This is a genomic window from Devosia sp. Root105 (assembly GCF_001424865.1).
GTDB lineage: Bacteria > Pseudomonadota > Alphaproteobacteria > Rhizobiales > Devosiaceae > Devosia_A.
Genome location: NZ_LMCR01000018.1, coordinates 226,436 through 279,819, shown reverse-complemented (window position 1 = coordinate 279,819; position 53,384 = coordinate 226,436). Strand labels below are relative to the sequence as shown.

The window sequence follows — 53,384 nt, the reverse complement described above, 5'->3', positions numbered from 1 at the left end:
TGCTGCGCTTGGGCGTGGGGCGAGGGGTGATATGTCTGCGAGCGAAAGTGTTCTGGTGCGCACCGATGGCGAGGATACGGCGGCCCTGCTTCGGCTGACCGACCGGCTGTATCGCGCCGAGGCGCTCGACGATGTCTACGAAGCCGCCCTCGATGCCATCGGCGATATGCTCGGCTGCCGGCGCGCCTCCATCCTGCTGTTCAACACCCACGGCGAAATGCGGTTTGTGGCCTGGCGCGGCTTGTCCGAGAGCTACCGCAAGGCCGTCGATGGGCACACGCCATGGAAGCCCGGCGATCGGAACGCGGTGCCGATCTTCGTCCCCGATATCGCCGAGACCGATGAGGCGGATTGGCTGAAGCGCACCATAAAATCGGAGGGCATCACCGCCCTCGGGTTCATCCCGCTGATGGCCAAGGGCGAGGTCGTCGGCAAGTTCATGACTTACCTGCCGGACCCGCACGGCTTCACTCAGCACGAGCGCGACCTGGCGGTCGCCATCGCGCGGCAAGTGGGCTTCAGCCTTGAGCGCTATCGTGCCGAACAGGCGCGCAGTGCGGCTGAACAGCAGATCCGCGAGAGCGAGGATCGCTTCAGGCGGATGTCCGAAGACGCGCCGATCATGATCTGGATCGCCGACAGCACTGGGCGTTGCCTCCACCTCAATCAGATGCTGCGCAGTTTCTGGGGCGTTGAAGATCTCGGTTCATTCGACTGGAGCCACACCATCCATCCGGAGGATCGTAGCGGCATCATCAAGGCGATGCAGGCGGCGGTGACGGAGAATTCGAGTGCGCACGTCAAGGGGCGCTATCGGCGCAGCGACGGCACCTACCGGGTGCTCGAAACCGTGGCGCGGCCGCATCTCAATGAGGGTGGCGGATTCGACGGCATGATCGGCGTCAATGTCGACGTCACCGAACGCGAGGAAGCCGACCTCCACAAGCAGCTGCTGATCAACGAGTTGAACCATCGGGTGAAGAACACCCTCGCGGTGGTCCAGTCGGTGGCGCGGCAGACTTTCAAAGGGCTCGCCACGGGAGAGCCGAAGGTCAAAGCCTTCGAAGGACGGCTGTCGGCCCTGGCCCAGGCGCATAATCTGCTGGCTGCCGAGAGCTGGCAAAGCGCGTCGCTGGAGGAGGTCGCCCGCAAATCCGTCAATGGTGACGCCGATATCCGAGTGCGGATCAGCGGCCCCCTGGTGCAACTTGCTCCCAAGCAGGCGGTAACGACCGCCATGGCACTGCATGAACTCTACACCAACGCGGTGAAATACGGCTCGCTGCGCTCCACCGGTGGTTCGGTGGATTTCTCCTGGGAAACCACCGACCAGCCGGATCGATGGCTGACGCTCAGGTGGTCCGAGAATGGCATCGAGCCGGTCCCCAAGCCGACGCGGCGGGGTTTTGGCTCCACCATGATCGAGAAGGCGCTTGGCGCCGAATTCAACGCCGATGTCCGGATGGATTACCGCCCTGAGGGGTTGCAGTGCACCGTGATCGCGCGTCAGCACGAAACCCCCGCCGCATGACGACGCTCGCCGGCAAACACATCCTCGTCCTTGAAGACGAATACCTCCTCGCCATGGAGGTGGTCGATGCTTTGGAGGAGCTTGGCGCCGTGGTCGTGGGGCCCGCCCATCGCATCGATGTGGCGTTGGGTCTGCTCGATGGCAGTCGCATGGATGCGGCCTTGCTCGACGTGAATATCGGCGGCCTGCCGAGCACGCCGGTCGCCAAGCGACTCCAGGATCTGGGTATCCCGATCGTCTATGCGACCGGCTATGGCGTGCAGGCCGATGTCGCGCCCGGCTCCGCCATCATCGATAAGCCCTATACGCTGGAGGAGATGAGCGCCGCACTGTTCACGGCGATCAATGGGCGCTGAAAGCGCTGGTTTGACCGTCGCCAGCTTTGCGGCCCCGCTCAACGCTACAGTATGTCGCGTTCGAATTCAGCCCAGCCTCGTAGCTTGAAGCGGTCCTCGTCGTCGTGAGCCGAGGGCTCGCCGTCAGGCGGGCGGGGCACGGCCTCGCCGGCGGTCTTTCGCGCCCTGGTGAGTTTCGCCTTCCAGGCGGCCTTGCGCCGGTTCTCGGCGGCGGTCACGGCGTCGTCCTCGCGCCAAGTGTCGATCAATCCCCGGTCGAGGATGTCCTCGACAACCCGGGGGTCGAACACGTGGAAGGTCACTTTCCTCGCGCGGCCGCGCAGTTTCACGCTGCGGGTGCCGGCGCTAGGCAACCGGCCATCCTTCAGCCAGCGGTGGCGCTCGGTGGTCGAAATGCCCAGGATATCCTCGATCTCACGCGGGATCACCGGCAGGCTCTCGATGCCCTCGAGGGCTCGGGAGACAAGCGCCGATGTCGCCGCAAACTGCTTCGATGCGGTTTGCGGCATGCGAAGCGCCAGTTCGCCCGCCTTCACCGAAAGCGACTTCCTGGCCGCTACCGGGAGACGGGCGCGAATTTCGAGATAGAGGCCCTTGGATCGGATCGACGAGCCCAGCCTCGCAGCAAAGGGCAGCGTCCATAGCTCGACCAACTCAGCGCCATCTGCGTCTTGCTTCATCTGCCTTAGGTAGGCTTTCCCGACTGGCGCCACAACGACGAGACCACGTCGTCGGCGAGATGCGAGCAAAGCGGGCGGGGCAAGGGCTCGGCTGCCGTTTCGTTGGCCAGGTGGGGAAACCGGAAAAACCCGACCTGTTCCCTGTGCCGCCACGTCCGGTTGACGCGCTTCGATCGCCCTTGATCAACTTGCCGGTCGTGCGTGGGTTCCAATCGAAGCTCCCGCCAGTTCTTACGGCCGCCTGAATTTTGGCGGCGAGCAACCTTTCGCGAGCGAACGTCATTGGTGTTGCTCAACAGCGAGGCTGACACAATGCGCCTGGATGCTCCCCCGCCCAAGAAACCCAAAGCCGCATTCCGTGACGGCAAGGCCGTCGGCACGCGCGAAAGCGATGTGCAGATTCGTGCGGCCGGCCCCGAGGAAATGCGCGATCGCCCCAAGCGACCCTGGACGCTGCTCGACGAAGCCTCCGACGAGTCGTTTCCGGCCAGCGACCCACCAGCCGCCAACCGCTTCGACTGAGCGGGCAGGGCGGCGCTGCGAAAGATCGCGCCTTTGCCACCATCTGCGCTCTCGCACGTTGAGACAGGCGCGGCATTGGGCTCGCGAGGAGACTTCCGATGTCGATTGAGAGTGATCTGGTTTTCTACAGCAGTGAAAATGGCGACCAGTGGCTGCTGGTCGGCGGGCATGACGGCTCCACCGTGCGCCATCAGCCCAATGCTTCGTCAGGCGGCAACCCGCGAGACATGCCGCTCGAGGAGTATCTGCCGCGCGAACAGAACACCCCGCAGGGCCAGGCCCTGCGGACGCTGCTGCAGGCCCATGGCCACATCTGACAAACCGGGAGCGGCGGTGCAACCGAAGCGGGCGCGCGAGGTTCAGGTCGTGTCCTGAGGGTCGCTCCCAGGATGGGAAGGCGGCGGTCGCTATCGGGACCGCCGCCTTCTGTCTTGCGATGTTGCCGGTTAGTGGCGCAGCAGCCTGGACAGCATGATGGCGTTCTTGATCGCGTAGCCGTCGAAGTCGTTGTTGAAGTAGACCCACACCCGCTTTGCCCCGACGGCGCGGATGCGCCGCGCCCAATCGAGCAGCTCGTCCTGGCTGTAGTCGTGGCGATACCACCTCTCGACGCCATGAAAGCGAACGTAGATATCATCGGCAGTCCTGATGACGGGGTCGGGCAGGCTAGGGGCGCTCGAGGAGCAGAAGATGGCGCCGGCTGCCTGGAAGGCCTCATAGACCTCGTCGTTCCACCAGCTCGAATGACGAAACTCGACGACGTTGCGGCGCGCTTTATCCAATTGCTGCAGCATGCTGTCGAGGCGCTCGCGCGAGTAGTGATAGCTGGGCGGCAGCTGGAACAGCAGGCAGCCCATCAAAGGGCCGAGCAGGACGGCGATATGGCCGAAGTCCTGCACCAGGGTCTCAGTTCCTTCGAACTTCATGATGTGGGTGATGAGTTCCGATGCCTTGACGGTATAGAGCATCCGTCTTCCCTCGGCCTGTCTGCGCCAGGTCTCGACCGTTGCCAGGGTTGGCCAGGAGTAGAACGGGGCATTCAGCTCCACAGTGTCGAACTGCTCGGCATAGTGGGCGAACCAGTCCTTGGTCGGCATCTGGCTGGGGTAGAAGCTGCCCCTGAGATGCCAGTAGAACCAGCCCGAGCATCCGATATTCAACGCCGGCGGATCCGCAACCGTCGATCCATGGCCGGTGGCTTCGGCACGCAGGCGCGCCTCGTGCATCTTTTGTGCCCGCACCAGGGTCATTTCCCGCTGCTTCAGGCGCTTTTGAGCTTTTCTGGCGCGACGCTCGTCGGCACTTGTCGCCACGGACATGCTTGACCCCGCTCAGGCGTCGCGCCGGTGGCGCAAGCGAACGGCGGTGGTCGGCAACGGCGTCATCATCGGTACCTCCTGCGGGAAGAACCAACCTGCTGCAACGCATTCAGTTGCAGCGAAATGTGCGGGCATGGGGTGGCCGGCTCCGGACTCTCCAATCGGCCGCGGCCGGGGGGGAACCTCGAGCACCTGACCAAGTTGGGTTCCTCCCGAGGATACCGCCGCGCCATGAGCTGGTTACGAAATAACGGACTGACCATTGTTCTGCTGGTGCTCACCGCCCTGTCGCTGGGGGGAATGGCGCTGGCGGGACTGCAAGTGGAGAACAGCAATCTGGCTGAACACGGCGCTCCCACAGCCGACCTCTGGTCGTACCTGTTCAGCGGCAGCTTTGCCTCGGCGGTGTTCGAAAACTGGGAGAGCGAGTTTCTCCAGATGTCGTTCTACGTCGTACTCACCGCATTTCTGTTCCAGCGCGGCTCGTCGGAATCGAAGGACCCTCACGGTGACGAGGAGGTCGATGAAGATCCGGCCAGCAAGCAGCGCGACAAGCGAACGCCTTGGCCGGTCCGGGCGGGCGGGCTGTGGATGTGGCTCTATTCCTACTCGCTCGGCATCGTGCTTGTGGCGCTGTTCCTCGCCTCTTTCGTCGCGCACTGGTTGGGCAGTGCGGTCGCGGCAAACGAGGAGGCAGCGCTGCACGGGCAAGCGCCCGCCACGCTGATCGAACACCTGTTCAGCGCACAGCTCTGGTTTGAATCCTTCCAGAACTGGCAATCCGAGTTCCTCTCGACTGCGGTGATCGTCGTTCTCTCGATCTTCCTCCGCTTTCGCTATTCGCCGGAATCCAAGCCGGTCGCCGCCCCGCACGACAGGACTGGAAGCTGAGCCCTCACGGGAAGCCGCGCCCACGAGCAACTGACGCTGCGCCTGCACGTTGCTCATCACAACGCCACGAGGTGGATCGATGAATACTGCAAACCTGCAGCTCGAAGGATTGGTCATGGCCATGGCGCTGATGCACCAGTTGCTGGTGAGTAAAGGCCTGGTCGGTACCGACGAGGTCGATCGGGTGCTGGCCATGGCGGAGGAAACCGCCCTGGGCGATTACCGTGTGGCGGAAGATCTGACCCCGGCCAACCGGGATGCGATCGTCTTTCCGGTTCGCCTGCTACGGCTCGCCAATAACATGGCCGGCGGGCGAGAGGTGCCACCCTTCAGTGAACTGGCGCGAATGGTTGGAGAGACCAAACAGCCGTACAACGACCAGAGGTGACCTGGTTCACCCGTCACAAGGGTTCACCGCGAGGAGGCTCAGATGCCCCAGATGCAGCGCTACATTGAAGCCGAACAACGGCTTGGCCACCCGCCGGTCAACGCCGACGATATCGTCGTGATGGTATCGGACGTGCTCTACGACTACCTGCCGTCCGAGAGCGGCATCAGCCGGGAGGAGGCGATCGACCGGCTGCTCGAGATCATCGAAAGCCCGCTGGCGCTCGAGATCTATGAGCAGGAAATGCAGCGGCGCAACCCGCGCGACGTCGATCGGTGGCACTGATCGCCACTGCCGTGCGAGCGGCACCATCTCAACAACGCCAGGTGACTGCAAATGACCATCTATCGGCTCATCCCCTCAGCGCCGCCGGAGGATGCCGGCTGGCAACTTGCCCTCAACCACGGAGAGGTCGTGGTCAGGGCGCATTCCACCGGTGAGGCTCGCGCCGTTGCGGCGCTCGAGGAAGCCAGCATCAGGGCGCATGGCGTTCCGCCTACCACGACGCAGGTGGTGGCCAGCGCGTTCCGCAACGAGAAGCTCTACACCGTCAAGCAGGATGACAGCGGTGCCTTCGACGATGCCGGCCCCGTGCGCGTGCTCAGGGGGGAGTTCCTGTTTCCGGTCGGCTACGAGGGGCTGAAGATCGACTGAGCCTTGCGCGCAATCACGCCTCGGAACCGGTGCGCAACGAGCAAGTTAGCTCCGGTAGGCACGGAGCGGGTTGTCAGATGGCAAGCAAAAGGGTGTTCCTCCTGGAACGCGATGGCGTCGAGGCCGGTGCGGTAGCGTCGCTCATCGAACAATGCGGCCATCAGGTCGTGGGAGTCGCGCATGGCCTGGAGGACGCGGTAAAGCTCAGACCCGAAGCATTGGATTTCGCACTGCTCGAGCGGGACCTGGGAGACGGTACCGATGCGACGCCGATCGCCGAGCTGCTATCGGCGGCAGGTGTAGGTTTCGCCTTCATCATCCGATCGGGCGATCGAGCCGACCCGGCGCTGTTTCCGGGCGCAGCGTTCCTGCGCAAGCCGTTGACCGCCGCTGCTGTCGGAGCGCTGCTCGATACCCCCGAGACTGCTCCCCCGGAGCGTTGGCCGGAGCAGGAGGGGGAGGCGAACCGCCAGGAGGAAATAGACCTGATCAAGTCCAAGCTGCAGCAGACCGCGATGCGAGCGGGGCCGCTGCCTCGGGCATCGGGGGAGGCTGATTGATGTCGGGCGGCCTCACCTTCGATCAACGGCTGCTGGTGCCGCATTTTGCCAGACGCCATCGCCTGTCGATGGCTGAGGCGCGGCGCGCATTGAGGGAACTCGGGCCGGCCGATGCAGAAGCACTCGCCGCCGGCAAGGTGCTGCGAAGCTATCTCGACGGGACCAAACCGCTCTCGGCCCTGCTGCCCCACAAGCTGGTGCAAGGCTAGCTTCGACCAGGCGGGCTAAAGTCGTTACCTCCAGCCGAGCAGCAGTGCGATGGGCGTCAGGATCGCTGCAACCACCAGAATCCAGAACAGCAGCTTCATCACGGTCTCAGGGCTCCTCCCCGGCCGTTGCTGCTGTCGCCAGTGCCTTGAGCTCGGCACGTGCCTTGCGCACGTCGCCCTGCAGGCGCACCAGCCGCTTCATAAAATCCTTCTGCAGTTCGCCGGAAAACTCGAGTTCCTCGAACACCTGGGTACACATTTCCAGCTGCTGGGTGGACAGGTCCACCAGGGCCTGAACGGTGGCGAGGGCGGCTTCGGCGCGCTCGGGGGGGAAGGTGATCGCCTTGAGCATGGATTAGTCTCCGAGGCTGGCCGGGGCAGTGAGCCCCGGCCCTATGAGGTTGAGTCCGGCGCTAGTTCAGGTTGTCGAGATAGGCGCAGGTCTCGCGCGTCTGCCGGTCGGTGCCGTAGTCGAAGATGGCCTGGCGATCGTTCGGGCGGTCTCGCCGCTCGGCCTCGCTGCGCGGCAGCACGCGAGCCCGTTCGACATCGGCATCGGCGCCGGCGGCCACATCGCCTTCGTCAAAGAAGGTGACGAGACACACCAGTTCCTCACGCGGTCCGCCGCCACCGCCGCCTCCACCACCACCGCCGAAGCCGCCACCGCCGATGATGATGCTGAAGCTGATGTTGGGACGCATCCGGCGGCTCGAGGGGTAATCGTCAGCGAATTCGTTCGAGACGAGATAGCGGGCTGACACCCAGCCGTCGGGGCCGGGATGCGTGATGTAGCACCAGCCGCTTGAGCGGCAGCGCTGCACGTTGACGTTCTCGCCGCGCGCCAGCCGATCGACGACGCGATAGGAGGTGCCGGGGCCGGAGCGGACGTTGACGGAGCCGACGGCCTCAGCGGCGCTGACGGCGGGGACCGCCGCGAAGGCGGTCATCAGTAGGAGTCCAGAGAGCAGAAGCGGTTTCATGTTTTTTCCTTTCGTTGTTCTGCTGCAGTCGACAGCGGCCGGACCACCACCCAGTGAGTTCCAACCGCCGCCATTGAGGTGCTCGCGCGAGCATTGGCAGGCCTTGCCCGCTATCCCTGCGTCGCGACGCGTGCCGCAGCCGGGTGAAGCAGCCTGGAATAGACCCAGCCGACGCGGCCGTTACCGGCATCGATCAGCACCCAGCCGCGCTCCTCGCGGGTGACGGTCACCGGCGCGCCGCCCTTGAGGGCGAACACTTGTGGCGTGGTCTTGTGCGGACCGCTGCGGACCCGGAGCGACTCCACCGCCACCTTATGGGTGAAAGTCGGGGTCGGGCGGCTGGCTTGCGCGGCAACAGCCGGATCGCCGCGCACCACCACTGCGACCGATCGAGCGACGTCCAGCGTCCCAGCATTGACGGCCGGCAGCGCGGCCACATAGCTCGGCTTCAGGTTGGACTTGATGGGGGCCGACACCGCAGCCTCAGCGATCTTGTTGAGGGTGAAGCTGGCGCCGGCATAGGTCACCGCGCCGGAGAGCAGTGCAACGCTGCCCAGCATGAGGGCAGGCAGGACAAAGTGGGCCATTTACAGCTCCATGTTCTTGGGCGCGACGTTGCGCACCTTTCTACCTCTCGACCCTAGCACCCATGGCCTGATAGCCCCCTGACCGCTCGAGTCAGCGTCTTTGCCGAAAGCCAACGCCTCGACCAGTTCCAACACAAGCAGTGGGATCCGGCACGAATGAGCGGGAAGAAAAAGCCCCGCCTCAGAGATGAGGACGGGGCTTTGGGCCGGGCTTCGCGTTCTTGGGGGCGCTTTTACCTGGGCCAGAACAGGTCGGATAGCTGTGTCTGGTTCGCTGAACCGAGCTAACCGAAGAAGCTGTAGGCCGCGAAGAAGATTGAGAGCGAGCAGGCGTAGAGGGTCAGTAAGCTGATCGCGCGCATTCGCGGGCTCCATGGCTTTGCGTGGATTGCTATGCGTCGGCGAGGCTCGCCGACACACAGAGCGATGGTCGGGTCAGGCGGCGCGGCGGCCGCGAATGGCCCGCCAGATCGCGATCAGCAGGCAGGCGCCGATAACCGCGACAATCAGCTGGCCGACGATGCCACCCATGGTGGCGCCGAACACCAGCATCAGGATGAAGTTGCCGACAACTGCGCCGACAATACCCATGACGATGTTCATGAGCAGGCCCTGGTTGGAGCCCATCATTTTTTCAGCGATCCAACCGGCGAGTGCGCCGATGATGATCGCCATTACCCATCCAATGCCTTCCATGATTGCTCTCCTTACTGTCCGTCCGGCACGACATCGACCTTCACGGCCGGCACGTCGACATCGACCGTGCGGGAGCCGCCATTGCCGTTGAAAAAGACGAAATAGGCGACGATCACCACGAGGGCGACGAGCAGGATGCCGGCAATGATGCCGCCGCTGCCACCGCCGCCGGTGACGATTGTTTCGCGATCAGCCATCTTGGAAACTCCTCACAAATGGACTGCTCAATGAACGTCGCCCCTTCGCCTTCAGTTCCAAAAAGATGAATAATTTAAATAGCTTACAGGACGCTGACACGCTGTGTCAGCAGTTTTGCAGGAAGCGAACCGCCAGCGTCGGCTGGTAGCCCGAAGCAGATGGTCGCGTGCCCGCCGTCGTCGACGACGGCGGGCATGTCGCGGACGCCATCCGTCTCGAGGAGGAATGCCTGGCGCGCCATCTCGCTCTCTATTCTCAGGGCCACACGCGCCAACTTGCGTCGAGCGATGGCGGGATCGGTGGCACGGCGTCGTGGCGACCGTTCTTGCTGCATGAAAGGTCCGCCTTGCTAAGTCAGGCGTCCACGATGCGGCGTGGTTCGGCTCGCTGCATGGCCTCATCGGTCGAAGCCGAGTCCAGGCTTTTGTGAGGCGTCCCGAATGTTGCAAGGATGGCGCTGGCGGTTTCCAGCCTGATACCGTGCCGCGCCGCGAAATCTTCTGCTTGAGGCAGTGGGTCGCTGCTGTGCTTTCTCGATTTCTTGCTCATCATTGGCGACCGTGTGGAGAGTTGACTGGGAGAGGCACCGGTTGCTCAGTCTGTGGCATTGCGCGGGCGCGGCCTTGGTTTGCCATCATGGATGGCATCGTTGGGGCCAAAATCCTTGGCCGGGCGAGGCGCCCCACCCGGGCGCTTCTGCCGATCGTAGCGTTCTTCGTTCGCAGGGTGAGGGTCGCTCACGTCGTGGGTGGCAGATGTGTCCTCGCCGGTGGGCAAACCATCGCGGGTTGAGTCATGCGGCATTTTGAACCTCCTTGCTGGAGGTTCAAACTTCCCGCCCGCCGCGTCGTTCCCTGGCGCGAGGACGGCTGCTGCGCATCCAAATCGCTCCAGCCACGTTCTGGCTGCCACCATGAAGCCGAAATCTGCCAAGGCCAGCCGCATCAGCGGCATCATCTACCGTTTCGCCGACTTCCTGTCGGACTCGCGCGGTTTCATTGCGACATTCCTGGCGTTGGCGGCTGGGATCGGCATCGGCGCGGCGACGCAGTTCAACGAAGGCTTCATGTTTGCCTTCAACATCTTCCTGTCGGTGGCGGCCATCGTGATCAGCGGCGTGATCCTCGTCGCCGGTGCGCGCAGCGAGGCAGCACTGCACGTCAAGCTCGACTACCTGATCGAACACTCGGAGGCGACCAACAAGGTGGTTGGGCTCGAGCATCTCGACGCGCGCGAGATCGAACAGGAGCGCAAGCGGGTCGAAGCGGAGGCGGCCGAAGCGGTCGATGATGCAATCGAAGAGGCCGGGCTCGCCAGGCGCTGAATGCGGATGGGCCCCACCGTTCAGGGCGGGGCCGTTACTGTCGCATCAGAACTGGCGGTTTCGCGTAGCTGCCAGGGTCGGCATCGCGGCGGCGTCGAGTTCCTCGTCGAGCGTGTTCATCGCCGTCTGGATGTCGTCGATCGTCACAGTGGTACCTCGCACACACCGCAACGCCGGCGCGCCCGCGACAGCGTGGATATCCGAGCCCCAGTAGGCCAGCAGCTGCTTCTTGCGGCTCGGCGCCAATGTCGGATCTCTCACGATATCCCGAGGGTGGTTGTAGCCGATAAGCTCCACATCGGTGACCTCTTCCTCGTCATCGCCGATCCTGGGTGCCGGCCGGGTGGCGACGAATACGGTGTTGGTCGCCACGCCCTCCACGTCCCAGCCATTGGCCAGGAGTCCAGCGCGCTGCGCGGCATCGATCACGGCGTTACGAGCGGCTTCCGCATCGATGAATCCGTCAACCGCCGACTGGCAGAGTGTTCGCGCCTGGCGGTAATGCGCCGTGCGAGCCTCGGGCCAGTGCAGGTCCAGGTACTCAAGCGCCTCCCACGCGCTTCGCGCCTGGAAATTGCCGGTGCGATGCAGCTTCAAGAATACAGGTTTGGAAAAGGGCCGGTGTCCCATCACTTCCTCCGATCGTCTGAAACAAGCAATGCGGTTTGACCGCAAGACGAGTTGCCAGATGGGAGCAGGCGTTTGCGCCGTCAATAGGTCGCAGCCAAGGGACGAGAGTGGGCCGGATGGCCGGCCCACGCCCATTCAGGCCCGGTCGTCCACGTAGACGGTAAACGAACCATCGGCCTCAGTGGTCACTGCCACGATGTCGTCCACGGGACACGTGGTGGCGTCGAGCTTGGCCTTCAACTCGGCATTGGCGTTAATCGCCGTCTTGAGGTCGGTGACGGCAGTGGCACTTTTGCTCAGTGCGTTGTCGAGCGCCTTAGCGTCTGCAGATGCGTCGGCCTTGAGTGTCGAAACCTTTACGCAGTTGACCGTGGACGTTGCGGTGAACGTCGTGAGGTCAGCCATCTTGCCGGCGTTGAGGCTGGAGATGAGCGACCCGTAATTGCCGATGCTGCCCGTCGTCATGGCATCGGTTGATGTCGTGGTGGTCGCGGCGGCATCCTGGGCCATAACGGCAACTGGACTTGCGGCCACCAAGACGGCAGCGATGGCGAAAGTGGCAATGTGCTTCATTGCTGTTCTCCTCTTTTTTTGTTGCCCTCGGCTGCGACAACTTCCGTCAAAACCCCTGGTTCCCGTTTTTGCGTAATGTTGAGAACTTAATCTGCCCACTTCCGGAGAATGGCTTTGGGCACCCTGTGAAAAAATCCTCAGGGCCTCTCTTGAAGGCCGTTCGGAGTGTCCTAAATCGATGCTGCCGGCCGCTGAAACGGGGCCGGTGAGAATGGGGTAGCCCGCTATGACGGGCGTGTCCCTCGTACCTATGTTGCTCTGAGGAGAATGTGGTTATGAGAACCTTCGACTTCACACCGCTCTATCGTTCCACCGTCGGCTTCGACCGCCTGTTCGACATGCTAGACAGCGGCATCCGTTCCGACTGGCCGCCCTACGACATCGAGAAGCTCGGCGACGACCAATACCGCATCAGCATGGCGGTAGCCGGCTTTGCAGCCGATGAGATCGAGCTGACGCAGCAAGGCAACAGCCTGCTGGTGTCCGGCGCGAAGACGCAGGCCGAGGACCGGGCAGACGCCTTCCTGCACCGCGGCATCGCCAACCGGAACTTCAAGCAGTCGTTCAGCCTCGCTGACCACGTGAAGGTGACCGACGCATCGCTGGAAAATGGGCTGCTATCGATCAGCCTGACCCGCGAGGTCCCTGAACAGCTGAAGCCCCGTCGCATCGCCATTGGCACTACTGAGGCCAAGCCTGCCGGCGAGCCCAGGCAGATCGGTCAGGACCTCAAGTCCGCGGCCTGACGCCAGCGTTCGGTTGAGCCTCCCGGTTGACGCCGGGAGGCGCTAATTGCGGAGCACCACGATGAGCCACGCATTTTACCCATCAGACGAATACGACAGTTCTGAACTCGAACTCCAACGCGAAACTGAACGCGAACGGACGCAGCGTCGCCGACCTTGGTTAGAGGCGCGTGGGCAGCAGGACAAAGCCGATTTTCGACCCGCGGGGCCACGGCCCAACGCGCCATGGCTCGATACCGCCGCAGTGGCTTGAGGAGGTAGCGATGCAGATCGACATACGACCTCCAGTCCGAAATGACGCGAGCCAACTGTTCGACTGGCAGCTTGACGTCGAGAGGCTGGAGCGCGAGGCGAGGGGCGCCCGCCTGGCCGGCACTCCCGACCCATGGACCAGGATCGAAGCGGAGTGCTCGCTGGACCTGATCGAAGCGGAGCTCACTGCGCTTCGCGGCCGCGAGCAGGCGGAAGCAGGGGATAGCGTGGTGCAGCTGCGCAGCTGGAAGGCTCGGATCGAGCGGGTTCTTCGCCTGCTGGAGGCGACCGACGGTCCTTGATCGGGAGTGCGCGGTCTTACTGCACGGTCACGCGGTCTATCGGAAACGCCACCACAGCCCGGTGCTCGTCATCACAGACTTCGATCCAGTAGTGATGACGGGCGCCGTCGATTGAGCCTTCCCTAAGCAAGGTCAGAGCGTCCTTCACGGCCCATTCCCAGGCCTCGACCATACCGGGTAGCACGATACCCGTGCGATCCTCGAATACTGTCTCGTCGCGCCGCACGTTGAAATAATATCTGCCCATGAACCGCAGTAGCAGGGACGGTCCTGGGCGCCAACATCTGCCTGAGTGAGGGCAATGAGTTGCCGACTGAGAGTGAAGCGGCGAGGTATATTAAGTGCAGGATTTGCAGCTGGTGATTGGCGGAGGCGCACTATTGCCAGGTGGGACCGGTCGTGCTCCGCTGCTCGGACGCGGAGGATTGCATGTCTGTCCAATTACACCACGTGGCGCTGGTCGTGGCCGAACCCGAGCGGTCGGCGGAGTTCTATGAATCGATCTTCGGCCTCACGCGCCTCGATAGACCACCCTTCAAGATCGAAGGTGTCTGGCTCGACTGCGGACCGGGGCTACAATTGCACCTGACCAGGCATCCTCAGGGGACGTTCCGCTCAGGTGGGGTGGACAACAACGATGGCCACTTTGCTTTCAGGACCGACGACTTCGAGGGCATCCTGGCGCGGCTTGTAGCGAGAGGTTTTCGCGAAGATGCGCCGGAAGACGACCCGATGCGGATCTTAGTGAACCGGTCCGGCATGGCCGGTTTCCTGCAGCTCTACGTCGTGGACGCCGACCGCAACATAATCGAAGTAAACACTGCGGCTGGCGGGCCTTTTTGAATAACAGGTGTGCGCTGAGCACCGCCCGTCCCCCACCAGTTATGCGGTCGGCTTCAGGAACGGGCGGTGCAGCCCGCCTATTGTACTGGCCTCGACGGCACCATCGAGCGTGTCGGGGTCGGGCTCAGTGATGGCCTCTTCGAAGCCGGCGTCAAGCTGCTGCTGGCCCAGCCAGGCAGCGCGCGCCCGGTGCCAGTATTCCTCGTCGCGTCCCTCCGGCCGCCCGTCGTTCTCCCACAGATAATAGGCGGTATCGCGGATCGACTGCTCCACCGACGGGACAGCTTCGAGCGTGTCGATCGCCGGGACGTCCGCCTCGGTGAGCTGCCGGATGCCGGCGGACTCGGAGTTGGGAAGCACGGCTTCCAGCCGCTCCAGCGCCTCGCCGACGCGTTCGGCGATCATCGGACTGAACTGGTGATCCGGCCAGGTGTTCTCGTAATCCCTGAGCTCTTCGACGGTGATCCCGGCGGCGGCTGCGAACTCTTCGGGATCGAGGCCAAGCGACAGCCGGCGGTTATGGTCGCCTTTGGGTTGGCGCTGGGTGGGATCGGCAGGGAAAGTCATTTCCGAACTCCTCGTTGGTGCTTGAGGACAATCTGCCGGTGGCCGAAAAGTTGCGGAGATGGGGTGAGCCTGGCGGGGGTTTGCGCGCCCCGGAGGGCGCGCAATCCGGAAAATCAGCTGCGCAGGATCGGCGGCGCAACGGAACCGGCGCGGTAGTCGCGGATCTGGTCGGCGGGGTAGGGCTCCGAGGCCTCGTCAAAGCCTTCCCAACCCTCGGCCTCGTAATCGCGACGGCGCGCCGCAATGTCGACGACACTGGAATCGCGCAGGATGGCCGCCGCCGCGTCGGCGCGACTATCCTCGACACGCGCCGTCACCAGGATGCCGCCGCGGCGGACGCCTTCGGCGTAGACATGCGCGTCGCGCTCATCGACACCTGCGTCAGTCAGTGCGCCGATGATGCCGCCGGCAGCGCCGCCCACGGCAGCGCCAGTCACCGCGCCGATTGCCGTCGCCAGCAGCCAGCCGCCCGCTACCACGGGGCCGACACCTGGAATGGCCAGCATGCCAAGCCCGGCGAGCAGGCCACCCGTGCCGCCGACCACGGCGCCAACACCCGCGCCGGCGCCGACGCCTTCGGCAACGTCGTCGCCCGTCTCGGTGTCATATTTGCCATCGGCGTTGTTGGCGACGATCGAGATGTCTTCGCCGTTGACGCCTGCATCCTTGAGCGAGCGCACGGCGCGATCGGCCTGGTCGTGTGAATCAAAAAGCCCTGTGATTGTTTTCATGGCGGCGTTTCTCCTTAGGGTTCGGATCTCAGGGATCCACAGCAGCAACTTGCCGGCGAGCCATCCGTTCCGCCGCTTGCCATTCCGCTCTGCTGACCACCCGCGCCAATTGGCCCATGGCGAAAACGCCGGGACCGGCGGGAACCGGGTGGGCCTCAGCACGTATCGAATATGGCTTCCCCACAAACCACGAGGTGCAACCATGCTCGATAATTTCCCCCGTCCGCCCTTTCCTGAACAGCAGCAGCCCTATCCCGGGCTCGCCAGCAGGATGGATCCGGTTCCCGATCACGGCGAGGAGAGTTATCGCGGCTCGCATCGGCTCGAAGGCAAGAAGGCGCTGATCACCGGCGGCGATTCAGGCATTGGGCGTGCGGTCGCCATCGCCTTCGCCCGCGAAGGCGCCGACGTCGCCATTTCCTATCTCAGTGAGGAAGAGGATGCGGCCGACGTGAAAAAAGTCATCGAGGCGGAAGGTCGAACCTGCGTGCTGCTGCCCGGCGATATTGCCAGCCCGGAGCATTGCCGCGGGCTGATCGCAAGGACGGTCGAGGCCTTCGGTCGGATCGACGTGCTGGTCAACAACGCCGCCCACCAGAGCTATTTCGAGAGTCTCGAAGAGATTCCCGACGAGGAATGGGAAACCACTATGGCGGTGAATATCTCGGCGATGTTCTACCTCACCAAAGCCGCTGTTCCACACATGCAGCCGGGCGCGTCGATCATCAACACGGCATCGAAACAGGCAGACGAGCCGAGCCCCGAACTGCTTGCCTATGCCGTCACCAAGGGGGCCATCCAGAACTTCAGCGCCGGTCTTGCGCAACTGCTGGCCAAAAAGGGCATTCGCGTCAACACGGTGGCGCCCGGCCCGGTCTGGACCCCACTTGGGCCAGCAAGCCTGCCGGTTTCCAACGTCGTCGAATTCGGCAAGCAGGTGCCATTCGGGCGCCCGGCCCAGCCGCGCGAACTGGCGCCACCCTATGTGATGCTCGCCAGCGACGAAGCGAGCTACATTTCCGGCGCCACCATCGCGGTGACCGGTGGCAAGCCGGTGATGTAAGACGGGTGGGGCGGCTTTGGCCGCCCCTTCGCTTACCAGGCCACTGCCGACCAGGGGCCAAGCCGCAGGACCTCGCCGTGCTGCTCGTACCGCCCGCTCGACAACGGCGGCGCCGTGACAACGCAGCCGATATCCGCCGGCCGGGCGGTCGGGTTCAGCGCCATCGACAGCGTGCCGGCTTCGAACACCCAACTGACAACCAGGCAATTGCCTTGCCGCGCCGTTTGGGCATCAAGGCACGGCGTCGCGGCGAGCGGCCAGAGCCTGTCGCGGCGCCAGCGCGCCAGTGTCCGGAAGCGCTCGAGGGCGGCGCTCGCTCAGGCATGGTTTCGTAGTCCTGCCAAGAGAGCTTGGCCATCTTGAACGTCCTGGGATCGTTGGGCTCAGGCAGTCCGCCGGCTCCGACATCATCCTTGAACATCTCGCGCATCTGCTTGTAGCGCTCGTCGCTCTTGGCCTTCGCGGCTGCTGCATCGAGGTCGACGAAGAACGGGAAGCCGCTGCTGAGATTGGCCTCGTCGCCCATGAAGCAGAGCGGAATCTGCGGCGCGAGGAATTTGACGAAATGCACGAAATCCAGCTGCTCGGGGCTGATCCGCTCCGATAGGCGATTGGCGTCGGAGCGATTGCCCAGCTGATCGTGGTTCTGCACATAGGTGATGAAACTGTCGGGCGGGAGCTTGGCAGCTTTGCCGCCCCTGGTGCGTCCGTCGCTGCCGTCGCCTTCGCTGGGGTCGTGTACGAACCCGTCGGCCAGCGCCTTTTCGAGGTCGGCATATGGGTCCTTGTTCGGATCGTCATAGCCGGTTCTCGGTCCCTCGCCGGTGACGAGGTATGCCAGCACGTGGTGCATGTCGTCGTTCCACTGCGCCGAATATTGCTGCGGCCGGTTGTGATCGTCGCGTTCGAGCAGCTCGAAGTTGTTGCGCACGTTCTCGACGATCAGCGCGGCATCGGGCTTGCTGGCCCGCGCCGCCGCGGCCAGCTCACCGAGAAAGCGCTCGCGGTTCTCGGTCTTGATCTCGTGCACGCTATCAAAGCGCAACCCGTCGAAATCATACTCCGTCAGCCACATCACCGCGTTCTCGTAATAGAACTGGCGAACCATCGGTTGATCGAAGTCGATCGCCGGGCCCCAGGGCGTCTCGATATCATCCCGGAACCACTGCGGCGCGTAATGCGGGATGAAATTGTCGGTCTCACCGAAATGGTTGTAGACCACGTCGAGGATCATCAGCAGCCCGAGCTGGTGGGCGCGATCGACCAGCTGCCTCAGCTCCTCGCGCGTGCCGTAGCAGTGCTCAGGCGCAAAGATCAGTGTGCCGTCATAGCCCCAGTTGCGGGCGCCGGGAAACTCGTTGACCGGCATGATTTCGAGGCAGGTATAGCCGGCATCGCGGAAGTGTTCGAGCCGATCCGCAAGGGCGGAGAACGTGCCTTCCGGCGTCGCTGCGCCGACATGCACTTCGCAGATCACTGCCTCATGCCACGGCCGGATCGGCTCCCGGCGCTCGGCCCGCGCCAGGGGCGCGCAAGCGATGCTCCAACCGGAGGCGTCGTCCTGCTGCTGCCGGGACGCTGGGTCGGGAAAAGTGACATCGCCGACGCGAAACCTGTAGCGAGCACCCGGCCCGCAATGGTCCAGCGAGGCCAGCAGAAACCCATCGAGGCCGCGCGTCATGGTCACTGGATCCCGACCTTCGACCAGCACCTCGGCAGCCGAAACGTCCGGCGCCCAGAGCCGAAACCAGGTGCTGTCCCCCTCGACCGCTGGTCCGAAGCGGCCGGACGCCGGCGCGCCGGAAGTGTCGTCGTTACTGCGGGTGCGCTCGAGTTCGATGGTCATCAGTTGTCCCCTGGGCCTGACCCGGCATGGTCGCTGGGCCGCGCCTTCGGTGAACTTGCGTGACGTGCAACCGTTCCGCGGCACGAGACCCGAGGCAGCGTTCAGTAGAGGTCGTTGAAGGTCTCGGGGTCGCTGCCGGTGCGGCCGTTTGCCGGATCGTCCAATCCGGCGATTCTCCCCATTTCTCCGTCCGACAGGGTGAAGCCGAACACGTCGAAATTCTCGCGGATCCGTTCGGGCGTTTCCGATTTCGGGATGACGATCGAGCCGCGCTGCAAGTGCCAGCGAATAATGACCTGCGCCGGCGATTTGCCCAGGCTCGCGGCAATTTCGCCAATGATCGGATCATCGAGCACTTCCCCACTGCCCAGCGGCGAGTACGCCTCATGCCGGATGCCGCGCGCGGCAAGATGAGGCAACAGACCCTTCTGCTGGAAGTGCGGGTGGGTTTCGACCTGGTCGACGGCCGGCACGATACCGGTCTCGCCGATGATCCGCTCAAGCTGCTCGATGGTGAAGTTCGAAACGCCGATGGCCTTCACCAGCCCCTGTTCCTTGGCCTCGATCAGACCTTTCCAGGTCTCGACATATTTGTCGTGCGCCGGAGTGGGCCAGTGGATGAGCATCAGGTCGAGATAGTCGAGCTGCAGCGCCGCAAGCGATTCCCGCACCCCGGCCAATGCCCCTTCGTGGCCCATCGCCTTGGTGCGCAGCTTGCTGGTGACGAAGATCTCGGACCGCTCCACCGTGCTTGATTTGATGGCTTCGCCGACCCCTTGCTCATTGTCGTAGCCCTGGGCGGTGTCGATCAGCCGATAGCCGGCCTCGAGCGCCGCGGTCACGGTGGGGACGACCTTGTCGTTCTCGATCTGCCATACGCCCAGCCCGAGCTGAGGAATGGAGATGAACTCGCTGAGCTCGATCGCCGGCGGTGAGGTGGGTGCGTACTTGTCCATCAGGCATCTCCATTGGTGCCTTTCGGGAACTAGCAGGGGCAGGGAGGGTTCCGGATCGGGTGCAGGCTTTCGACGCAACCCCCAATTGCCTTCTGCGTGATCGGCATCTAGGGGGCAGAAACAATGGTCCCCGGTCCGTTGCCGAACCGGGGCCCAGATTTGCTAGCTATTGGCAGACGGTCAGCCGGCAGTGGCGCTGGAGGCCACGTAGACCGTCACTGTGTCGCCCTCTGCCGTCGCGCCGAGCACATCGGCCATGGTGGCGCCGCGTGTCTGGATCGCTGCGACCGCTGCCGCATTGGCTTCAAGCGACTTGCGAATGTTGGTCGCGCCTTCGGTAGCCAACGCCGACGAGACTTCGTCCTCGGCGCAGTTCGAGACCAGCACGATCTTGACGTTGGTGGCCGCGCTCAGCGCGCTCGCATCGGCCATGGTCATGCTGCCCGTCAAGGCGGCAAGTCCACCGGCGTCGCAGGTGATGGTGTCGCCGGACAGGGCTGCCAGGGCGGTCTGCGCGGCGGTAGCCTCCTCGAGGGAAACCGTGCCGTCGCCATTGGCATCGAGCACGATGCTGGCATTGCCGCTCGCGGTGATGGCGGCGTTGGCAGCGGCGACCTCGTCAGCACTGATCGAACCGTCACCGTTCGCATCGATGGTAAGGCCAACCGAGGCGCTGGCCGAAGCAGTGGCCGCGGCCGTTGCGGAAGCTGCGGCGTCGGCCGCGGTCTGCTCTTCCGCCGAGACATTGCCGTCGCCATTGGCATCGACCGTAACGGCGGCGGCGGCGTCGACTGCTGCGCCGACCTGGGCGAAGGCAGCGGGGGTCATGGTCAGCGCGAGCGCAGTGGCGAGGGCGAGGATTGAAATGCGTGTCATTGTTCTTGTTTCCTTCCGGGGAGACCCGGTCGCACTCAACTTGCCTTGGCGGGGATGGTTGCACTGGGGGTGTCCGGGCGCGATCCAGCCGCAGGCTCGAGTCTGCACCTCCCCCTCAGAGGCGGAGGCCGGGAGGGGGCCGTCTCTGCACCGGTGCGTGGGGCACGATCGAGACTCCCAAAAGCAGAGGGCCCTCCGCTTTCGCGGAAGGCCCTCGCTCCCCAAAACACCGTGCCCTACGCCGAGCGTCGCCTTTGGCGCAGTTCCTGCCACAAGAGGCCGACATAGGCGGTGTTCGTCTCATAGTAGCGCCGCCACAGCCGGCGCGGTTCCTGCGCGACGCGGAACAGCCACTCGAGGCCGAGTTTCTGCACCAGCACCGGGGCGCGGGCGACCTTGCCGCCATAGACGTCGAAGCTGCCGCCGACGCCCATGACGAAGTTTGGGGTCAGCACGTCGCGATATTGCTTCAGGAACCGTTCCTTGCGCGGCGTCGGCATGGCGACGAACAGGCAATCGGCCTTGCTGGCATTGATCGCTTCGATCACCGCCGCCTCGTCCTCGGGCTTGAAATAGCCATCCTGCATGCCGGCGACCACCAGGTCGGGATGGTCCTTGGCGAGCTGGATATCCACCGCCTGCAGCACGTGCCTTTCGGCGCCGAGCAGGTAGGGACGATAGCCGTTCCTGGCGCAGAGCGCGAAGAGGTTCGTCATGATGTCGACGCCGGCCACCCGCTCGGGCACCTCGACGCCGCAGAGCCGGGCGCCCCAGACGACGCCCGCGCCATCGACATTGATCAGGTCGGCGCTGGCGACATCTTCGCGGAGCTCGGCGTTCTGCTTCATGTTCACGAGCTTGGACACATTGACCACGGTGTGGTGCAGCGGCCGGCGGCCGGCCATCGCCTCGTTGGCGAGGGCCAGCGTCTCGGGCATGGTCAGCGCGTGGATGGGCGAGCCGAGGAACTCCCGGCGCCGCTCGGCGAGCAGCGGGTGCTGGCGCCAGCTGAGAGGTTCGTTGCTCATGCGGCGCGGTCCGTGACGCGGCGGAGGAACTGCGGCTGGGCGGCGGCTTCGCGGCTCTTCTTGCCCTCGATGCGGGCATCGGGCTTCTTGGCCTTGCGCCAGGTCCACAGGCCCCGGGTATCGATCAGCTTCTTGTCCTTCAGCGCCTCGGGGTCGATCAGCCCGAACTGGCGGTGGTCGACCAGCAGCACCACGATATCGGCCTTGTCGATGGCGCTCAGCGCATCGGTGAAGACGATGCCCTTGCCCTCCAGCTCGCGCGGCAGCGCCCCGATATGCGGTTCGGCGGCGATCAGCCTGATATTGGGCACATCGGCGAGGAGCTTGACCACCTCGACCGCCGGGCTCTCGCGCACGTCGTCGATATTGGGTTTGAAGCTCAGGCCGAGGCAGGCAACGGTCTGCTGCCGGGTGGGGTCGAGCACCGCTTCGATATCGCGCACCACGGCGAAGGGCCGGTCGGAATTGATGCGGCGGGCCGAGCTCATCAGCCTTGTGCTGTTGGGCGCAGCGTCGATGATGAAATAGGGGTCGACCGCGATGCAGTGGCCGCCGACGCCGGGGCCGGGCTGCAGGATATTGACCCGCGGGTGGCGGTTGGCGAGCTCGATCACTTCCCAGACGTTGAGGCTCAGATCCTGGCACACCGCCGCCAGTTCGTTGGCGAAGGCGATGTTGACGTCGCGGAAGGCGTTCTCGGTCAGCTTCACCAGCTCGGCGCTTTCGGCCGAGGTGATGAACAGGTCGCCGGCAACGAAGCTCGAATAGAGCTCGACCGCACGCGCCGAAGAGCGCTTCGACAGCCCGCCGATGGAGCGGTCATTATTGGTGAGTTCGGTCAAGACCTTGCCGGGCAGCACGCGCTCGGGGCTATAGGCCACCAGCACGTCGGCAGCTTCGCCATGTTCCGGCGGGAAGCTCAGGTCGGGGCGGAGCTCGGCGAGCAGAGCCGTCATCTTGCGGGTGGTGCCGACCGGCGAGGTGGATTCCAGCACCACCAGGTCGCCGGCTTTCAGCACCGGGGCGATCGACTGCGCTGCCGACAGCACATAGCTGATGTCGGGCTTATGGTCCTCGGTGATCGGGGTGGGCACGGCGATGACGAACGCATCGGCTGGCTGCGGCGTGGTCGAAGCGCGCAGCTTGCCGTTGGCCACCACTTTCTGGATCAGCCCGTCGAGATCGGGCTCGACGATGTGGATCTCGCCGCGATTGACCTTTTCGACTACCGACGGGTTGACGTCGATGCCGATCACTTCCAGCCCGCGGCTGGCGAATACCGCGCAGGTGGGGAGGCCGATATAGCCCATGCCGATGACGGAAACGGTTTTGATCTCAGTAGTTTTCAGCTCAGACATGCCGCGATAGCTCCTCGACGATCCGGGCGCTGGCCCGGCCGTCGCCATAGGGGTTGTGCGTTTCGGCCATGCCGCGATAAGCGGCGGGGTCGTCCAGCAGACGAGTGGCGTTCAAAACGATCTGCTCGATATCGGTGCCGACGAGGCGCGCCGTCCCAGCGGCTACCCCTTCGGGACGTTCGGTGTTCTCGCGCATGACAAGCACCGGCTTGCCGAGCGAGGGGGCTTCCTCCTGCACGCCGCCGCTATCGGTCAGCACCAGGTAGCTCTGCTTCTGCAGGTAGAGGAACGGCAGGTAATCCTGCGGGTCGATCAGGTGGATATTGGGCACCCCGCCGAGCGCCGCGTTGACCACGCCACGCACGTTCGGGTTGGGATGCACCGGGTAGACGATCTGCACGTCGCCGCGCGTCGCCAGCACCTTCAGCGCAGTGCAGATGCGCTCGATGCCGCCATCGAAATTCTCGCGCCGGTGGCCGGTTACGAGGATCAGCTTCCGTGTTGAATCAAGGAACGGGAAACGAGCCGCGAGCTCGGCGCTGAGCTCCTGGTCGGCGTCCAGGGCGCCGGAAAAATGCAGCAGCGTATCGATCACCGTGTTGCCGGTGACGAAGATCTTCGCCGGGTCCTTGCCTTCGGCGATCAGGTTCTGGCGCGCTTCGGCCGTGGGGGCGAAGTGCCAGGTGGCGATATTGCCGGCGATCAGCCGGTTGAGCTCCTCGGGGAAGGGGCTATCGATATTGTGGCTGCGGAGCCCCGCCTCGATATGGGCCACCGGGATGCGCTTATAGAAGGCGGCCAGCGCCGCGGTCATGGCGGTGGTGGTGTCGCCCTGCACCATGACGATATCGGGCTTGGCTTTATCCAGCACCTCGGCCATGCCGAGCAGCACTTTCGAGGTCACGTCGAACAGCGTCTGGCCCGGCGACATGACGTTGAGATCGTAATCCACCGGCATGCCAGTGAGGGCGATCACCTGGTCGACCATTTCGCGGTGCTGGGCGGTGACGCAGATCTGGGTATCGAAATGCGGACTTTGGAGCGCCGCCTGCGCCACCGGGAAGCATTTCAGCGCTTCCGGCCGGGTGCCGAACACGATCAGCAGGCGCTGCCGCCGGGGACGTTCAGGAGGGGAGTGGAAATTCATGTCGCACCGCACTACGAAATGATCTGGTCGCATCTACGCGTTGATGCTCAGCACATACCCCCAACCTATCTGGTGGTCGCCTTAACTCTTAAGCTATGATTAATACCAAAAGGACGTTTACCCAGATGCGTTTCGGAGTTTGTACACGCCGTTGCGGCGCGCTACAGGCCGCAGCTGGGGCGGAAACGTGGTCATAACAATTTGATTACAATTTTAATCATCGTCGAGACTTCCAGTCCGCGTGCCTGGCAGGTAGCGTTACTTGCGCGCCTGACCGCGGCCGGGCACCGAATCGCGGTGCAGCAGGTGGCTGGGGCGGGAAGGCGGTCGAGGTCGCTCGAGCTGATCCTGCAGCTCGAAGAGCGCCGCGCGCCACGCTCGCTGCTGCGACCGGCCGCGCCGCTGGCCGCGACAGCGGGGCAGGGCAACCACGATCTCACCATCGACCTCACCGGTCGCAGCGCGCATGGCCATGCCCCGGTGCTGACGGTGGATTTCGAGGGCCAGCGCGAGCTTGCCGCCGGCCTGGCCGCCATGCTGGCGGGCGGCGTCCGGCCCACGCTCACGGCGCGGCTCAACGGCGTCGCGGTGGCCGAGGCGCGGCCGATGATCGGCGATCGCGTCTGGCTCAGCCGTGCAGCCTCGGAGCTCTGCGCCAGCGCCATCACGCTCATCGAAATGTGCGTCACCCGCTTTGCTGCCGGCAAGCTGCTGCCGCTGGCAACGCCGATTCCGCTGGCGCCGCAGCGCCACGGTCGCGACCTGATCTGGCGCTACCTGCCGCATCTGGTCGCCGGCCTGGGCAAGCGGGCGCTGGGCCGCCTCGGCGGCAACCGGCCATTCTACTGGCGGACAGCGCATCGGTTGATCGAAGGCCCCGGCATTGCCGAGGGGCCGGACAGCTCGAACGTGCCGTTCAGCGAACTCGCCGATGACGGCAAGCGCTTCTACGCCGATCCGTTCGTCTTCGAGTGGCGGGATCGGCTCTACCTGTTTGTCGAGGAATATCCCTATGCGCTCGGCCGCGGCATCATCTCGGTGGCCGAATGCCGCCCCGATGGCCGCATGGAGGCGCCGCGCGCCGTGCTCGAGGAGCCGCACCACCTGAGCTATCCGCAGGTCTTTGCCCATGACGGCGAGGTCTACATGATCCCCGAGTCGAGCAGCGGCAACGAGCTGGTGCTGTATCGCGCCGAGCATTTTCCGCATGCCTGGGTGCGCGAGGCGGTGCTGGTCGAAGGCAAGAAGCTCAACGACATGACGCTGCTGATCCGCGACGATCGCTTCTGGCTGTTCGGCTCCGAGCAGCGGGGAGAGGGGAGCGCGTCGGACACCATGGTGGTCTATGCCGCCAAGGCGCTGGCCGGCCCCTGGTCGCCGCACCCGATGAACCCGGTGCTGATCGATCGCCGCGCCGCCCGCCCGGGCGGGCCGTTCATCCTGACCGCCGATGGCCGTACCCTGTTGCCGCTGCAGGATGGCACCGAGGTCTATGGCGGCGGCCTCGGCATCGCCGAGCTCACGGTGCTGAGCGACAACGAGGTGCAGTTCGGCCCGGTGCGCCCGGTGGTCCCCGGCGAAGCATGGGCCCGCAAGGGAATCCACACGCTGTCGCGCTCGGGCCGGCTGGAAGTGGTGGACAGCTGCGGGTGAGGGTTTTCTTGCTCCCCTCCCCCCGCGGCGCAACGCCTCCCCGCAAGGAGGACGGAGGCGATCGCCTCAGGCATCGCCGCCTAAGCGGAGGATCGCCGAAGGCCCAGCCTTTCACGTGCTTTCCGGTAGGGATTTACCAAGAAAGCCCATTCCGGAAGCGTCCGACGGCCACTGGTATATAAAGCCCTAACGACAGGCCGCTTGCAGAACGAGATGTTAACGCCATGGCTTTGCTGACCGACGCGCCGCATCCCCACAGCCCGACCACTTCGGGGGCTCGCGCTTTCGCGCGCCTTGGGGCGCGGCCCGCCAATGACGAGATCATCGCCCCGCCGGCGCCGCAGCCAGAGCCGGTGGCGACTGTGACGCTGGGCAAGATCGGCGATTTCCTCGAGCTCGATTTCGGCCGGCTGTTCGTCTGGCTGAAAAGGGGCCTCCTCGCCTCGGTGGCGCTGGCCGGGCTCGGTGCGGTGGCCGGCGGCGCCTACGCGGTGCTGAGCCCAGCCAAATACACCGTCTCGACCGATATCCTGATCGATCCGGCGAACCTGCAGGTGGTGACCGACGATCTGTTCCAGCAGCCGGGGCAGGTGGATAACGCGCTGCTGACAGCCGGCAGCAAGCTGCGCGTGCTCACTTCGGGCAATGTGCTGTCGCGCGTCGTCGACAAGCTGAACCTCGTTGCCGACAAGGAATTTTTCGATCCGACCCCGGGCCTGCTGTCGGGCCTGTTCGGCTCCAGCAAGGACGAGAAGCCGGCCGACCCCAAGCTCGCGGCGCTGGCGGCGCTCAGCGGCCGGGTCAGCACCACGGCCGATGAGAAGTCGTTCGTCGCGACGCTGCGCGTCTCCTCGGAGACGCCAGACAAATCGATCATGCTCTCGTCGGCCATCTTCGAGGCCTTCAAGGCGGAGCTGGCGACGGCGGAAGCCGATGGCGCCGGCCGCACCGCCGCCGCGCTGACCGACCGGCTCGATGAATTGAAGGCTTCGGTGAAAATCGCCGAAGAAAAGGTCGAGGCCTATAAGCGCGACAACAACCTCGCCACCAGCTCGGGCGAACTGGTCAACACCCAGACCATGGCGCAGCTCAACCAGCAGGTGGTGGAGGCGCAGTCGCGCGTCATCGCCGCACAGTCGAGCTATGACGAACTGGTCGCCGCCGGCCGCAACGCCACCACCGCCGATACCCAGGCCTCGGGTGCGCTGACGACGCTGCGCGCCAGCGCCGGGGCGCTGCGCCAGCAGCTCGACGCGCAGTCGATGGTCTACGGCCCGCGCCACCCCACGATCGTCCGGCTCAACACCGAGCTCAGCGCCGTCAACGCGCAGCTCGAAGCGGAAATCGGTCGCATCGTCGCCGCCGCCAAGGTGTCGCTCGACGAGGCCAAGACTGCCGCCGCGGCGCTCAGCGCCAAGGCCGATGAGCTGAAGACCAGCGTGTTCAGTGACAACGAGGCGCTGGTGACGCTGCGCGAACTCGAGCGCGACGCCACCTCGAAATCGACGATCTACGAAGCCTTCCTCAGCCGGGCTCGCCAGGTGACCGAGCGCGAGCAGCTCGACACCACCAATGTGCGAGTCATCTCCACTGCCGTGCCGCCGCCCGGCCGGTCGTGGCCGCCGCGCACCGTGGTGATGCTCGGGGCAGGGGCCGCGGGCGGCTTCGCCATCGGCATGCTGCTGGCGGCGCTGTTCGGCATGATGCGCGACCTGAAGCAGCCGCCGCGCCGGCGTGTCGCCTCCGTTACCGCCTGATCCAGCCATGCAGCGACGCATCGTCTTCCACGTCCCGAGCCTTCGGGGCGGCGGCGCCGAGCGCGTCTTCGTGCTGATGGCCAACGAAATGGCGCGCCGCGGCCACGAGGTGACGCTGTTCACCTGGAACGGCGAAGGCCCCAACGCGGCGCTCCGCTCCGATGCGGTACATTTCGTCGACCTGGGAATACCGATCCACGGCGAAGGTTTTGGCAAGCCCGCCACCATCGCCGGGCTGTGGCGCAGCGCCGGCTTCTACCGGCGGCTCAAACCCGACGCGGTGTTCAGCGGCCCGGAGTTTGCCAACCTGATCACCGCACTGGCGCTGAACCTCGGCTTCAGCAAGGCAAAGTTCTTCCCGAGTTTTCATGCCGCCGCCGCGATCCCGTCGAACGATTTCGGCTCCAAGCTCGCCGTGCTGCTGTCGGGCCTTGTCGCCGCCCGCGCCACCAAGGCGATCGCGGTTTCCGCCGGGGTCGGGCGCGACATCGCGGCGCGCGGCGTGGCTGCCGGCAGGATTGCGGTGATCAACAATCCACTGCCGCCCGCGGCGGCTCGGACCGGGCAGGTTTACCCCTGGCAGGCGGAGCTCACGGCGCTGGGAGAGGGGCCGGTGATCGCCACTGCCGGCCGCCTGGTCGGGGTGAAGGACCACAAGACGTTGCTGCGCGCCTTCGCGGCGCTGCTCAAAACCCGTCCGGCCCGGCTGGTGCTGTTCGGCGAAGGCCCGCTGCTCGGCGAACTCGAAGCGGAAAGCCGAGTCCTCGGAATCGCTTCGCGGGTTTTGTTCCCGGGCTACGTGAACGACCCGGCAGCCTGCTACGCCGCCGCCGACCTGTTCGTGCTCAGCTCGACCAGCGAGGGGTTTGGCAATGTGCTGATCGAAGCCATGGCCGCCGGGGTGCCCGTGGTTTCCACCGACGCCCCGCACGGCCCGCGCGAGATTCTCGCCGATGGCAAGTACGGTACGCTGACCCCGGTGGGCGATGTAGACGCGCTGGCCGATGCGATGGGCGCGACGCTGGAGCGGCCGACCGATGCGGCGCTGCTCAGGGGCAGGGCAGCCGACTATACCGTGGAGCGGATCGGCGACCAGTACGAGGCGCTGCTGCGCTAGCACCCACGCGACGGCCGCACCGGCGCCTCTTGATCGGCCTCGGCCGATACCTAGATTCGATGCAAATACAGCAGCAGTTGGAGACGCGAATGGCAGTTTTTGCCGTGAACATCCTCGGCCGCAGCGATGAGCCCACCGGCCGGGCCGAAGTGATGGTGGCAGAAGACGAACAGGGACTCCGCCGGGAGTTCAGCGCCTTTCTCACTGCCGCCTCGGAGGTGATCATCACCGCCGATCCGCGCCGCGTCGAAGCGGAACTGGTGGCCAATGGCTGGGCGCCGCCCGAGATCACCGAAGGCAGCCGACTACGCCTCTATCGCTGCACAGCGCTGCCCGGCTGGAACGCATCGGAGAACCTCGCGCTGCCGGTCTGAGCGCGAGGAGGAAAGTTGCAGACCTTTCCTCCTCGGACGCGCGCTCAGGGAATGCGTGAGACCTGCTCGAGCTGGTCGACCAGCCGCTCGAATGTGGCGGCGATATCGGTCAGCCGATCATGTGGCGGCTCGCCCTTGATGGCGTTGAGGTAGTCGCTCTGGCGGTGCCGGATCTCCGCCAGCAGTGCGCCGCCCTCGAGCCGCGCCAGGGTGCGTTCCTCCTCGGTGGCGTAGACCGAGCTGGCGCGCGCCTTCAAATGAGCCGCCTTGACGTTCCACGACCCCAGGCTCGCGACAAACGGCCTGATCGCCCGGTTGGCGCGCTGCCGGCTGGCAAAGCCTGGATTGCTGCGCCGGGGAGTTGATTGAGTGCTCTGCATGGACCTTCTCCCGTGTTGTCCGCCGTTCAAGCGGCGGTTTGCGCTGAAACACGCACCGGGCGCGACGGGTTGCATGGGGAGGCAAGGCAAGAGCTGGAAGGGCCACCACCAAGCGATGCTGGGTCAGCTGACCGATGCGGCGCTGCTCGGGGCAGGCCGACTACACCGTGAAGCGGATCGGGGATTTGTACGAGGGGCTGTTGCGCCAGGGGCTGGCAGAGGGGCCGGTGCGGGCTGACCCCCACCCCTGTCCCCTCCCCGCAAGGGGGAGGGAGACCCTCACACCAGCATCCCAGCTTGCGTCTCTCTCCCCTTGCGGGGAGGGATCAAGGATGGGGGCAGCGCCAGGCGTCAGCTGAAACTCCTTTGCCGCCAATGCGTAGCTATTGGAGCAACCCGACTGCCGCGTCCGGTTGCCGGCGGGGTCGTGCCGCGCGTCCACAGCCCGCATCGACCCCGCCGTACTTTGCCTCAGCGCTCGAGATCGCCGTGGTCGGCCCGTCGTTGCTGCAAGGGGGAGAAGGTCATGAGAGCGGCGCTCGAATAGCGAGGGAGGGGGCCGTCTCTCTCAGTTGACTTGGGCTAGCGCCGAACCCGGCCTTCGCCGAACAGCGGGATGACGTTGCCGACGCGCTCGGCCGGCACGGGCCTCGGCTCGAAGGCGCGCACCATGGGCAGGGCCTGGTGCTGCACGGCGGCGACGCGCTCGACTTCGACCAGCCCGTCGATGCAGTTGAGCAGCTGCTGCGGGGTCACCGGCTTTTCCAGCACCGCGTCGATCCCTGCCGCGAGCAGCGGCCGGTGGAACGCCACGGCGGCGCGGGTCAGCGCCACGATCTCGAAGGCGCTGCTGGCCAGCTTCAGGTGGCTGCGCAGCCCGCGGGCGATATCGATGGCCGGAGCGCCGGGCAGGTCGGTATCGAGCACCACCACGTCGACCGGCGAGATACGCAGGAACGTCGTCAGCATCTCGACGCTGGAAAAACTCGCCACGCGATAGCCGCCATCCTGTTCCAGCGCACGGCTGAGGATGGCCGCGAACGCCGGGTTCGCTGCCAAAATCGCTACCGCTTTGCTATGGGACGTCGTCACCTGTCCGGCTCCGGGCTTGGGTTAATGTTTCCCTAACACAGGGGCGGGTGGCGTCGAGGCCCGAACTGGCGGTATCCTTAACCGGGCTCGCCGAACCACTCCGTTAACCCCAGCTTAACCAACTGCTTGGGGCGAATCCGGCGACCTGCTAGACGAGAGGGCATGGCGGCGGGCCGAACAAAGCCCTGCAATGCCAACAATTTGAGGCAATTTGCTGTGGCGCAGAGCGAGCTTGGATACCAGGGCGTGGAGCGGCGCAAAGCGCGCCGCGTGGTGGCGAACCAGGCGGCGCTGTGCACAGCTTTTGCCCTGGGCGAAGGCGCCCTCGCCGCGATGGTGATGCTGCTGCCGGCGCTGCTCTATCACGGGTTCGTTCTCCGCGTTGCAGCGATCGACATTCCGTTCGGGCTCTACGGCATCTACTCGGCGGTGGTGGGCGTCCTCTATGGCGCGTTCTCGGCCATCTCCGCCAACCAGTTCCTCGATCGGGCCCAGCCGCCGCACACCACGCTGGTGCAGAGCGTGCTCAGCTGGACCGGCGCGTTCGCCATCGCGCTGTTCGGCGCTTTCTTCATTGGGGTCGCCGACGATCTGTCGCGTGTCTCGCTGATCGCGGCGTTCGTCCTCGGCGTACCGGCGCTGCTGCTCGCCCGCACCATTGCCTATGCCGCGGTCACGACGCGCATCAAAGCCGGGCGGCTGCAGTTCCAGAAGGTGGCGGTGGTGGGCAGCCGTGGCGATACGGTGCGCTTCCTCGTCAACGGGAACCTGTGGAAGACCGGCTACCGGCTCCCCGGCACGCTCTATCTCGAAGATACGGTCAATGCCGAGGGCGCCTACCAGCTGAGCTCCGTCGTCGATTTCGCCCAGCATTGGGTGTCGCATGGCGCTGAGTTCATCGTCTTTGTCGGCGAGATCGGCGATATCGATGGGCTGGAAAAGCTGACCAATGAGCTGAAGCGCTTCGCCATCAACGTGGTCTGCGTGCCGGCCACCGACAATGTCAGCTTCAAGTTCCTCGACGTGGTGCCGCTCGGCCCCAACAATGCGCTGCGCTCGTTGCGCAAGCCCATGAGCGATGGCGCGGTGCTGATGAAGCGCCTGTTCGATATTGCCGGCGCTGGCCTCGGCCTGTTGTTCCTCAGCCCGCTGCTTGCGGTGATCGCGCTATTGATCAAGCTCGACAGCCCCGGCCCGGTGTTCTTCCGGCAGGAGCGGCGGGGCTTTAACGGCCGCACCTTCCACATCTGGAAGTTCCGCTCGATGACCGTCACCGAATCCGGCCGCAAGATGACGCAGGCCAAGGTCGGCGACAAACGCATCACCAAGGTCGGCGCCTTCATCCGCCGCACCTCGATCGATGAGCTGCCGCAGCTGATCAACGTGCTGAGCGGCGAGATGAGCCTTGTCGGACCGCGCCCGCATGCGCTCGTCCACGATGACGAGCTGGGCGAGCAGGTCGCCAGCTACGCGCATCGCCAGCGCATCAAGCCGGGGATTTCCGGCTGGGCCCAGGTCAACGGCTATCGCGGCGAGACCACGACGTTCGAGCAGATCGAAGGCCGCACCCGGCACGATCTTTACTACATCGACAACTGGTCGATTTTCCTTGATTGCTGGATCATCGTCTTGACGGTTTTCTCGTCCAAGACCCGGCGCAACGCCGTCTGATCCGGAGATCCGCCTGCCCATGCGCCTGTTACCTGCCTTCGCCTGGCTGCTGCTCGCTGCCATCGCCTTCGTCACCCTGGCGCCGATCGGGCTCAGGCCGATCAGCAGTTTTTCCCCCAGCATCGAACGCTTCGCGGCTTTCGCGGCCGTGGGCCTCTGCTTCGCGCTCGCCTATCCGCGCCACCTGTGGCTGGTCCTGGCGCTGGTGCTGGGCGCCGCCATCGCGCTCGAAGCGCTGCAACTGGTCTCGGCCTCCCGGCACGGGCGGCTGTTCGACCTCGCGGTCAAGCTCGCCGGCGGCGGTTTCGGCGTGGTGGCGGGCGTGGTGGCGCGTCGGCTGTGGCAGCGCGTGATGGCCAGCCGAACGGCCTGAGCCGGGGCAGGGCGCAGCATGTGCCGGCAGTAAGGCGGATACCGCAGTGCCTCTGGCGCGTGTGTCCGCTTGGCGCTAGCGCCGGATGAGCTTGCTCATGCTGATGCGCGGCTCGATCCGGTAGCCCGACCTTTGATAGAATTCGACCACCGCCGCATTCGTCTCGACGACCTGCAGGTTGATCTTCACGCAGCCGAGGCCTGAGAGACGACGCTCCGCCTCGGCGAGCAGGTCGCGACCCACCCCGCGATTTCGGTGCGACCGGCTGACCGCGATGCGGGAGATCCAGCCGCGATGTCCTTCATAGCCGGCCATGACCGACCCGCAGACCCGGTCGCCGTCGACAGCAACCAGCAGCAAGTCGGGTTGCAGTTTCAGCTTCTCGGCGATTGCCGTTTCGGCGGCGTTCCACGGCGCATCGTCTGGAAACGCCTCCTGCCACAGAGCTTTGACCTCTAGGAAGTGCCGCTCGTCGTAGGTGATGACCTCAGTCATAGTGCCGTTCTCGATTGCAAAGCGTGCGGCCACGCTTAGCCTGCCGGGGCGGCTTGGGCAAACGGCTGCAGCCGCTGAGTGCGGCGCTGAGCGCGGGCAATCGACTTGGTGCTTCACGCCGGACCTCCGCTGGGGTACCGCAATGGCTGCTACAGAAGGCGGGGGCGACGCCGAAGAGCCGCGCCGTTCGTGGTCGACGGTCTGAAGGGAGATGCGATGGAAAGCCGGTCCTGGGTTGAGCTGGTCGAACGCAATGTTCAAGCGTTTGGCGAACTCGTTGTCGGCATCGACCCCTCGCTTGCCGAGCTGCCGCGGTTCTTCGAGCAGGGCGACGCGACGCGCTGGATCGACGGATATGTCAATTTCATCCTCGATGCCGCCGAGGGCCATGTCGGGTTTGTGAAGTTTCAGGCCGCCTATTTCGAAGCCGGCGGGCTGGCCGGGCTCGAGGCGCTGTCGGCGGGCATGAAGCGGGCTCGGGCAGCGGGAATGGGCGTCATTCTCGACGCCAAGCGCGGCGATATCGGCGCGACGGCGGCCGCCTATGCACGGGCTTACCTGACGCCGGCAGCCGAGGGCGGGAGCGGGGACTTCGAGGCCGACTGCCTGACCATCAACCCGTTGATGGGGCCCGATACGCTCGAGCCCTTTGTCGAGTGTGCAAACCGCTTCGGCAAGGGCCTGTTCGTACTCTGCCGAACCTCCAATCCGGGCGCCGGGTGGCTGCAGGACAAGATGGCGGGAAACCGGCTGATCTCGGATCGGGTGGCCGACCTGATTGCCGGCCTCGCCCCCGGCGATGCCGGGCTCGCCCCCGGCGATGCCGGCTCCCTCAGCCCGATCGGCGCGGTGATCGGGGCGACGGTACCCAATGAAGGGCGCCGGCTGCGCACGCTCCTGCCGCGTTCGATCATCCTCGCCCCGGGCCTCGGCGCGCAAGGCGGCGATGCGGCCAGTATCCGCTCGCTGCGAGGCACGCGCCCGGGTGATCTGCTGGTGCCGGTTTCGCGCGGCCTGACCCGCCCCGAGGACCGGGATGTTTCGCCCACCGCCTACCGGGCGGCGCTGCTGGAAAAGATCGCCCAGTTCAAAGCCGCGATCGCCTACGACTACGATCGCCGCGAGGCGGCCGCGGGTTGAGGTCGGTACCGCTATCCGATCGGGTCGCTATTCGACCGCCCACGAAGTGATCGCCACATCCTGTAGCGCCGATGCCGCGCCGCTGTCTGCGGCCTCCAGTATCAGCCGGTAGCCGGCGCGCGCCACGTCCGTCTTCCCTCCACCGCACATCCTGCGTGGGTTGGCGATCGGCGACCCGTGCCGGCCTCCGAATGCGATTTATCGATATATCTTCTTAGAAGGCTCGATCCTGTCGACTTGGCCCCGGAATCGGCGTGGTCCTCCCGAATCTCGATTGACAAGGCGTGGAATTGTCATGCAGCTTGACTTTATCGATAAATCTGGAGGGAAACAGATGTCGTTGCCAAACCATAGTGCCGTCGCGCCGGTCACCCGGCGCCGTCTGTTGACAATGTCCGCCGCGCTGATGGCCGGCACCGCACTCGCTGCGGCCACTGGGGGCGCCTTCGCGCAAGGCGGGGCGGCGTTGCAGTTCTGGAAGATGCCGAACATGGCGGCCGAGAGCGAGAACGCCTATTGGGCGACCGCCGTCGCCGGGTTCAAGGAGGCGAGCGGCAACAGCGTCGAGCACCTGCTGGTGCCGTGGGCCGAGTTCCTCGCCAAGTATACGGCTGCGTTCGTTTCCGGCACGGCGCCCGACGTCTCCTACCAGGTGACCAACACGCTCAACCAGTTCGGCACCAATGGCCTGCTCGCGGACCTCAGGGCGATCGATCCGGCGCTCGATACCAGCGCCATCAACGAGGCGATGATCGCGTCGGCCACGCGCGACGGCAAACTCTACGGCTACCCCTACATCTCGAGCCGCTTCGTTCTCGCCCTCAACGAAGCCGTGTGGGAAAAGGCCGGCAAGCCCGCCCTGCCGACGACGTATGACGAGCTGCTGGAGTTCGCCAGGAAACTCACCTTCGACGAAGCGGGCAAGCCGCTCGGCGATCCGGCCTTCGACAAATCCAAGGTGGCGATCTACGGCATGGCCTGGCCGGGCTCCTACGAGGTGGTGATCAACTACATCTGGAACGTGCTGTTCTCCTACGGGGTGACGCCGTTCAGCGCCGACATGAAGGATATCGGCTTCGACACGCCCGAGGGCCGCGCCGCGCTCGAGCATCTGAAGGCGCTGCAGGATAGCGGCGCGGCGACCCCTCTCACCCTCTATGCCGATGCGACGCAGTGGGCCGAGTTGCTGCCGGCCGGCAAGGCGGGCCTGCAATGGGTGGAAGCCAACGTCCAGCAGTTCGTCAACTTCCCCGATGCCCGGCTGCAGGTGGTGGAGCCGCCGGCGGGCCCGGCAGGGGCGTTCGTTTCGGGGGCGGCGGGCTATCTGGTGATCGCCGAAGCCAGCGCCAACAAGGCGGCGGCGCTCGATTTCATCAAGTACGTGACATCTGGTGCGCCATACGACGATTACATCGCGCAATCGCTGCTGTTCCCGGTCAGCACCAATGCCGATGCCGCCGCCATGTATGGCAAGGTGAGCGAGAAGCGGGCCTATGATTTCCTCGCCGCCGCGCTGCCGCAGACCAAGTCGATGCTGTTCCCGGCGGCCCTGCCGTATAACGGCTATGAGTATCTGGTGGGCGAGATCAACAACTACCTGAGCGGGCAGAAATCGCTGGATCAGGTGATCGCCGACGCCAGGCAGCAGACCGCGACGCTCGCCGCCAACGCCGGGCTCTAGCACCTCATGCAGGCGATCAAGGCACAGGCGAGGGCGGAGTTCATCTCCGCTCTCGTCTTCCTCACCCCGAAAGTCGGATTGTTCGCCGCGTTCGTCGTGGTGCCGTTCGTCTACACCTTCTACCTGATGCTGTTTCAGGGTGGCCTGATCGGCAAGTTCAGGTTTGTCGGCTTAGGGAATTTCGGCGCGCTGCTGGGTGACGGGCTGCTGCGCTCGACCATCGGCAACACGCTCTTGTTCATGGCCGTCAACATTCCGGTCACCGTGGGGCTGGCGCTCGGCGTCGGCATCCTGCTCGCCCGCCAGGTGAAATTCCGCGGCGTCTATCGCTCGCTGATCTACGTGCCTTCGCTGCTCTCGGTTTCGGCCACCGGGCTGGTGTGGAAGATCATGCTCGATCGCGATGCCGGCCCGATCTACGGCTTTTTCAAGCACACGTTCGGGTTCGAGCTCAGCTATCTGCAGTCGGGCACGGTGGCGCTCATCGCCGTGGCGCTGATCAGCGCCTGGGCGTCGGTGGGCTTTTACAGCCTGATTTTCCTCGCCGGCCTCAACGGCATCCCGCGCGAGCTTTACGAGGCCGGCACCGTCGATGGCATCAGCCCGAGCGGCGCCTTCTGGCACATCACCCTGCCGCTGTTGAAGCCAGTGCTGCAGCTGGTGCTGATCCTCACCTCGATCAGCGCCATCCAGGTGTTCGACATCATCTTCGTCCTCACCCAGGGCGGGCCCGGCACCTCGACCTATACGGTGATGTGGTACATCTACAAATCGGTGTTCGGGGGCGGCTCGGTCGGCTACGCGGCAACCATCAGCGTCGCGGTGATGGTGTTCTCGATCCTTCTCGCCGGCGCGATCGTGCTGTTTACCCGCAGCCGGGAGGCGCGCTGATGGCGCCGCACTCGCGCCCACGGGTCCGCCTCAGCAGCCGCCAGGTCTGGGCGGCGCTGCGCACCCACACGCTGCTGATCCTCGTCGTTCTCGCTTCGATCTGCCCGGTGCTGTTCGTCGTCGTCGCCTCGTTCAAGCCGATCACCAGCTTCGACTCGCTGGCGAGCAGCACGGCGCCGTTCACCCTCGCCAACTATCTGGGGGTGTTTGCCGACAAGGTGTCGATCCAGTGGCTGCTCAACTCGATCATCGTCACCACGGCAGTGACCATCCTCACCGTCATCGTCGATATGCTCGCCGGCTATGCCTTCGCCAAGCTGAAGTTCAAGGGCAGCGCCTGGTTGCTTTCAGCGATGCTGGCGACCGTCATGGTGCCGTTCGCGGTGACGCTGTTGCCCAATTACGTGCTGGTGGCGCGGCTGGGGCTGGTCAACAGCTATGCCGGCCTCATCATCCCGCTGCTGTCGGCGCCGGTCGGGGTCTACCTGATGCGGCAGTTCATCTCCGAGATCCCCGACGCGCTGCTCGAGGCGGCCAAGATCGATGGCGCCAACCCGCTGCAGATCCTCATGAAGATCATCGTGCCGCTGGCGCGCCAGCCGGCGATCGTTCTGGCGGTGTTCACCTTCGTCAACACCTGGAACAGTTTCCTTTGGCCGCTGCTGATCGCCCAGAGCGAGGACAAGCGCACCCTGATCGTCGGCATTGCGACGCAAAGCCTGCAGCACACGCAGAATCTCGGGGCGATGACGGCGCAGACGGTGATCAGCATGGTGCCGACGCTGGTCGTCTTCGCCATCTTCCAGCGCTACTTCCTCATGGGCCTGACGGCGGGTTCGGTGAAATCTTGATCGACAACAGCAACACGCAGAAAAGCAGCGGGGAGGGCCGGCAATGACCGGGGCAAGCTATCCGAGCCTCAGGGGCCAAGTGGTTTTCGTCAGCGGCGGGGCCAGCGGCATCGGCGCCGAAATGGTGGCGCAGTTCACCCGCCAGGGGGCGCAGGCGGCGTTCGTCGATATCGACGATACGAGTGCCGAGGCGCTGGTCGCGGCGCTTGCGGCCGAGGGGCACGCGGCGCCGCTCTACCAGCACTGCGATATCCGCGACATCGCCGCGCTGCGGCTGGCAATCGCCGCGGTGATCGAGCGCTTCGGCCCGATCAACACACTGGTCAACAATGCCGCGAGCGATGATCCGCACACCATCGCCGAGGTCGAGCCCGACTATTGGGACGAGCGCATGGCGCGTAACCTCCGGCATCACTTCTTTGCCGCGCAGGCGGTGCGCCCGGCCATGGCCGGGGCGGGGGGCGGCTCGATCATCAATATCGGCTCGACCGTCTGGCTGTTCGGCGCCCCCAAAACCATCGCCTATGCCACCGCCAAGGCGGCGATCACAGGCATGACCCGCTCGATGGCGCGTGAACTGGGACCCGAGAACATCCGGGTCAACTGTGTCATCCCCGGCTGGGTGATGACCCCGAGGCAGCTCGCCACCTATATCGACGATGCCGCCGAGCAGCAGATTGCAACCCGCCAGTCGCTCAGCAATCGGCGCATCCAGCCCGCCGACATCGCCAACATGGTGCTGTTCCTCGCCGCCGACGAGAGCCGCTCCTGTGCCGGGCAGAACTTCATCGTCGATGCCGGCTGGGTCTGACCGGGCCGCTACCGACCAACCTCCTACCAACGGAACTGACCAAAATGAACGCTGACCGCCAAAGCTCCGACCCGGTGGTGCAATTGATGCGCGAGAGTTTTTTCTCCGCCCTGCTTTCCGACGTGCTCGACGAACTGGGCTATCGCAACCAGGCGCTCCAATCACGCATCCGGCCGCTCGATGACGCCCTCAAGATGGTCGGGCGGGCGCGCACCATGATCTATGCCGATATCTATCAGCAGCCCGGACCGGACGAGAACCCGCATGCCGGCGAGATCAAGCTGATTGACAGCCTGGCGGCTGACGACGTGGTGGTCTGCGCCTGCGGCACGTCGGGCCGGATCGCGCCGTGGGGGGGCCTCCTCAGCACCGCAGCCAAGGTGCGCGGCGCGGCGGGCGCGCTGATGGACGGGCTGGTGCGCGATATCGCCGAGATCCGGGCCTTAAGCTTTCCGGTGTTCCACGGCGGCATCGGGCCGCTCGACAGCAAGGGCCGGGCACGCGTCATCGATACCGATGTCACGGTGCAGTGCGGCGGCGTCAGCATCTCGCCCGGCGATATCGTGTTCGGCGATGGCGATGGCGTCGTCGTAGTGCCCCAGGCCATCGAGGCCCAGGTGGTCGCTGCGGCGACGGAGCGGCTCAAGGGCGAGAACAAGACCAAAGCCGCATTGCTGGCCGGGCGCAGCCTCGCTGAAGTCTACGAAGAATTCGGCGTCTTGTGAGGGCACCATGATCGTCGATTGCCACGTCAATATCTGGAACCCCGAGCATGTGCGTCCGCTGCTGACCACCGGCACCGCCACCTCGCGGCCGGGTTCGGTGAGCCAGCTGGCCGATGCCGACACGGTCTACAGGGCGATGTCGGAGGTCGACAAAGCCATCATCTTCTCGCTGCGCTACGGCGACAGCGCCGGCATCGACGGCGATGACGAGGTGACGGCGGCGGCGGTGAAGAAATATCCCGACAAGTTCGTCGGCTTTGCCGCCATGGATCCGCGCCGGCCCGACTACATGGACCTCCTGGTGCACGCCATCGACGATCTGGGCCTCAAGGGCGTCAAGTTCGGGCCGATCTACAATGGCGTGTCGCTGCTCGACCCCAGGATGGTGCCGGTCTACGAGTTCTGCGTGAAGCGCAATATTCCGCTGACCATGCATATGGGCACGACTTTCGCCGAGAACGCGCCGATCGAGTATGGCCGGCCGCTCGATGTCGACAACATCGCGGCGCGCTACCCGGACCTTAAGATGATCATGGCGCACATGGCGCACCCCTGGGCCGAGGAGTGCATCGTGGTCATCCGGAAGCGCCCCAATGTCTATGCCGAAGTGTCGGCGCTGTTCTACCGGCCGTGGCAGTTCTGGAACACCCTGGTCACCGCGCAGGAATACCGGGTGAACGACCGCAACAAGATCTTCTGGGGCACCGATTTCCCGTTCGCCGAGGTGCGGGAATCGATCGATGGGCTCAACGCCATCAACGAGCAGGTCGAGGGCACGAGGTTGCCACGGATCAGCCAGACGACAATTGATTCAATCCTTTACGCGAACCCGTTCGAGCATTGGTGGCACGGCGGCCTCAAGTCGTGACCCCAAGGCTGAAGCGAGACAGAACATGAAGATCACCGAAGTCGAACCGATCCTGTTGCGCGGCACGGCCGCCTATGGCGCGGGGGCCAGCGGCGCCGAGGCCACCGATAATGGCGACTGGCAATTGCTGATCCGCGTCACCACCGACGAGGGCCTCACCGGCTGGTCGGATGTCGAAACGCTGGCCCCGGCAGCGGTCAGCATCATTGCCGGCGAGGGCATGGCGACGGTCGGCTTCCAGACGCTGGGGAGCCTGCTCGTCGGCGAGAACCCGCTCGATGTCGAGCGGCTGTGGGACAAGCTCTATGTCGGCAGCGCCTATTACGGCCGGCGCGGCATCGCCATGCACTGCATCTCGGCGCTCGATAACTGCCTGTGGTCGATCCGGGCGCAGGCCGCCGGCATGCCGCTGGCCGAACTGCTCGGCGGGCGGCGGCGCGACAAGGTGATGGCCTATGCCTCGACGCTGTTCCGCTCGACGCCCGAGGGCATGGTCGACGCCGCCAATGGCTATATCGACAAGGGCTATCGCGCCGTGAAGTTCGGCTGGGGGGTGTTCGGCCAGGATCCGGGGCGAGACCGCGAACTGGTGGCCGCCGCGCGGCAGGCGCTCGGGCCCGACCGCTACCTGATGGTCGATCCCGGCTGGTATCCGACGGTGACGCCGAACCGCATGCAGCCGCGCAGCCGCGCCGACAACGAGAGGCTCTGCCAGTGGCTCGGCGACTATGACGTGCGCTGGGTCGAGGATTTCATCCACCCCGAGAATTTCGACGAGTATGCCGCGGTGCGGGCCGCGAGCCCGGTGCCGGTGGCGGCGGGCGAGCAGGTCTCGACGGTGTGGGAGTTTGCCCGCTTCATCGAGAGCGGCTGCGTCGATGTCATCCAGCCCGACCTGACGCGCTGCGGCGGCCTGAGCGTGGCGAAACAGGTGGCGCAGCTGGCCAACCGGGCGGGCATTGACCTCGTGCCGCACTCCTGGCTGACGCACCTGTTGACCGGCTACAGCCTGCAGCTGATCGCGACTTTGCCGCGGGCGCATTTCGTCGAGTTCAATGTCAGCCAGAGCCCACTGACGGCAGGCATCGCGCCGACCTCGCTGAGCCTCGATGCCGAGGGCTGCATCGCCATCCCGGATGGCGTCGGCATCGGCATTGAGGTCGACACCGATTTCATCGACGCGCATCGCGCCCGCTGAGGAGACAAGCATGGACCGCCGCATCGTCAACGTCGCCGAGCTCGATCTCACCTCGCCGGGCCGCCGCGACTATTGGGTGGCGCTGCCGCATGATGGCATCTGGGGCGACCACCTGGTGCCGCTCACGGTGTTCATCGGCCCCGAGGCGCAGCCGGGCAGGGGGCTGGTGGCCTTCGGTTCGACCCATGGCAACGAGTATGAGGGGCCGATTGCCATCAAGCACCTGCTCGGCGAGATCGACATGCGCGAGGTGCGCGGCCGCATTATCCTCGTGCCGGTGCTGAACGTTGCGGCGTTCCGCGCCGGAGCGCGGGATTCGGTCAACGATGACGGGGTCAACCTCAACCGCGCCTTCGTGGCCGATGCCGGCCGCACGCCGAGCCTGGGGCGGATCACCCACCGCATCGCCGATTTCGTCCGCACCACGATCTGGCCGCATGTGCATGTGGTGCTGGACCTGCATGCCGGGGGCGAGGTGGCGCAGTTCGCGCTCGGCCCCAGCTTTCACCCGATCGCCGACCGCGAGCAGAGTTTCAGGATCGAACAATCGGCCCGCTGGTTCGGCTCGCCGGTGGTGCTGGTCTACCAGAACGAGACACCGGGCCTGTTGACCAGCGAAGCGGAACGGCAGGGCAAGGTCACTATCGGCGCCGAGCTCGGCTGGGGCCGCTCGATCCATCCCGACGGCGTGCGCTATGGCCGGCAGGGCATCCGGGCCGCCGCCATCCACTGGGAACAGTTGCGTGGCACCATCAAGCCGATCGATCACCATGCCGACGGCACCCAGGTGAAACTCTCGATCGTCAACCGCAACTGCACCATCGTCGCCCCGTTCGACGGCCACTATGAGCCGCTCCGCAAGCCGGGCGACGCTGTTACTGCCGGAGCGACGATCGGCTATCTGCACGATTTCCAGCGGCTGGAACTGCCGGCCTGGCCGGTCAGGGCAGGTGTCTCCGGGCGGCTCGCCGCACAAGCCTGGGGCGCCCGGGTCAACCAGGGCCAGCACATCGCCATCGTCGGCGAGGTGCAGGACTGGGCGAGCTGACAGACATCGGCAGCTCAAGCGGATAATATGCCTCAAAACGGCAGATTCTGATGCCCCCGGAGGAAACTTGCCCCCTAGCAAGAAGGCGGTAACGCTCAAGGACGTGGCGCGGCTGGCCCAGACAACGCCGATGACCGTCTCGAACGTGCTCAACAATCGGGCGGGCGCCGTGGGGCCGGAGCTGTCGGCGCGGGTGCGGCGCGTGGCGCAGGAGCTCGGCTACCGCCCGCACGCGCTGGCGCGGCGGCTCAGGACGCAGCGCAGCCAGATTATCGGCGTGGTGCTGGTCGATGCGTCGCCGTTCTTTCTCTCCGACCCCCTGACCGCCGCCATGCTGGCCGGCCTCACCGCCGCGCTGCATCGGCTCGATTACTCGACGATCCTGCACGGCGTCGGCCCCGACGAGGTCGAGCAGGCGTCGTTCCTGCGCAATATCGAGACCGACGGCTTCTGCATGGTGCTGTCGGGCTCCCGTGCGACGCGCCGCCGGGTGGTGGAGCGGATCGCCGCCACCAACCAGCCGCTGGTGATCCTGCAGGAAGAAGTGCCGGACGAGGTGCGCGATGCGGCCTCGATCCATTTCGATGACCGGGGCGGGGCGCGTGAGCTGGCCCGCGCCCTCGTCACCGGCGACGTGCGACACGTGCTGTTCCTCGTGCCAGCGCTGGAATGGGCCGCCATGCAGCGGCGCGAGGGCGGCATCCGCGAAATTCTCGCCAACCGGCCCGAGGTCCGCCTCAGCGTGGTCAAGTCGGCGAATGAAGGTTTTGAGGCTTGCCAGGCGGCGCTGGGGGCGTTTCTGGCCAAGGGCGACGAACCTGACCTGGTCATCGGCGGCAACGACCAGATGGCCATTGCCGCGATGCGCTACCTGCAGGGCGTCGGCCGCAATGTTCCCGGCGATATCCAGGTGGCGGGCTTCAACGGCCTCGAATTCGGGCGCTATTCGACGCCCGAACTCACCACGGTCGCCGCACCGGCGTTTCGGCTGGGCGAAGCGGCGGCCAATGCGATGTTCCATCGCCTCGACACCGGCAGCTTTCCCTTCCGCGAGATGGTGGTGCCGGTCGAGGTGATGCTGCGCGGCTCGACCCGACCAGTGCTCGCGACGTGAGGGCCCGCGGCGGGCTAGAAGCCGCCGCTGACCCCGGCATTGAGCGACCAGCTGCGCTGTTCCGAGCCGAGCCCGCCCAACTCGCCGCCGAGATTGATCGCGGCGCTGGGGCTGACGTTGAGCCGGACGCCGGCCTGGACGCGGCCTTCGAGCCCGGTGGTCGTCGTGCCCTCGGGATCGCGACGCCGCCGCCATCGACTGGCTGCAGCGCTCCATCGCCATCACCCCGGCCTCGGGCCGCCCGATGATGCTGCTGGCCGCCGCCTACCAGCGCCTCGGCCGCCAGGCCGAAGCCGAAGCGACCCTGACCAAGGCCCTGACCCTCCGCCCCGGCACCACCGCCGCCAACGTTGCGCCGCCGACGACGGGGGCAAGCCCGGTGTTCGTGGCGGCGAGCGCGCGGGTTATCGCGGCGATGGTCGGTGCGGGGTTGCCGGAGCGGTAGGGCTGCCCGGCTACCCGGCAGAGTTTCAGAGTTTCGCGAAGGCCGAGGTGAAGCCCTTGAGGGAGAGCTGGAAGCCAACCGCTTCGCCGTTGGCCGCCTTGACCCCGAAGGTGACGAGGCCGCCGCCCTGCAGCGCCACCAGCAGGTCGGAGGTGAGCTCGAGCGTGGCATAGCTGCCGTTCTGGTCGGCAATGGTGATGGGCACCCGGGTGGGGGCGCCGGCATCGATCGATACGTCGACGCCTTGCTGCAGCAGGATGCCGTGCGGCAGGTTGATGCGCAGCAGCGCTGCCGCGTCGGGACTGGGCCGGTAAATCGTCGCCGCGATGATGCGCTGGTTGCTGTCTCGCGCGACCAGCGCCTGCGTCATGGTGCAGACGATGGTGTCGCGGCCAGCCTCGTTGGAGCAGTTGATCGCCCATGGCTGCGGGCTGTCGTTGGCGGGACCGATCTGCAGCGGTCCGGCGGCCACCGGCGCATCCTGCGCGCTGACAGGCCCCGTGACGAGAGCAAGCAGCAGCAGACCGCCAAGCAAGCGGGAAGAACGCACGTGTCTCGCCACGCCGGTCAGAACTGCAGCCGCGCTTTCGCCGCCAGCCCGTACCCCTCGAGCTGGTCGGAGAAGCGGGTGTTGAGGGTTAGGGAGGCGTCGAACTGCGCGTTGTCGCCGAAGGGCCGCGAGACACCGATGCCGAGGCTCGCTTCCCCGACCAGCCCCTGGTTTTCCGACACGAGGTTCAGTTCGTTGCCGACCTGGTCGGTAAACACCGAGGTCGGGCCATCGGCAAAGTCGTTGTAGAGCGTGCCGGTGAGGAACGGGGTGACCGCGGTGAGCTGATCCTCGAGCAGGAAGGTCTTGCTCAAAGTGCCGCCGATGAAGCCCACGAGGCTCAACGCGGCATCGGGGGCGAGGGTCTCGCCATTCTGGAATTCGAGCACCGAGGCGGTGGTTTGGCTGATCGAGAAGCCGGCCCGCGGGGTCAGGTCCACCTCGCCCAGTGATATCGCGTAGCTCGCCGAGCCGCTGAGCGTGTAGCGATCGGTGTGGAGGTCGGCATCGACCAGGCCGTAGCTGGCGTTGGTGTTGTTGAACACGAAGTCGGTGGCGTCGTAGCGGGCCTGCAGCTCGGCGCTGAACTGATCCTTGGCGATGGCCGCATAGATGCCCCCGGAACCCTGCTGGAAGCTGGCCTCGGTGGTCGATGGCACGATGCCGTCGATGGCCTGGGTGGTGGAGCCGGCAGCAAAGCCGCCGAAAGCGCCCAACGCTACGTCGATGCCGGAACTGCCGACATTGGAACAGACGACATCGACGCCGAACTGGCCGCCGCCGAAGCTGAGGCCAACCGTCGAAGAGCCAGCGGAAGAGCCGCTGTCGGTGAAGGTTTCGCCCGTCGCCGAAGCGCTGCCGCCAAGGCCGCGCTGCCAGGCGCCGACGCCGCAATCGCTGCCGGGGACGTTGCCGATAAGCGTCCTGCCATCGCGGCCCGGGGCATGATCGAGCATGGCGCCGATGGTCGACTGCGCCAGCGTCACCGCATCGGTGATGCCGCCCAATACGCCGAGGTCGGCTTCGGCGTGGACGTAGAGATCACCGCCATTGTCGATCAGGCTGAAGCTGACGAGGCCGGCCGGCGGCAGGCCGGTGGAGCTGAACGCGCCGTCATAGCTGGCGGCGTCATTCTGGACCACCAGTACGTCGGGGATCAGCCAGGCGCCGCCCAGATTGTCGAAGGCGTAAGTGGTGCTGGCGCCGGCTGCGACCGAAGCGACGTGCAGCCGGTCGGTGGCGCCGGTCTGGAGGTTAATGTCGAGGTTCACCGTGCCGGTGCCCGACATCACGCCGGTGGTCAGCACATCGCCAGCGAGGTTGTTCCCGCCGAGCGAAACGACGCTGTTATTGGTTAGCGCGCCGATGGTTTCGCTGCCGCGCAGGTCGAAGAGGCCGCTGCCCGAGACATTGACCGCGGCGGTGTCGGAGATCGACGTGCCGTAGCCGATGAAGCTGCCGCCGGTGATATCAAGCTGCGATGTGCCGGTGAGCGAGCCGGTGACATCGAGCACGCCGGCTGCAACGGTGGTGATGCCGCCATAGCTGTTGCTGCCCGACAGGATGAACGTGCCGGAACCCGCTTTGGTGAGCCCGCCGCTGCCGGAGATGACTCCCGCGAACGTAGTGGAAGTATTGGCGCCGCCCGTCGAAAGCGTCTGGCCCAGCGCGACCTCTACATTGCCGCCGCTGGCGCCGCCGCCGGAGAGCGAGCCGATGGTCTCACTGTCGGTCACCACCAGGTTGACGCCGGCGGTGTTGTCGAGGACCACCGCGCCGGTATTGGAGATGGCGGCGCCGTTCTGCAGCTCGAGCGTGCCGCCGCTGACAGTGGTGGCGCCGGTATAGGTGTTGCTGCCCGAAAGCACCAGCGTGCCGCCGCCGGTCTTTTCGATCGGTCGGGCCCCGCCGGTCTCGGTGATATTGCCGGACTGCTCGGCGGCATCGCCGGTATCGACGTCGAGGGTGGTGTCGTTGCTGTTGAGCACGATGGCGCTCGCGACCACAGCACCGTTGGCGTAGTGGATCTCCGACCCGGTGGTGGTGATCTGCGCGATGTCGCTGGTGGTGACATTGCCCGAAAGGTTCAGCGTGCCGCCGAGCTGGATATCGCTGATGGCGCTCGTCAGGCTGAGCGTGCCACCATCGATGTCGAGACTTGCGCCGGTATCGACCCGGACCGCGCCGGCAATGGTGCCGCCAGTGCCGGTGATGCTGTTGCTGCCACCGGTGAAGGTGATGGCGTTGGCGCCGCCTCCGCCACTCGCGACGCTGCCGGGGGTGGTCATCGCGATGTCGATGCCGGCGCCCGATATGCCGGCGCCACCGGCGCCGGGGCTGCCAACACCGAAGCTAGAAGGGCCGCCCGCGCCGCCTTGCCCGCCAGTGACGGCCGCATTGACGTTCACCGTGCCGCCATTGCTGAGCACGATGGCAGCGCCGCCGCCGCCGCCGCTGCCGCCGTCGTAGTCCGCAGCGCCGCCGGCGCCGCCTTGCCCGCCAGTGACGGCCGCGTCGACGTTCACCGTGCCGCCATTGCTGAGCACGATGGCGGCGCCACCGCCGCCGCCGCTGCCGCCGGTGATCGCAGGGCCGCCGGCGCCGCCTTGCCCGCCAGTGACGGCCGCATCGACGTTCACCGTGCCGCTATTGCTGAGCAAGATGGCAGCGCCGCCGCCGCCGCCGCCGCCGCCGGTGAAGCTCGCAAGGCCGCCCGCGCCACCTTGCCCGCCAGTGACGGCCGCATCGACGTTCACCGTGCCGCCATTGCTGAGCACGATGGCGGCGCCACCGCCGCCGCCGCTGCCGCCGATGACGTAGCCGCCACTGCCTGCGCCGCCATTGCCGCCGGTTGTGGCGGCGTTGACGTTCACGGTACCACCGGCGCCCTGCACCAGGCCGCTGGCGCCTGCCTCGCCGCCAAGGCCGAAGTCCTCACCGACGCCGCCGGCATTGCCGACGCCGCCGGTGAGGGCGCCGTTGATGGTGGTCGTGGTGGCGGTCGTGACATTGGCGCCGGCGCCGTTGGCGCCGCCGGTCACCGTGCCGGTGATGGTGAAGGTGCCGGTGCTGCCGAAGGAAACGCCGGCGGCGCCAAAGCCGCCGGTCACCGTGCCGCCGGCGATGAGGTTCGCCGCTCCGGTGACGACGATGGCGCTGGCGCCGTTGCCGCCGGTGGTGGATGCCCCGGTGGTGAGCGTGCCGGTGCCGCCGAAGATGATGCCGGCGCCGCCAATGGCGTCGTTGCCACCATTGCCGCCGCTGACCGCCGCGCTGGTGGTGATGGTACCGCCGTTCAGCGACACCACGCCGGCGCCGCCCGCGCCGCCGGGGCCCTGCGCAAACTGCGTATATCCGCCATCACCGCCATTGCCGCCCGTCACTATGGCATTGATGTTCGCAGTCGCTCCAGCCGCATTGCTGAACACCATGCCGGTGCCGCCGCTTCCACCGCCGCCGGCCGAAAGGAACGCGCTGCCGCCATTGCCTCCGTTGCCGCCGGTGGCGGTCTGACCGGTGTTGCCCAGGTTCCCCGTCCCGGTGATGACCACGCCATAGCCGCCGGCGCCGCCGCTGGCGCCGTCGCCACCGTCACCACCCTGGGCCGGTCCGGTCAACGTACTGAAATCGGCGCCGACAAAGCCGTGGGCTCCGCCGCCACCACCGCCGCTGGACGTGCCGTTGCCGCCATCGCCGCCGACGAACGTGCCCGGTGCCGGCGCCAGTCCGCCAGCACCGGCATTGCCCGGGAAACCGATCATGTCGCCGCCGGCGCCGCCAGTCTGGCCTGCACCACCACCGCCGGCTTCGGACATCAAGTCGCCATCGCCGCCGGCCCCGCCCGCGCCGGTATTGGAATCCACGCCCCCGGCCGCGCCGCTGCCACCTTCGCCGCCGGCGGCGAAGGCGGTGCTGGTGCCGAGGGGGCCAGCGGCGAGGATCGCCAGCGACGCGATGGAAACGAGGAGCGTTCGCGTCAGGCCATGCAGGCGTTTGCCCTGCACGCTATGCATTGCCGGAAAGCGGTTCATCAAGTCGGCCCCCAAATCATGCGCGCACGGTAGACAGAAAGCCCGCCGGGGGCATGCCCACTAAACAGTAGGGGTAGGTCGAGATCGGTGGCCAGCCGAGCAGGCGGTCGGCGCTTAGGGGGCGTGACCGCTCAGGTCGTCTCGACAACGCCGCTTGCCCAAGGAGCCGATCCAGCGGCAGCCTGGGACTAATCCAGTAGCCGGTGCTCGTCTGCGCTTGTCAGCCTTTCAGCCCGCTCAGCGCAATGCCTTCGATGAAATGGCGCTGCAAGAGCAGGAAGACGATCAGTATCGGGATGAACATGATGGATGCGCCAGCCATTTGCAGATGCGTCTGCGACAAGTATTGCTGGGTCAATCGGGATATGCCGACCGGCAGAGTCCACAATGTCTCGCTGTTGGTAATGATCAGCGGCCAGATGTAATCATCCCAGCTGGCGAGAAAGATCAGGATGCCAAGCGCCGCCAACGGCGTTCGACACAGTGGCAGAACGATGCGGAAGAAGATGTAAAACTCCGACGCGCCATCGATGCGTGCTGCTTCCAGCAAGGCGTTGGGGATCGCCATCATCGACTGACGCAGCATGAAGATGCAAAAGGGGCTGACAATCGCCGGGAGGATCAAGCCGCCGAACGTGTTGTCGAGGTTCAGCCCGATCATCATCAGGAACAGTGGGATCATGATGACCTGGAACGGGATCATCATGGTCGAAAGCACAACCAGGAACAGCACGTTGCGCCCCGGGAAGCGGAATTTGGCGAAGGCATAGCCCGCCATGCTGCTGGTGAACAACTGGGCGAACGTGATGACAACAGCGACCAGCAGGCTGTTCAGAAAATAGCGGCCAAAGCCTAGATTGACCAACGTTTCGAAGTAGTTGTCGAGCGACCACTTGCTGATGTCGAACCAGACCGGCGGCACTTTGATAACCTCGGAGAGAGGCATCATTGACGCCGAGATCATCCAGACGAGCGGTATCATCATGAAGACTCCGCCCAGCGTCAGAACCAGCAGGCTCAAAGCTCGGCCGAGGAGACTTGTTGCACGCGCCGGCGGGCGCCCGGACATTGATGCCGTTGCCATTCTAGAACCCCATACTCTCAAGGCGGAATTGATCAGTCATAGCTGACGTCGCGACGGGCGAGGCGCAGCTGAATGAGCGTGATGACCAGCACGAGGGCGAACAGGATGAATGCCTGGGCCGCGCCGTAGCCCAGCTGGTTGGAGCGGAAGGCGGTCGAATAGATCTGGTAGACCATGACGCGGGTCGAATCGAGCGGTCCGCCTGCTTCGCCGATGCCTCTCGCCGTCATCAGCGCTACCGGCGTGAAGACCTGCAGCGAGGCGATCACCGAGGTAATGGTGACGAACACCAGCGTCGGGTTGAGCAGCGGGAAGGTGATGCCCGTGAACAACTGCCAGCGGTTCGCGCCGTCGATGCGCGCCGCCTCGTAATATTCCTGCGGTATGCTCTGCAGACCCGCCAGGAAGATCACCATGCCGTAGCCCAGGCTCTTCCATATGGCGACGATCATGATGGCGGGCAGCGCCCACTGTGGAGACGCCAGCCAGGTGATCCCGTGGATACCGACTGTGCCCAGTGTTTCGTTGACGATGCCGTAGCGGGGCTCGAACAGCCAGCGCCAGACGAACGACACGGCTGCCCATGAGGTGATGACGGGAATGAAATAGAGGGTGCGGAAGAAGGCGCGGAAGGGGAGGGTCTTCTGATTCAGGATGAGCGCCAGCCCCAGCGAGAGCGCCATGCTGACTGGAACCGTGACGATGGTATAGATGATGGTATTGGTCATGCTCTTGACCACCACCGTATCGCTCAGCGCTCGCACGTAGTTTTCCAACCCGATGAACGGATAGTCGCGCGGGATCAGGCTCCAGTCGTGCAGGCTGATCCAGAAGGCATAAACAATCGGAAACAGGGTGAGGACGAGCAGAAAGAAGAAGGTGGGCAGCAGGAAGAAATATGCCCAGGCGAACTCGCGGCGTGCACTCGCCGAGTATCGCATTCTGGGCAGCGGTAAACCGAAAGCGCTCATCTTTCTTTCCATTCACTCCAATCAGACCAAGACCACAGGGGCTTCGGCGACGAAGCCCCTGTGAAATGTGGCGTCGTATTCAGGCGCTGTGCTGCGCGATCACCTTGTTGAGATTGTCCACCATCGTGTTGAAGGCGTTCTCCGGCGATTGGCCGCCCAGCACGACTTGATCGCGGGCGGTGTCGAACTCGCCGACCCATTCGGCCCAGCCAACCCACTCCCAGGGCGAGGCGTAGGACAGCGAGTCCATCACCGTCTTGGCGTTGGCATCGGTGCGGAAGCGCGCATCGCTGCTCAGCGCGGCAGCCGACGGCAGGTCGCCACCGGTTTCGCTCCAGACAAACTGAGCGTCGGTGCTGGTGCAATACTGCACCCATCGCCACGCCATTTGAGGATCCGCCGCCCACTTGCCGACGACCCATGCCCAGTGGGAGCCGCCGGTGTACGGCTGTTGGCCCGCGAGGCGCGGCGCGAACGGCACAATCGTGTACTTGAGGTCTGGCGCCTGCTGCGCGAGGTTGCCGCGATTGACGGGATGCGCCAGCGTCATGGCCGCCTTGCCGAGGCCGAAGCGGGATTCTCCGGGGAGGAACGCGCTGTCGTCAGTGTCGGTGGAGAGCTTGACGAACCACTTGAACAGGTTGAGGACCTCGGGATAGTCGCGCCACACCAGCTGATTGGTGGCGCGATCAACCCAGGGCTGTCCGTTCTGCTCGCGCTGGAAATACTGCTGGTAGAGGATGGTCTGGAAGGCGCTGTAGTAGCTGGTGTCGAATCCGACCTGGTCGGTAAAGCCGCCGGTCTTCTTGGTCAGCTTCACTGACTGCTCATACAGGTCGTTGAGGTCGGTGAACGGCGCGGCGGGGTCGAGCCCGGCTTCTTCGAACAGCGCGTTGTTGCGGTAGACAAGCAGGGTCTGCACGTCGAGCGGCAGCCCGTAGTACTGCCCATCTTTCAGGGCGCGCTGCGTCGTCCAGGGCAGATAGGTGCTTTCGATATCGGCGGCGCTGATGACCGACTTGTCGGCGGGAACGAGGTTGCCACCGGCGATATATTCTTCCAGCAGCCCCATCGGGATCTGGAAAACGTCGGGCGCGGAGCCTGCTCCGGCGGCGACACCTGTCGCCAGTTTTGACCAGTAGTCGGTCCAGGGGATCGACTGGAAGTCGATAGTGACACCCGGGTGGGCGGCTTCAAACTCACCCTTGAACCGCTCTACCGTTGCCGCGCGCCCGGGCGCGTGGTGCTGCCAGTGGCTGATCTTCAGCGTGCCTTGCGCAGCGGCGCGTCCGACAGCGAGACCACCTGCCAGAGCTGCCGAGCTTTGTATAAATGCCCGCCGAGACATACGAAGCTTTGACGTCATTGTTTCCTCCTTCGTTAGAGAATTCGCCTGCTTTGGTGTGCGCGTGCGTCGGTCAGGATGCTGGCATCGCGCCCTCCGTTGGTTCGGACAACAACGGCTGGTACTGGGCAAGAAACTGTCGCCCCAGGCTTACTGGGTCGCCAATTGGCTGCATGGCCATTGGGGAGGTATCGTGCGTCCACGCATCCTCGAACGCGATCACGCGGCGCTCGAGTGCCGCCGCGTCGAATGGCGTGCCGCTTTCGAGGGCCTGCTCAAGCTGCTGGAACAGCATTTCCCAGCGGCTGCGGTAGAACGTATTGAGCAACCCCGCCCAATAGCGGCACGAGTAGTCATGCAGGATGCTGTTCGGTTCGCCCCACAGCGTGACGAGCAGGCGCGCGTTCCATTCGAGCTGTGCCCGTTCGGCGTCGTTTGCTCCGTGCCGCCGGGCCGAAGCGATCCAGTTGCCGAGCAGAAATTCAGGGCGCGTCCCCGCCAGCGCATCCATCTGGGCGATGATCTGCAGGAACTGGGCGGACAGGGGGCGGAAGGTGGAGAGGTCGTGAGCGTTGCAGGCGGCGACGATGCGCGTGTGCAGCGTTTCGGCGGCGAAGGTCATGGCCTGGAGGCCGACATCGACCAGATCGCGCTGGAAGCCGCCTATGTTGCCGACGTGCTCGGCGCAGTTAAGCAGCAGGCGCCACGCCTCGATCACCTGCGGCAGCTGCGCGGCACGCTTGGCCCGCCAACCGCGGTTCGCATCGAGGTGGGGGCGCTGGCAAACCACCGAACGCATCCCGCCATAGGTGTCGCGGAGTTGATTATGGGTGTCGTAGACCGAGGTGCTGAGGAGCGCCCACGCCTGTTCCGCTGCATCCAGCTTTTGACCATAGCGCCGCGCTGCATACCGGGCAGTCCATGTCGAGAGATCGACTGGCTGGCGATGCCACGCCATTTCGCAGAACAGGTCGTAAAGCGCCGGATTGCTTTCGATGGCTTCGGCGCTGATGCCGATCCCGGAAAGCTGGCCGTGGCCAGGGTCGTTAAGGGCTGACGGAAGCTCCCGCGCGACCGCCGGGAAGTTGCCGTACAGCCCGGGACGACCGCCGAAGCTGTGCAACATGCACCACACCCACGGTCTGCCGTAGAAGGCGTCGGTCTTTTTCCATTGCGGGTATTCTTCGGCGTACAGGTCGAGCAGCAGCAGGCGACCTTCGGGGACGCCGCGCAGCACGGCCTGAATCTGTTCCGGCTGCCAGAAATCCTCCTTATAGAGGAAGGGCCAGCCTTGCAGCACCCACACCGCCTGCGGGTCGGCGCTTGCCATACCCTGATAGATCGACTGCGAGAGCGCGGTGAGCAGGGCGGGATCGTTACTGGCGGGCACCATTTCGATGAAGGTATCGGCGGCGTAGAGATGATTGGTGCCGTACTGCCGCGTCTGCTCCGCGATGAAGGCGTGGCCGATGCGCTCGAACAGCGGGTCAGCCGGGTCGAGGAAATAGGTTGGCGTGAAGCCTGCCCAACTGCTGAGCTGATGCACCGTGCAGTCCGGGAAGACTTGCGACAGCGCCGGAGGAACGTGCCCAGTGAAACCCTGGAGGATCGGGGTCATGCCGAACGCACGCTGGCGTTCGACGATGCGCTTCTGCAGCGCAGCGTGTTCACTGATCCAGCCGGCAGGGAGCGGGCCTGCCCACCCGTCGATGCAGCCCATCCAGCCGAAGGGCAGGTAGGCCGCACCAACCAGAAATTCGTCAATCTGCGCGTCGGCTAGCCCAAGCTGACGGCAAACAGCCTGCCAGACCGCTTCCTGCCCGGTGATGGAGAGCGGCGCGTTGATCCCATTGAGCGCCATCCAGTCGATTTCGCGCTGCCAGCGTTCCCAATCCCAGAAGGGCAG

At 65.3% G+C, this 53,384-nt stretch carries 61 protein-coding genes (2 of these 61 running past the window's edge); 32 read left to right on the top strand and 29 right to left on the bottom strand.

Features of this window, described 5'->3' with window-relative positions; genetic code table 11:
• Together ASC68_RS21640 and ASC68_RS21635 are read left to right on the top strand one after the other, a co-directional pair.
• Positions 1 to 1,531: the 3' portion of an HWE histidine kinase domain-containing protein gene (locus ASC68_RS21640; protein WP_082528368.1), read on the top strand. The gene continues 296 nt to the left of window position 1, outside the view; 1,531 of the gene's 1,827 nt are visible here — the last part of the coding sequence; the start codon falls outside the window, past its left edge; its stop codon occupies positions 1,529 to 1,531.
• Positions 1,528 to 1,887 carry a response regulator gene (locus ASC68_RS21635; RefSeq protein WP_055883950.1) on the top strand — a complete coding sequence of 120 codons (360 nt, stop codon included), beginning with the start codon at positions 1,528 to 1,530 and terminating at the stop codon, positions 1,885 to 1,887. Before ASC68_RS21640 ends, ASC68_RS21635 begins: the two co-directional genes overlap by 4 nt.
• Before the next feature lie 44 nt (positions 1,888 to 1,931).
• On the opposite strand, the gene ASC68_RS21630 is transcribed toward ASC68_RS21635, so the two are convergent.
• Positions 1,932 to 2,567 carry a hypothetical protein gene (locus tag ASC68_RS21630; RefSeq protein WP_055883947.1) on the bottom strand — a complete coding sequence of 212 codons (636 nt, stop codon included), beginning with the start codon at positions 2,565 to 2,567 and terminating at the stop codon, positions 1,932 to 1,934.
• Positions 2,568 to 2,879: 312 nt separating this feature from the next.
• On the opposite strand from ASC68_RS21630, the gene ASC68_RS21625 reads away from it, so the two are divergent.
• Both ASC68_RS21625 and ASC68_RS21620 read left to right on the top strand, forming a co-directional pair.
• A complete protein-coding gene (locus ASC68_RS21625) occupies positions 2,880 to 3,089 on the top strand; it encodes a hypothetical protein (protein WP_055883945.1) in 210 nt (69 codons plus the stop codon).
• Positions 3,090 to 3,187: 98 nt separating this feature from the next.
• Positions 3,188 to 3,406 carry a hypothetical protein gene (locus ASC68_RS21620; protein ID WP_055883942.1) on the top strand — a complete coding sequence of 73 codons (219 nt, stop codon included), beginning with the start codon at positions 3,188 to 3,190 and terminating at the stop codon, positions 3,404 to 3,406.
• Between the two features lie 129 nt (positions 3,407 to 3,535).
• Here the strand turns inward: ASC68_RS21620 and ASC68_RS21615 are convergent, their stop codons facing one another.
• Complete coding sequence (locus ASC68_RS21615) at positions 3,536 to 4,408, bottom strand: DUF72 domain-containing protein (protein ID WP_055883939.1); 873 nt, start codon at positions 4,406 to 4,408, stop codon at positions 3,536 to 3,538.
• A 231-nt stretch (positions 4,409 to 4,639) separates the two neighbouring features.
• Here ASC68_RS21615 and ASC68_RS21610 point away from each other — a divergent pair, with 231 nt between their 5' ends.
• The 6 genes from ASC68_RS21610 (at position 4,640) to ASC68_RS21585 (ending at position 7,110) form a co-directional block, all read left to right on the top strand.
• Positions 4,640 to 5,299 (top strand): DUF6766 family protein, encoded by a 660-nt coding sequence (locus ASC68_RS21610; protein WP_055883936.1) that lies wholly within the window; start codon positions 4,640 to 4,642, stop codon positions 5,297 to 5,299.
• A 79-nt stretch (positions 5,300 to 5,378) separates the two neighbouring features.
• Complete coding sequence (locus ASC68_RS21605; protein ID WP_055883933.1) at positions 5,379 to 5,687, top strand: hypothetical protein; 309 nt, start codon at positions 5,379 to 5,381, stop codon at positions 5,685 to 5,687.
• Between the two features lie 42 nt (positions 5,688 to 5,729).
• On the top strand, positions 5,730 to 5,972 hold the full coding sequence (locus ASC68_RS21600; protein WP_055883930.1) for a hypothetical protein: 243 nt from the start codon (positions 5,730 to 5,732) through the stop codon (positions 5,970 to 5,972).
• Positions 5,973 to 6,023: 51 nt separating this feature from the next.
• A complete protein-coding gene (locus ASC68_RS21595) occupies positions 6,024 to 6,341 on the top strand; it encodes a hypothetical protein (RefSeq protein WP_055883927.1) in 318 nt (105 codons plus the stop codon).
• 77 nt (positions 6,342 to 6,418) lie between these two features.
• Positions 6,419 to 6,901, top strand: a complete 483-nt coding sequence (locus ASC68_RS21590) for a hypothetical protein (RefSeq protein ID WP_055883924.1) — start codon at positions 6,419 to 6,421, stop codon at positions 6,899 to 6,901.
• Positions 6,901 to 7,110: a hypothetical protein gene (locus ASC68_RS21585; RefSeq protein ID WP_055883921.1), complete on the top strand. Its 210-nt coding sequence runs from the start codon at positions 6,901 to 6,903 to the stop codon at positions 7,108 to 7,110. The genes ASC68_RS21590 and ASC68_RS21585 overlap by 1 nt, the downstream gene beginning before the upstream one ends.
• Positions 7,111 to 7,216: 106 nt before the next feature.
• On the opposite strand, the gene ASC68_RS21580 is transcribed toward ASC68_RS21585, so the two are convergent.
• From ASC68_RS21580 to ASC68_RS28730, 7 genes are all read right to left on the bottom strand, one after another.
• Positions 7,217 to 7,462, bottom strand: a complete 246-nt coding sequence (locus ASC68_RS21580) for a hypothetical protein (RefSeq protein WP_055883918.1) — start codon at positions 7,460 to 7,462, stop codon at positions 7,217 to 7,219.
• Positions 7,463 to 7,523: 61 nt separating this feature from the next.
• On the bottom strand, positions 7,524 to 8,090 hold the full coding sequence (locus ASC68_RS21575; protein ID WP_082528367.1) for an SH3 domain-containing protein: 567 nt from the start codon (positions 8,088 to 8,090) through the stop codon (positions 7,524 to 7,526).
• 110 nt (positions 8,091 to 8,200) lie between these two features.
• Complete coding sequence (locus ASC68_RS21570; RefSeq protein WP_055883912.1) at positions 8,201 to 8,677, bottom strand: SH3 domain-containing protein; 477 nt, start codon at positions 8,675 to 8,677, stop codon at positions 8,201 to 8,203.
• Positions 8,678 to 9,112: 435 nt separating this feature from the next.
• Positions 9,113 to 9,373 carry a GlsB/YeaQ/YmgE family stress response membrane protein gene (locus tag ASC68_RS21560; protein ID WP_055883907.1) on the bottom strand — a complete coding sequence of 87 codons (261 nt, stop codon included), beginning with the start codon at positions 9,371 to 9,373 and terminating at the stop codon, positions 9,113 to 9,115.
• 11 nt (positions 9,374 to 9,384) lie between these two features.
• Complete coding sequence (locus ASC68_RS21555; protein WP_055883904.1) at positions 9,385 to 9,570, bottom strand: hypothetical protein; 186 nt, start codon at positions 9,568 to 9,570, stop codon at positions 9,385 to 9,387.
• A gap of 83 nt (positions 9,571 to 9,653) precedes the next feature.
• Positions 9,654 to 9,812 (bottom strand): hypothetical protein, encoded by a 159-nt coding sequence (locus ASC68_RS28735; protein WP_156384717.1) that lies wholly within the window; start codon positions 9,810 to 9,812, stop codon positions 9,654 to 9,656.
• 113 nt (positions 9,813 to 9,925) lie between these two features.
• Positions 9,926 to 10,120: a hypothetical protein gene (locus tag ASC68_RS28730; protein WP_156387407.1), complete on the bottom strand. Its 195-nt coding sequence runs from the start codon at positions 10,118 to 10,120 to the stop codon at positions 9,926 to 9,928.
• Positions 10,121 to 10,484: 364 nt separating this feature from the next.
• Between ASC68_RS28730 and ASC68_RS21550 the strand changes: the two genes are divergently transcribed.
• The gene (locus tag ASC68_RS21550) at positions 10,485 to 10,895 is read left to right on the top strand and encodes a low affinity iron permease family protein (protein ID WP_055883900.1); all 411 of its coding nucleotides are present in this window, start codon (positions 10,485 to 10,487) and stop codon (positions 10,893 to 10,895) included.
• A gap of 45 nt (positions 10,896 to 10,940) precedes the next feature.
• On the opposite strand, the gene ASC68_RS21545 is transcribed toward ASC68_RS21550, so the two are convergent.
• Both ASC68_RS21545 and ASC68_RS21540 read right to left on the bottom strand, forming a co-directional pair.
• Entirely contained in the window at positions 10,941 to 11,525 is a 585-nt protein-coding gene (locus ASC68_RS21545; RefSeq protein WP_055883897.1) for a DUF982 domain-containing protein, read from the bottom strand.
• A gap of 135 nt (positions 11,526 to 11,660) precedes the next feature.
• Complete coding sequence (locus ASC68_RS21540) at positions 11,661 to 12,098, bottom strand: hypothetical protein (protein ID WP_055883894.1); 438 nt, start codon at positions 12,096 to 12,098, stop codon at positions 11,661 to 11,663.
• Between the two features lie 275 nt (positions 12,099 to 12,373).
• Here ASC68_RS21540 and ASC68_RS21535 point away from each other — a divergent pair, with 275 nt between their 5' ends.
• Both ASC68_RS21535 and ASC68_RS21530 read left to right on the top strand, forming a co-directional pair.
• Positions 12,374 to 12,844 (top strand): Hsp20 family protein, encoded by a 471-nt coding sequence (locus ASC68_RS21535; RefSeq protein ID WP_055883893.1) that lies wholly within the window; start codon positions 12,374 to 12,376, stop codon positions 12,842 to 12,844.
• Positions 12,845 to 13,107: 263 nt separating this feature from the next.
• Positions 13,108 to 13,398, top strand: coding sequence for a hypothetical protein (locus tag ASC68_RS21530; RefSeq protein ID WP_055883889.1), 291 nt, complete (start codon positions 13,108 to 13,110; stop codon positions 13,396 to 13,398).
• A 16-nt stretch (positions 13,399 to 13,414) separates the two neighbouring features.
• On the opposite strand, the gene ASC68_RS21525 is transcribed toward ASC68_RS21530, so the two are convergent.
• Positions 13,415 to 13,645 (bottom strand): hypothetical protein, encoded by a 231-nt coding sequence (locus ASC68_RS21525; RefSeq protein ID WP_055883887.1) that lies wholly within the window; start codon positions 13,643 to 13,645, stop codon positions 13,415 to 13,417.
• 182 nt (positions 13,646 to 13,827) lie between these two features.
• On the opposite strand from ASC68_RS21525, the gene ASC68_RS21520 reads away from it, so the two are divergent.
• On the top strand, positions 13,828 to 14,241 hold the full coding sequence (locus tag ASC68_RS21520; RefSeq protein ID WP_055883884.1) for a VOC family protein: 414 nt from the start codon (positions 13,828 to 13,830) through the stop codon (positions 14,239 to 14,241).
• A 39-nt stretch (positions 14,242 to 14,280) separates the two neighbouring features.
• On the opposite strand, the gene ASC68_RS21515 is transcribed toward ASC68_RS21520, so the two are convergent.
• Together ASC68_RS21515 and ASC68_RS21510 are read right to left on the bottom strand one after the other, a co-directional pair.
• A complete protein-coding gene (locus ASC68_RS21515) occupies positions 14,281 to 14,808 on the bottom strand; it encodes a DUF2934 domain-containing protein (RefSeq protein ID WP_055883882.1) in 528 nt (175 codons plus the stop codon).
• A gap of 113 nt (positions 14,809 to 14,921) precedes the next feature.
• Positions 14,922 to 15,539, bottom strand: a complete 618-nt coding sequence (locus ASC68_RS21510) for a general stress protein (RefSeq protein ID WP_055883879.1) — start codon at positions 15,537 to 15,539, stop codon at positions 14,922 to 14,924.
• Between the two features lie 202 nt (positions 15,540 to 15,741).
• On the opposite strand from ASC68_RS21510, the gene ASC68_RS21505 reads away from it, so the two are divergent.
• Positions 15,742 to 16,602, top strand: coding sequence for an SDR family oxidoreductase (locus ASC68_RS21505; protein ID WP_055883875.1), 861 nt, complete (start codon positions 15,742 to 15,744; stop codon positions 16,600 to 16,602).
• A 154-nt stretch (positions 16,603 to 16,756) separates the two neighbouring features.
• On the opposite strand, the gene ASC68_RS21500 is transcribed toward ASC68_RS21505, so the two are convergent.
• From ASC68_RS21500 to wecB, 6 genes are all read right to left on the bottom strand, one after another.
• A complete protein-coding gene (locus tag ASC68_RS21500) occupies positions 16,757 to 18,448 on the bottom strand; it encodes an alpha-amylase family glycosyl hydrolase (RefSeq protein ID WP_082528365.1) in 1,692 nt (563 codons plus the stop codon).
• A gap of 101 nt (positions 18,449 to 18,549) precedes the next feature.
• Complete coding sequence (locus tag ASC68_RS21495; protein WP_055883873.1) at positions 18,550 to 19,404, bottom strand: aldo/keto reductase; 855 nt, start codon at positions 19,402 to 19,404, stop codon at positions 18,550 to 18,552.
• Between the two features lie 180 nt (positions 19,405 to 19,584).
• On the bottom strand, positions 19,585 to 20,280 hold the full coding sequence (locus tag ASC68_RS21490; RefSeq protein WP_055883870.1) for a hypothetical protein: 696 nt from the start codon (positions 20,278 to 20,280) through the stop codon (positions 19,585 to 19,587).
• A 236-nt stretch (positions 20,281 to 20,516) separates the two neighbouring features.
• Positions 20,517 to 21,308, bottom strand: coding sequence for a WecB/TagA/CpsF family glycosyltransferase (locus ASC68_RS21485; protein ID WP_055883867.1), 792 nt, complete (start codon positions 21,306 to 21,308; stop codon positions 20,517 to 20,519).
• A complete protein-coding gene (gene wecC / locus ASC68_RS21480; RefSeq protein WP_055883864.1) occupies positions 21,305 to 22,666 on the bottom strand; it encodes a UDP-N-acetyl-D-mannosamine dehydrogenase in 1,362 nt (453 codons plus the stop codon). The genes ASC68_RS21485 and wecC overlap by 4 nt, the downstream gene beginning before the upstream one ends.
• Complete coding sequence (wecB, locus tag ASC68_RS21475; RefSeq protein ID WP_055883862.1) at positions 22,659 to 23,813, bottom strand: UDP-N-acetylglucosamine 2-epimerase (non-hydrolyzing); 1,155 nt, start codon at positions 23,811 to 23,813, stop codon at positions 22,659 to 22,661. Before wecB ends, wecC begins: the two co-directional genes overlap by 8 nt.
• A 306-nt stretch (positions 23,814 to 24,119) precedes the next feature.
• On the opposite strand from wecB, the gene ASC68_RS21470 reads away from it, so the two are divergent.
• The 4 genes from ASC68_RS21470 (at position 24,120) to ASC68_RS21455 (ending at position 28,714) form a co-directional block, all read left to right on the top strand.
• On the top strand, positions 24,120 to 25,466 hold the full coding sequence (locus ASC68_RS21470; protein WP_248310581.1) for a hypothetical protein: 1,347 nt from the start codon (positions 24,120 to 24,122) through the stop codon (positions 25,464 to 25,466).
• Positions 25,467 to 25,690: 224 nt separating this feature from the next.
• A complete protein-coding gene (locus ASC68_RS21465; protein WP_082528364.1) occupies positions 25,691 to 27,223 on the top strand; it encodes a GumC family protein in 1,533 nt (510 codons plus the stop codon).
• 7 nt (positions 27,224 to 27,230) lie between these two features.
• Entirely contained in the window at positions 27,231 to 28,340 is a 1,110-nt protein-coding gene (locus ASC68_RS21460) for a glycosyltransferase (RefSeq protein ID WP_055883859.1), read from the top strand.
• 89 nt (positions 28,341 to 28,429) lie between these two features.
• On the top strand, positions 28,430 to 28,714 hold the full coding sequence (locus ASC68_RS21455; RefSeq protein ID WP_055883856.1) for a hypothetical protein: 285 nt from the start codon (positions 28,430 to 28,432) through the stop codon (positions 28,712 to 28,714).
• Between the two features lie 44 nt (positions 28,715 to 28,758).
• Here ASC68_RS21455 and ASC68_RS21450 read toward each other — a convergent pair whose 3' ends face one another.
• Positions 28,759 to 29,094: a hypothetical protein gene (locus ASC68_RS21450; RefSeq protein ID WP_055883854.1), complete on the bottom strand. Its 336-nt coding sequence runs from the start codon at positions 29,092 to 29,094 to the stop codon at positions 28,759 to 28,761.
• A gap of 582 nt (positions 29,095 to 29,676) precedes the next feature.
• Positions 29,677 to 30,186, bottom strand: coding sequence for a response regulator (locus tag ASC68_RS21445; protein WP_082528363.1), 510 nt, complete (start codon positions 30,184 to 30,186; stop codon positions 29,677 to 29,679).
• 246 nt (positions 30,187 to 30,432) lie between these two features.
• Here ASC68_RS21445 and ASC68_RS21440 point away from each other — a divergent pair, with 246 nt between their 5' ends.
• Together ASC68_RS21440 and ASC68_RS21435 are read left to right on the top strand one after the other, a co-directional pair.
• Entirely contained in the window at positions 30,433 to 31,857 is a 1,425-nt protein-coding gene (locus ASC68_RS21440) for an exopolysaccharide biosynthesis polyprenyl glycosylphosphotransferase (RefSeq protein ID WP_197421360.1), read from the top strand.
• 19 nt (positions 31,858 to 31,876) lie between these two features.
• Positions 31,877 to 32,230: a hypothetical protein gene (locus tag ASC68_RS21435; RefSeq protein WP_055883848.1), complete on the top strand. Its 354-nt coding sequence runs from the start codon at positions 31,877 to 31,879 to the stop codon at positions 32,228 to 32,230.
• 75 nt (positions 32,231 to 32,305) lie between these two features.
• Here the strand turns inward: ASC68_RS21435 and ASC68_RS21430 are convergent, their stop codons facing one another.
• Positions 32,306 to 32,725 carry a GNAT family acetyltransferase gene (locus ASC68_RS21430; RefSeq protein ID WP_055883846.1) on the bottom strand — a complete coding sequence of 140 codons (420 nt, stop codon included), beginning with the start codon at positions 32,723 to 32,725 and terminating at the stop codon, positions 32,306 to 32,308.
• 216 nt (positions 32,726 to 32,941) lie between these two features.
• On the opposite strand from ASC68_RS21430, the gene pyrF reads away from it, so the two are divergent.
• The 11 genes from pyrF (at position 32,942) to ASC68_RS21375 (ending at position 43,497) form a co-directional block, all read left to right on the top strand.
• Entirely contained in the window at positions 32,942 to 33,865 is a 924-nt protein-coding gene (gene pyrF, locus ASC68_RS21425) for an orotidine-5'-phosphate decarboxylase (protein ID WP_055883844.1), read from the top strand.
• Between the two features lie 334 nt (positions 33,866 to 34,199).
• On the top strand, positions 34,200 to 35,546 hold the full coding sequence (locus ASC68_RS21420; RefSeq protein ID WP_197421351.1) for an extracellular solute-binding protein: 1,347 nt from the start codon (positions 34,200 to 34,202) through the stop codon (positions 35,544 to 35,546).
• Between the two features lie 6 nt (positions 35,547 to 35,552).
• Complete coding sequence (locus ASC68_RS21415) at positions 35,553 to 36,437, top strand: sugar ABC transporter permease (protein WP_055883839.1); 885 nt, start codon at positions 35,553 to 35,555, stop codon at positions 36,435 to 36,437.
• Positions 36,437 to 37,288: a carbohydrate ABC transporter permease gene (locus ASC68_RS21410; protein ID WP_055883836.1), complete on the top strand. Its 852-nt coding sequence runs from the start codon at positions 36,437 to 36,439 to the stop codon at positions 37,286 to 37,288. Before ASC68_RS21415 ends, ASC68_RS21410 begins: the two co-directional genes overlap by 1 nt.
• Positions 37,289 to 37,331: 43 nt before the next feature.
• Complete coding sequence (locus ASC68_RS21405; protein ID WP_055883833.1) at positions 37,332 to 38,099, top strand: SDR family oxidoreductase; 768 nt, start codon at positions 37,332 to 37,334, stop codon at positions 38,097 to 38,099.
• A gap of 44 nt (positions 38,100 to 38,143) precedes the next feature.
• On the top strand, positions 38,144 to 38,824 hold the full coding sequence (locus ASC68_RS21400) for an RraA family protein (RefSeq protein ID WP_197421348.1): 681 nt from the start codon (positions 38,144 to 38,146) through the stop codon (positions 38,822 to 38,824).
• A 7-nt stretch (positions 38,825 to 38,831) separates the two neighbouring features.
• Positions 38,832 to 39,692, top strand: coding sequence for an amidohydrolase family protein (locus tag ASC68_RS21395; RefSeq protein WP_055883831.1), 861 nt, complete (start codon positions 38,832 to 38,834; stop codon positions 39,690 to 39,692).
• 25 nt (positions 39,693 to 39,717) lie between these two features.
• The gene (locus ASC68_RS21390; RefSeq protein WP_055883828.1) at positions 39,718 to 40,890 is read left to right on the top strand and encodes a mandelate racemase/muconate lactonizing enzyme family protein; all 1,173 of its coding nucleotides are present in this window, start codon (positions 39,718 to 39,720) and stop codon (positions 40,888 to 40,890) included.
• Between the two features lie 10 nt (positions 40,891 to 40,900).
• Positions 40,901 to 41,938, top strand: coding sequence for a succinylglutamate desuccinylase/aspartoacylase family protein (locus tag ASC68_RS21385; RefSeq protein ID WP_055883825.1), 1,038 nt, complete (start codon positions 40,901 to 40,903; stop codon positions 41,936 to 41,938).
• A gap of 67 nt (positions 41,939 to 42,005) precedes the next feature.
• Positions 42,006 to 43,052, top strand: coding sequence for a LacI family DNA-binding transcriptional regulator (locus tag ASC68_RS21380; RefSeq protein ID WP_055883822.1), 1,047 nt, complete (start codon positions 42,006 to 42,008; stop codon positions 43,050 to 43,052).
• 244 nt (positions 43,053 to 43,296) lie between these two features.
• Entirely contained in the window at positions 43,297 to 43,497 is a 201-nt protein-coding gene (locus tag ASC68_RS21375; protein WP_055883818.1) for a tetratricopeptide repeat protein, read from the top strand.
• 25 nt (positions 43,498 to 43,522) lie between these two features.
• Here ASC68_RS21375 and ASC68_RS29020 read toward each other — a convergent pair whose 3' ends face one another.
• The 6 genes from ASC68_RS29020 to ASC68_RS21345 all read right to left on the bottom strand — a co-directional run.
• Positions 43,523 to 44,047 (bottom strand): invasion associated locus B family protein, encoded by a 525-nt coding sequence (locus tag ASC68_RS29020; protein ID WP_197421346.1) that lies wholly within the window; start codon positions 44,045 to 44,047, stop codon positions 43,523 to 43,525.
• A gap of 17 nt (positions 44,048 to 44,064) precedes the next feature.
• Complete coding sequence (locus ASC68_RS29400; RefSeq protein ID WP_197421344.1) at positions 44,065 to 48,078, bottom strand: autotransporter-associated beta strand repeat-containing protein; 4,014 nt, start codon at positions 48,076 to 48,078, stop codon at positions 44,065 to 44,067.
• Between the two features lie 220 nt (positions 48,079 to 48,298).
• On the bottom strand, positions 48,299 to 49,162 hold the full coding sequence (locus ASC68_RS21360; RefSeq protein ID WP_082528361.1) for a carbohydrate ABC transporter permease: 864 nt from the start codon (positions 49,160 to 49,162) through the stop codon (positions 48,299 to 48,301).
• Between the two features lie 32 nt (positions 49,163 to 49,194).
• Positions 49,195 to 50,133, bottom strand: a complete 939-nt coding sequence (locus ASC68_RS21355) for a sugar ABC transporter permease (RefSeq protein WP_197421342.1) — start codon at positions 50,131 to 50,133, stop codon at positions 49,195 to 49,197.
• Positions 50,134 to 50,212: 79 nt separating this feature from the next.
• Positions 50,213 to 51,499, bottom strand: coding sequence for an extracellular solute-binding protein (locus ASC68_RS21350; RefSeq protein WP_082528359.1), 1,287 nt, complete (start codon positions 51,497 to 51,499; stop codon positions 50,213 to 50,215).
• Positions 51,500 to 51,551: 52 nt separating this feature from the next.
• Positions 51,552 to 53,384: the 3' portion of an alpha-N-acetylglucosaminidase gene (locus ASC68_RS21345; protein ID WP_055883800.1), read on the bottom strand. Its footprint extends 330 nt past the window's final position; only the last 1,833 of its 2,163 coding nucleotides appear in the window; the start codon falls outside the window, past its right edge; it ends in the stop codon at positions 51,552 to 51,554.

What these genes read in the sequence shown, in the direction of transcription:
- ASC68_RS21455 (WP_055883856.1), top strand. Translation starts at nt 28,430, where the DNA reads ATGGCAGTTTTTGCCGTGAACATCCTCGGCCGCAGCGATGAGCCCACC.
- ASC68_RS21570 (WP_055883912.1), bottom strand. Translation starts at nt 8,677, where the DNA reads ATGGCCCACTTTGTCCTGCCTGCCCTCATGCTGGGCAGCGTTGCACTG.
- ASC68_RS21605 (WP_055883933.1), top strand. Translation starts at nt 5,379, where the DNA reads ATGAATACTGCAAACCTGCAGCTCGAAGGATTGGTCATGGCCATGGCG.
- ASC68_RS21450 (WP_055883854.1), bottom strand. Translation starts at nt 29,094, where the DNA reads ATGCAGAGCACTCAATCAACTCCCCGGCGCAGCAATCCAGGCTTTGCC.
- ASC68_RS21585 (WP_055883921.1), top strand. Translation starts at nt 6,901, where the DNA reads ATGTCGGGCGGCCTCACCTTCGATCAACGGCTGCTGGTGCCGCATTTT.
- ASC68_RS21485 (WP_055883867.1), bottom strand. Translation starts at nt 21,308, where the DNA reads ATGAGCAACGAACCTCTCAGCTGGCGCCAGCACCCGCTGCTCGCCGAG.
- wecB (WP_055883862.1), bottom strand. Translation starts at nt 23,813, where the DNA reads ATGAATTTCCACTCCCCTCCTGAACGTCCCCGGCGGCAGCGCCTGCTG.
- ASC68_RS21515 (WP_055883882.1), bottom strand. Translation starts at nt 14,808, where the DNA reads ATGACTTTCCCTGCCGATCCCACCCAGCGCCAACCCAAAGGCGACCAT.
- ASC68_RS21405 (WP_055883833.1), top strand. Translation starts at nt 37,332, where the DNA reads ATGACCGGGGCAAGCTATCCGAGCCTCAGGGGCCAAGTGGTTTTCGTC.
- ASC68_RS21625 (WP_055883945.1), top strand. Translation starts at nt 2,880, where the DNA reads ATGCGCCTGGATGCTCCCCCGCCCAAGAAACCCAAAGCCGCATTCCGT.
- ASC68_RS21420 (WP_197421351.1), top strand. Translation starts at nt 34,200, where the DNA reads ATGTCGTTGCCAAACCATAGTGCCGTCGCGCCGGTCACCCGGCGCCGT.
- ASC68_RS21390 (WP_055883828.1), top strand. Translation starts at nt 39,718, where the DNA reads ATGAAGATCACCGAAGTCGAACCGATCCTGTTGCGCGGCACGGCCGCC.
- ASC68_RS21575 (WP_082528367.1), bottom strand. Translation starts at nt 8,090, where the DNA reads ATGAAACCGCTTCTGCTCTCTGGACTCCTACTGATGACCGCCTTCGCG.
- ASC68_RS21630 (WP_055883947.1), bottom strand. Translation starts at nt 2,567, where the DNA reads ATGAAGCAAGACGCAGATGGCGCTGAGTTGGTCGAGCTATGGACGCTG.
- ASC68_RS21360 (WP_082528361.1), bottom strand. Translation starts at nt 49,162, where the DNA reads ATGGCAACGGCATCAATGTCCGGGCGCCCGCCGGCGCGTGCAACAAGT.
- ASC68_RS21540 (WP_055883894.1), bottom strand. Translation starts at nt 12,098, where the DNA reads ATGAAGCACATTGCCACTTTCGCCATCGCTGCCGTCTTGGTGGCCGCA.
- ASC68_RS21500 (WP_082528365.1), bottom strand. Translation starts at nt 18,448, where the DNA reads ATGACCATCGAACTCGAGCGCACCCGCAGTAACGACGACACTTCCGGC.
- ASC68_RS21580 (WP_055883918.1), bottom strand. Translation starts at nt 7,462, where the DNA reads ATGCTCAAGGCGATCACCTTCCCCCCCGAGCGCGCCGAAGCCGCCCTC.
- ASC68_RS28735 (WP_156384717.1), bottom strand. Translation starts at nt 9,812, where the DNA reads ATGGCGCGCCAGGCATTCCTCCTCGAGACGGATGGCGTCCGCGACATG.
- ASC68_RS21595 (WP_055883927.1), top strand. Translation starts at nt 6,024, where the DNA reads ATGACCATCTATCGGCTCATCCCCTCAGCGCCGCCGGAGGATGCCGGC.
- ASC68_RS21395 (WP_055883831.1), top strand. Translation starts at nt 38,832, where the DNA reads ATGATCGTCGATTGCCACGTCAATATCTGGAACCCCGAGCATGTGCGT.
- ASC68_RS21560 (WP_055883907.1), bottom strand. Translation starts at nt 9,373, where the DNA reads ATGGAAGGCATTGGATGGGTAATGGCGATCATCATCGGCGCACTCGCC.
- ASC68_RS21590 (WP_055883924.1), top strand. Translation starts at nt 6,419, where the DNA reads ATGGCAAGCAAAAGGGTGTTCCTCCTGGAACGCGATGGCGTCGAGGCC.
- ASC68_RS21545 (WP_055883897.1), bottom strand. Translation starts at nt 11,525, where the DNA reads ATGGGACACCGGCCCTTTTCCAAACCTGTATTCTTGAAGCTGCATCGC.
- ASC68_RS21610 (WP_055883936.1), top strand. Translation starts at nt 4,640, where the DNA reads ATGAGCTGGTTACGAAATAACGGACTGACCATTGTTCTGCTGGTGCTC.
- ASC68_RS21490 (WP_055883870.1), bottom strand. Translation starts at nt 20,280, where the DNA reads ATGACACGCATTTCAATCCTCGCCCTCGCCACTGCGCTCGCGCTGACC.
- ASC68_RS21410 (WP_055883836.1), top strand. Translation starts at nt 36,437, where the DNA reads ATGGCGCCGCACTCGCGCCCACGGGTCCGCCTCAGCAGCCGCCAGGTC.
- ASC68_RS21375 (WP_055883818.1), top strand. Translation starts at nt 43,297, where the DNA reads ATGATGCTGCTGGCCGCCGCCTACCAGCGCCTCGGCCGCCAGGCCGAA.
- ASC68_RS21350 (WP_082528359.1), bottom strand. Translation starts at nt 51,499, where the DNA reads ATGACGTCAAAGCTTCGTATGTCTCGGCGGGCATTTATACAAAGCTCG.
- ASC68_RS21600 (WP_055883930.1), top strand. Translation starts at nt 5,730, where the DNA reads ATGCCCCAGATGCAGCGCTACATTGAAGCCGAACAACGGCTTGGCCAC.
- ASC68_RS21465 (WP_082528364.1), top strand. Translation starts at nt 25,691, where the DNA reads ATGGCTTTGCTGACCGACGCGCCGCATCCCCACAGCCCGACCACTTCG.
- pyrF (WP_055883844.1), top strand. Translation starts at nt 32,942, where the DNA reads ATGGAAAGCCGGTCCTGGGTTGAGCTGGTCGAACGCAATGTTCAAGCG.
- ASC68_RS21415 (WP_055883839.1), top strand. Translation starts at nt 35,553, where the DNA reads ATGCAGGCGATCAAGGCACAGGCGAGGGCGGAGTTCATCTCCGCTCTC.
- ASC68_RS28730 (WP_156387407.1), bottom strand. Translation starts at nt 10,120, where the DNA reads ATGAGCAAGAAATCGAGAAAGCACAGCAGCGACCCACTGCCTCAAGCA.
- wecC (WP_055883864.1), bottom strand. Translation starts at nt 22,666, where the DNA reads ATGTCTGAGCTGAAAACTACTGAGATCAAAACCGTTTCCGTCATCGGC.
- ASC68_RS21615 (WP_055883939.1), bottom strand. Translation starts at nt 4,408, where the DNA reads ATGTCCGTGGCGACAAGTGCCGACGAGCGTCGCGCCAGAAAAGCTCAA.
- ASC68_RS21555 (WP_055883904.1), bottom strand. Translation starts at nt 9,570, where the DNA reads ATGGCTGATCGCGAAACAATCGTCACCGGCGGCGGTGGCAGCGGCGGC.
- ASC68_RS21620 (WP_055883942.1), top strand. Translation starts at nt 3,188, where the DNA reads ATGTCGATTGAGAGTGATCTGGTTTTCTACAGCAGTGAAAATGGCGAC.
- ASC68_RS21535 (WP_055883893.1), top strand. Translation starts at nt 12,374, where the DNA reads ATGAGAACCTTCGACTTCACACCGCTCTATCGTTCCACCGTCGGCTTC.
- ASC68_RS21430 (WP_055883846.1), bottom strand. Translation starts at nt 32,725, where the DNA reads ATGACTGAGGTCATCACCTACGACGAGCGGCACTTCCTAGAGGTCAAA.
- ASC68_RS21525 (WP_055883887.1), bottom strand. Translation starts at nt 13,645, where the DNA reads ATGGGCAGATATTATTTCAACGTGCGGCGCGACGAGACAGTATTCGAG.
- ASC68_RS21460 (WP_055883859.1), top strand. Translation starts at nt 27,231, where the DNA reads ATGCAGCGACGCATCGTCTTCCACGTCCCGAGCCTTCGGGGCGGCGGC.
- ASC68_RS21635 (WP_055883950.1), top strand. Translation starts at nt 1,528, where the DNA reads ATGACGACGCTCGCCGGCAAACACATCCTCGTCCTTGAAGACGAATAC.
- ASC68_RS21355 (WP_197421342.1), bottom strand. Translation starts at nt 50,133, where the DNA reads ATGAGCGCTTTCGGTTTACCGCTGCCCAGAATGCGATACTCGGCGAGT.
- ASC68_RS21435 (WP_055883848.1), top strand. Translation starts at nt 31,877, where the DNA reads ATGCGCCTGTTACCTGCCTTCGCCTGGCTGCTGCTCGCTGCCATCGCC.
- ASC68_RS21530 (WP_055883889.1), top strand. Translation starts at nt 13,108, where the DNA reads ATGCAGATCGACATACGACCTCCAGTCCGAAATGACGCGAGCCAACTG.
- ASC68_RS21385 (WP_055883825.1), top strand. Translation starts at nt 40,901, where the DNA reads ATGGACCGCCGCATCGTCAACGTCGCCGAGCTCGATCTCACCTCGCCG.
- ASC68_RS21550 (WP_055883900.1), top strand. Translation starts at nt 10,485, where the DNA reads ATGAAGCCGAAATCTGCCAAGGCCAGCCGCATCAGCGGCATCATCTAC.
- ASC68_RS21400 (WP_197421348.1), top strand. Translation starts at nt 38,144, where the DNA reads ATGAACGCTGACCGCCAAAGCTCCGACCCGGTGGTGCAATTGATGCGC.
- ASC68_RS21495 (WP_055883873.1), bottom strand. Translation starts at nt 19,404, where the DNA reads ATGGACAAGTACGCACCCACCTCACCGCCGGCGATCGAGCTCAGCGAG.
- ASC68_RS21520 (WP_055883884.1), top strand. Translation starts at nt 13,828, where the DNA reads ATGTCTGTCCAATTACACCACGTGGCGCTGGTCGTGGCCGAACCCGAG.
- ASC68_RS21510 (WP_055883879.1), bottom strand. Translation starts at nt 15,539, where the DNA reads ATGAAAACAATCACAGGGCTTTTTGATTCACACGACCAGGCCGATCGC.
- ASC68_RS29400 (WP_197421344.1), bottom strand. Translation starts at nt 48,078, where the DNA reads ATGAACCGCTTTCCGGCAATGCATAGCGTGCAGGGCAAACGCCTGCAT.
- ASC68_RS21505 (WP_055883875.1), top strand. Translation starts at nt 15,742, where the DNA reads ATGCTCGATAATTTCCCCCGTCCGCCCTTTCCTGAACAGCAGCAGCCC.